The sequence below is a fragment of the Streptomyces sp. NPDC043427 genome (assembly GCF_056436655.1).
In genome coordinates this window covers 78,550-134,356 of record NZ_JBWKCC010000025.1, presented here as the reverse complement: position 1 = coordinate 134,356, position 55,807 = coordinate 78,550, and the positions used below count along the sequence as shown (strand labels likewise).

The 55,807-nt window shown below is 69.5% G+C and carries 57 protein-coding genes, 1 tRNA gene and 1 pseudogene (1 of these 59 cut by a window edge); 48 read left to right on the top strand and 11 right to left on the bottom strand.

Going from position 1 to position 55,807, the window contains the following annotated elements; genetic code table 11:
• On the top strand, positions 1 to 662 hold the 3' portion of the coding sequence (locus AC067M_RS32280) for a phosphotransferase enzyme family protein (RefSeq protein ID WP_478700579.1). Its footprint begins 241 nt before the window's first position; the window shows 662 of its 903 coding nt (coding positions 242–903); its start codon lies off the left edge, out of view; it ends in the stop codon at positions 660 to 662.
• A gap of 5 nt (positions 663 to 667) precedes the next feature.
• Here the strand turns inward: AC067M_RS32280 and AC067M_RS32275 are convergent, their stop codons facing one another.
• Entirely contained in the window at positions 668 to 2,041 is a 1,374-nt protein-coding gene (locus AC067M_RS32275) for a hypothetical protein (protein ID WP_478700578.1), read from the bottom strand.
• Positions 2,042 to 2,386: 345 nt separating this feature from the next.
• On the opposite strand from AC067M_RS32275, the gene AC067M_RS32270 reads away from it, so the two are divergent.
• The 14 genes from AC067M_RS32270 to AC067M_RS32205 all read left to right on the top strand — a co-directional run bounded on the left by AC067M_RS32270 (position 2,387) and on the right by AC067M_RS32205 (position 12,996).
• A complete protein-coding gene (locus AC067M_RS32270) occupies positions 2,387 to 2,686 on the top strand; it encodes a hypothetical protein (protein ID WP_478700577.1) in 300 nt (99 codons plus the stop codon).
• On the top strand, positions 2,683 to 3,315 hold the full coding sequence (locus tag AC067M_RS32265; RefSeq protein ID WP_478700576.1) for a DUF6303 family protein: 633 nt from the start codon (positions 2,683 to 2,685) through the stop codon (positions 3,313 to 3,315). Before AC067M_RS32270 ends, AC067M_RS32265 begins: the two co-directional genes overlap by 4 nt.
• Positions 3,312 to 4,328 carry a DUF2637 domain-containing protein gene (locus tag AC067M_RS32260; RefSeq protein WP_478700575.1) on the top strand — a complete coding sequence of 339 codons (1,017 nt, stop codon included), beginning with the start codon at positions 3,312 to 3,314 and terminating at the stop codon, positions 4,326 to 4,328. Before AC067M_RS32265 ends, AC067M_RS32260 begins: the two co-directional genes overlap by 4 nt.
• A complete protein-coding gene (locus AC067M_RS32255; protein WP_478700574.1) occupies positions 4,325 to 4,975 on the top strand; it encodes a GGDEF domain-containing protein in 651 nt (216 codons plus the stop codon). The genes AC067M_RS32260 and AC067M_RS32255 overlap by 4 nt, the downstream gene beginning before the upstream one ends.
• Positions 4,975 to 5,358, top strand: coding sequence for an RRQRL motif-containing zinc-binding protein (locus AC067M_RS32250; protein WP_478700573.1), 384 nt, complete (start codon positions 4,975 to 4,977; stop codon positions 5,356 to 5,358). Before AC067M_RS32255 ends, AC067M_RS32250 begins: the two co-directional genes overlap by 1 nt.
• A 79-nt stretch (positions 5,359 to 5,437) precedes the next feature.
• Positions 5,438 to 7,666, top strand: a complete 2,229-nt coding sequence (locus AC067M_RS32245; protein ID WP_478700572.1) for a cell division protein FtsK — start codon at positions 5,438 to 5,440, stop codon at positions 7,664 to 7,666.
• Between the two features lie 141 nt (positions 7,667 to 7,807).
• On the top strand, positions 7,808 to 8,089 hold the full coding sequence (locus AC067M_RS32240) for a hypothetical protein (protein WP_478700571.1): 282 nt from the start codon (positions 7,808 to 7,810) through the stop codon (positions 8,087 to 8,089).
• Positions 8,086 to 8,277, top strand: coding sequence for a hypothetical protein (locus tag AC067M_RS32235; protein WP_382021233.1), 192 nt, complete (start codon positions 8,086 to 8,088; stop codon positions 8,275 to 8,277). The genes AC067M_RS32240 and AC067M_RS32235 overlap by 4 nt, the downstream gene beginning before the upstream one ends.
• 16 nt (positions 8,278 to 8,293) lie before the next feature.
• Positions 8,294 to 8,755, top strand: coding sequence for a hypothetical protein (locus tag AC067M_RS32230; protein WP_478700570.1), 462 nt, complete (start codon positions 8,294 to 8,296; stop codon positions 8,753 to 8,755).
• A gap of 14 nt (positions 8,756 to 8,769) precedes the next feature.
• A complete protein-coding gene (locus AC067M_RS32225) occupies positions 8,770 to 9,204 on the top strand; it encodes a hypothetical protein (protein WP_478700569.1) in 435 nt (144 codons plus the stop codon).
• A gap of 90 nt (positions 9,205 to 9,294) precedes the next feature.
• Positions 9,295 to 10,194, top strand: a complete 900-nt coding sequence (locus AC067M_RS32220) for a bifunctional DNA primase/polymerase (protein WP_478700568.1) — start codon at positions 9,295 to 9,297, stop codon at positions 10,192 to 10,194.
• Positions 10,191 to 11,348, top strand: a complete 1,158-nt coding sequence (locus AC067M_RS32215) for an AAA family ATPase (RefSeq protein WP_478700567.1) — start codon at positions 10,191 to 10,193, stop codon at positions 11,346 to 11,348. Before AC067M_RS32220 ends, AC067M_RS32215 begins: the two co-directional genes overlap by 4 nt.
• The gene (locus tag AC067M_RS32210; RefSeq protein WP_404096729.1) at positions 11,345 to 11,539 is read left to right on the top strand and encodes a helix-turn-helix transcriptional regulator; all 195 of its coding nucleotides are present in this window, start codon (positions 11,345 to 11,347) and stop codon (positions 11,537 to 11,539) included. Before AC067M_RS32215 ends, AC067M_RS32210 begins: the two co-directional genes overlap by 4 nt.
• Positions 11,536 to 12,996, top strand: a complete 1,461-nt coding sequence (locus tag AC067M_RS32205; RefSeq protein ID WP_478700566.1) for a tyrosine-type recombinase/integrase — start codon at positions 11,536 to 11,538, stop codon at positions 12,994 to 12,996. Before AC067M_RS32210 ends, AC067M_RS32205 begins: the two co-directional genes overlap by 4 nt.
• Positions 12,997 to 13,594: 598 nt before the next feature.
• Here AC067M_RS32205 and AC067M_RS32200 read toward each other — a convergent pair.
• Both AC067M_RS32200 and AC067M_RS32195 read right to left on the bottom strand, forming a co-directional pair.
• A complete protein-coding gene (locus tag AC067M_RS32200) occupies positions 13,595 to 13,828 on the bottom strand; it encodes a YozE family protein (protein ID WP_478700565.1) in 234 nt (77 codons plus the stop codon).
• A gap of 204 nt (positions 13,829 to 14,032) precedes the next feature.
• Positions 14,033 to 14,104 (bottom strand) — tRNA-Arg (locus AC067M_RS32195).
• A gap of 144 nt (positions 14,105 to 14,248) precedes the next feature.
• Here AC067M_RS32195 and AC067M_RS32190 point away from each other — a divergent pair.
• The 25 genes from AC067M_RS32190 (at position 14,249) to AC067M_RS32070 (ending at position 40,527) form a co-directional block, all read left to right on the top strand.
• Positions 14,249 to 14,770: a response regulator gene (locus tag AC067M_RS32190; protein ID WP_478700599.1), complete on the top strand. Its 522-nt coding sequence runs from the start codon at positions 14,249 to 14,251 to the stop codon at positions 14,768 to 14,770.
• A 145-nt stretch (positions 14,771 to 14,915) separates the two neighbouring features.
• A complete protein-coding gene (nrtL, locus tag AC067M_RS32185) occupies positions 14,916 to 15,965 on the top strand; it encodes an ArgS-related anticodon-binding protein NrtL (protein WP_478700564.1) in 1,050 nt (349 codons plus the stop codon).
• A gap of 15 nt (positions 15,966 to 15,980) precedes the next feature.
• On the top strand, positions 15,981 to 17,372 hold the full coding sequence (gene lysA, locus AC067M_RS32180; protein WP_478700563.1) for a diaminopimelate decarboxylase: 1,392 nt from the start codon (positions 15,981 to 15,983) through the stop codon (positions 17,370 to 17,372).
• A 187-nt stretch (positions 17,373 to 17,559) separates the two neighbouring features.
• Complete coding sequence (locus AC067M_RS32175; protein WP_478700562.1) at positions 17,560 to 18,852, top strand: homoserine dehydrogenase; 1,293 nt, start codon at positions 17,560 to 17,562, stop codon at positions 18,850 to 18,852.
• Between the two features lie 6 nt (positions 18,853 to 18,858).
• Positions 18,859 to 19,917 (top strand): threonine synthase, encoded by a 1,059-nt coding sequence (thrC, locus tag AC067M_RS32170; RefSeq protein WP_478700561.1) that lies wholly within the window; start codon positions 18,859 to 18,861, stop codon positions 19,915 to 19,917.
• 363 nt (positions 19,918 to 20,280) lie between these two features.
• Positions 20,281 to 21,210, top strand: coding sequence for a homoserine kinase (thrB, locus tag AC067M_RS32165; RefSeq protein WP_478700560.1), 930 nt, complete (start codon positions 20,281 to 20,283; stop codon positions 21,208 to 21,210).
• 408 nt (positions 21,211 to 21,618) lie between these two features.
• Positions 21,619 to 23,685 (top strand): transcription termination factor Rho, encoded by a 2,067-nt coding sequence (rho, locus tag AC067M_RS32160; protein WP_478700559.1) that lies wholly within the window; start codon positions 21,619 to 21,621, stop codon positions 23,683 to 23,685.
• Between the two features lie 404 nt (positions 23,686 to 24,089).
• Positions 24,090 to 25,220: an LCP family protein gene (locus AC067M_RS32155; protein ID WP_478700558.1), complete on the top strand. Its 1,131-nt coding sequence runs from the start codon at positions 24,090 to 24,092 to the stop codon at positions 25,218 to 25,220.
• Positions 25,221 to 25,358: 138 nt separating this feature from the next.
• Positions 25,359 to 25,583 carry a 50S ribosomal protein L31 gene (gene rpmE / locus AC067M_RS32150; protein ID WP_019326867.1) on the top strand — a complete coding sequence of 75 codons (225 nt, stop codon included), beginning with the start codon at positions 25,359 to 25,361 and terminating at the stop codon, positions 25,581 to 25,583.
• A gap of 108 nt (positions 25,584 to 25,691) precedes the next feature.
• Complete coding sequence (gene prfA / locus AC067M_RS32145) at positions 25,692 to 26,768, top strand: peptide chain release factor 1 (protein WP_478700557.1); 1,077 nt, start codon at positions 25,692 to 25,694, stop codon at positions 26,766 to 26,768.
• 86 nt (positions 26,769 to 26,854) lie between these two features.
• Entirely contained in the window at positions 26,855 to 27,694 is an 840-nt protein-coding gene (gene prmC / locus AC067M_RS32140; protein WP_478700598.1) for a peptide chain release factor N(5)-glutamine methyltransferase, read from the top strand.
• A gap of 62 nt (positions 27,695 to 27,756) precedes the next feature.
• Positions 27,757 to 28,404, top strand: a complete 648-nt coding sequence (locus AC067M_RS32135) for an L-threonylcarbamoyladenylate synthase (protein WP_478700556.1) — start codon at positions 27,757 to 27,759, stop codon at positions 28,402 to 28,404.
• Positions 28,401 to 29,078 (top strand): arsenate reductase/protein-tyrosine-phosphatase family protein, encoded by a 678-nt coding sequence (locus AC067M_RS32130; RefSeq protein ID WP_478700555.1) that lies wholly within the window; start codon positions 28,401 to 28,403, stop codon positions 29,076 to 29,078. Before AC067M_RS32135 ends, AC067M_RS32130 begins: the two co-directional genes overlap by 4 nt.
• 81 nt (positions 29,079 to 29,159) lie before the next feature.
• Positions 29,160 to 30,398 carry a serine hydroxymethyltransferase gene (locus AC067M_RS32125; RefSeq protein WP_478700554.1) on the top strand — a complete coding sequence of 413 codons (1,239 nt, stop codon included), beginning with the start codon at positions 29,160 to 29,162 and terminating at the stop codon, positions 30,396 to 30,398.
• Between the two features lie 129 nt (positions 30,399 to 30,527).
• Positions 30,528 to 31,838: an MraY family glycosyltransferase gene (locus AC067M_RS32120; RefSeq protein WP_478700553.1), complete on the top strand. Its 1,311-nt coding sequence runs from the start codon at positions 30,528 to 30,530 to the stop codon at positions 31,836 to 31,838.
• 302 nt (positions 31,839 to 32,140) lie between these two features.
• Positions 32,141 to 32,587: a hypothetical protein gene (locus tag AC067M_RS32115; RefSeq protein WP_478700552.1), complete on the top strand. Its 447-nt coding sequence runs from the start codon at positions 32,141 to 32,143 to the stop codon at positions 32,585 to 32,587.
• 210 nt (positions 32,588 to 32,797) lie between these two features.
• The gene (gene atpB, locus AC067M_RS32110; RefSeq protein WP_478700551.1) at positions 32,798 to 33,643 is read left to right on the top strand and encodes a F0F1 ATP synthase subunit A; all 846 of its coding nucleotides are present in this window, start codon (positions 32,798 to 32,800) and stop codon (positions 33,641 to 33,643) included.
• A 73-nt stretch (positions 33,644 to 33,716) separates the two neighbouring features.
• The gene (gene atpE / locus AC067M_RS32105) at positions 33,717 to 33,941 is read left to right on the top strand and encodes an ATP synthase F0 subunit C (protein WP_030545783.1); all 225 of its coding nucleotides are present in this window, start codon (positions 33,717 to 33,719) and stop codon (positions 33,939 to 33,941) included.
• A 42-nt stretch (positions 33,942 to 33,983) separates the two neighbouring features.
• Entirely contained in the window at positions 33,984 to 34,523 is a 540-nt protein-coding gene (locus tag AC067M_RS32100) for a F0F1 ATP synthase subunit B (protein WP_478700550.1), read from the top strand.
• Entirely contained in the window at positions 34,520 to 35,335 is an 816-nt protein-coding gene (locus tag AC067M_RS32095; protein ID WP_478700549.1) for a F0F1 ATP synthase subunit delta, read from the top strand. Before AC067M_RS32100 ends, AC067M_RS32095 begins: the two co-directional genes overlap by 4 nt.
• 128 nt (positions 35,336 to 35,463) lie before the next feature.
• Entirely contained in the window at positions 35,464 to 37,053 is a 1,590-nt protein-coding gene (gene atpA / locus AC067M_RS32090; RefSeq protein ID WP_478700548.1) for a F0F1 ATP synthase subunit alpha, read from the top strand.
• 21 nt (positions 37,054 to 37,074) lie between these two features.
• A complete protein-coding gene (locus AC067M_RS32085; RefSeq protein WP_478700547.1) occupies positions 37,075 to 37,992 on the top strand; it encodes a F0F1 ATP synthase subunit gamma in 918 nt (305 codons plus the stop codon).
• Positions 37,992 to 39,428: a F0F1 ATP synthase subunit beta gene (atpD, locus tag AC067M_RS32080; RefSeq protein WP_478700546.1), complete on the top strand. Its 1,437-nt coding sequence runs from the start codon at positions 37,992 to 37,994 to the stop codon at positions 39,426 to 39,428. The genes AC067M_RS32085 and atpD overlap by 1 nt, the downstream gene beginning before the upstream one ends.
• Positions 39,429 to 39,558: 130 nt before the next feature.
• Positions 39,559 to 39,933 (top strand): F0F1 ATP synthase subunit epsilon, encoded by a 375-nt coding sequence (locus tag AC067M_RS32075; RefSeq protein ID WP_478700545.1) that lies wholly within the window; start codon positions 39,559 to 39,561, stop codon positions 39,931 to 39,933.
• A gap of 147 nt (positions 39,934 to 40,080) precedes the next feature.
• Positions 40,081 to 40,527: a DUF2550 domain-containing protein gene (locus AC067M_RS32070; protein WP_478700544.1), complete on the top strand. Its 447-nt coding sequence runs from the start codon at positions 40,081 to 40,083 to the stop codon at positions 40,525 to 40,527.
• A 14-nt stretch (positions 40,528 to 40,541) separates the two neighbouring features.
• On the opposite strand, the gene AC067M_RS32065 is transcribed toward AC067M_RS32070, so the two are convergent.
• The 3 genes from AC067M_RS32065 to AC067M_RS32055 form a co-directional block, all read right to left on the bottom strand.
• Positions 40,542 to 42,374 (bottom strand): glycosyl hydrolase family 18 protein, encoded by a 1,833-nt coding sequence (locus tag AC067M_RS32065; protein ID WP_478700543.1) that lies wholly within the window; start codon positions 42,372 to 42,374, stop codon positions 40,542 to 40,544.
• A 126-nt stretch (positions 42,375 to 42,500) separates the two neighbouring features.
• On the bottom strand, positions 42,501 to 43,151 hold the full coding sequence (locus AC067M_RS32060) for a response regulator (RefSeq protein WP_478700542.1): 651 nt from the start codon (positions 43,149 to 43,151) through the stop codon (positions 42,501 to 42,503).
• Entirely contained in the window at positions 43,148 to 44,320 is a 1,173-nt protein-coding gene (locus tag AC067M_RS32055) for a sensor histidine kinase (protein ID WP_478700541.1), read from the bottom strand. Before AC067M_RS32055 ends, AC067M_RS32060 begins: the two co-directional genes overlap by 4 nt.
• A 152-nt stretch (positions 44,321 to 44,472) precedes the next feature.
• On the opposite strand from AC067M_RS32055, the gene AC067M_RS32050 reads away from it, so the two are divergent.
• Both AC067M_RS32050 and AC067M_RS32045 read left to right on the top strand, forming a co-directional pair.
• Positions 44,473 to 45,054, top strand: coding sequence for a hypothetical protein (locus tag AC067M_RS32050; RefSeq protein WP_478700540.1), 582 nt, complete (start codon positions 44,473 to 44,475; stop codon positions 45,052 to 45,054).
• Entirely contained in the window at positions 45,051 to 45,233 is a 183-nt protein-coding gene (locus tag AC067M_RS32045; protein WP_478700539.1) for a DUF5708 family protein, read from the top strand. Before AC067M_RS32050 ends, AC067M_RS32045 begins: the two co-directional genes overlap by 4 nt.
• Before the next feature lie 299 nt (positions 45,234 to 45,532).
• On the opposite strand, the gene AC067M_RS32040 is transcribed toward AC067M_RS32045, so the two are convergent.
• The 3 genes from AC067M_RS32040 to AC067M_RS32030 are packed head-to-tail and all read right to left on the bottom strand — an operon-like array spanning position 45,533 to position 47,658.
• Positions 45,533 to 46,105: a cob(I)yrinic acid a,c-diamide adenosyltransferase gene (locus AC067M_RS32040; protein ID WP_478700538.1), complete on the bottom strand. Its 573-nt coding sequence runs from the start codon at positions 46,103 to 46,105 to the stop codon at positions 45,533 to 45,535.
• A 13-nt stretch (positions 46,106 to 46,118) separates the two neighbouring features.
• A complete protein-coding gene (locus AC067M_RS32035; RefSeq protein ID WP_478700537.1) occupies positions 46,119 to 46,868 on the bottom strand; it encodes an ABC transporter permease in 750 nt (249 codons plus the stop codon).
• A gap of 7 nt (positions 46,869 to 46,875) precedes the next feature.
• Positions 46,876 to 47,658, bottom strand: coding sequence for an ABC transporter ATP-binding protein (locus AC067M_RS32030; protein ID WP_478700536.1), 783 nt, complete (start codon positions 47,656 to 47,658; stop codon positions 46,876 to 46,878).
• 80 nt (positions 47,659 to 47,738) lie between these two features.
• Here AC067M_RS32030 and AC067M_RS32025 point away from each other — a divergent pair, with 80 nt between their 5' ends.
• From AC067M_RS32025 to AC067M_RS32010, 4 genes are all read left to right on the top strand, one after another.
• Complete coding sequence (locus tag AC067M_RS32025; RefSeq protein ID WP_478700535.1) at positions 47,739 to 48,380, top strand: TetR/AcrR family transcriptional regulator; 642 nt, start codon at positions 47,739 to 47,741, stop codon at positions 48,378 to 48,380.
• 123 nt (positions 48,381 to 48,503) lie between these two features.
• Positions 48,504 to 49,352, top strand: coding sequence for a 3-hydroxyacyl-CoA dehydrogenase family protein (locus tag AC067M_RS32020; protein ID WP_478700534.1), 849 nt, complete (start codon positions 48,504 to 48,506; stop codon positions 49,350 to 49,352).
• Between the two features lie 153 nt (positions 49,353 to 49,505).
• Positions 49,506 to 49,829, top strand: coding sequence for an STAS domain-containing protein (locus tag AC067M_RS32015; protein WP_478700533.1), 324 nt, complete (start codon positions 49,506 to 49,508; stop codon positions 49,827 to 49,829).
• Positions 49,830 to 50,097: 268 nt separating this feature from the next.
• Entirely contained in the window at positions 50,098 to 52,677 is a 2,580-nt protein-coding gene (locus AC067M_RS32010) for an ATP-binding protein (RefSeq protein WP_478700532.1), read from the top strand.
• A 90-nt stretch (positions 52,678 to 52,767) separates the two neighbouring features.
• Here the strand turns inward: AC067M_RS32010 and nucS are convergent, their stop codons facing one another.
• Positions 52,768 to 53,439, bottom strand: a complete 672-nt coding sequence (gene nucS / locus AC067M_RS32005; protein ID WP_478700531.1) for an endonuclease NucS — start codon at positions 53,437 to 53,439, stop codon at positions 52,768 to 52,770.
• A gap of 253 nt (positions 53,440 to 53,692) precedes the next feature.
• Here nucS and AC067M_RS32000 point away from each other — a divergent pair, with 253 nt between their 5' ends.
• Complete coding sequence (locus AC067M_RS32000) at positions 53,693 to 54,085, top strand: SCO5389 family protein (protein WP_037680606.1); 393 nt, start codon at positions 53,693 to 53,695, stop codon at positions 54,083 to 54,085.
• A gap of 70 nt (positions 54,086 to 54,155) precedes the next feature.
• On the opposite strand, the gene AC067M_RS31995 is transcribed toward AC067M_RS32000, so the two are convergent.
• A complete protein-coding gene (locus tag AC067M_RS31995; protein ID WP_478700530.1) occupies positions 54,156 to 55,184 on the bottom strand; it encodes an LLM class flavin-dependent oxidoreductase in 1,029 nt (342 codons plus the stop codon).
• Positions 55,185 to 55,406: 222 nt separating this feature from the next.
• Here AC067M_RS31995 and AC067M_RS31990 point away from each other — a divergent pair.
• Positions 55,407 to 55,691: pseudogene (locus AC067M_RS31990) on the top strand (ATP/GTP-binding protein); the annotation flags it as partial.
• Positions 55,692 to 55,807 lie beyond the last annotated feature (116 nt).

The window sequence follows — 55,807 nt, the reverse complement described above, 5'->3', positions numbered from 1 at the left end:
CGGCTCGACTCGTCACGGCGGCCAAACAGCCGGTTGTCATCGAGGGTCACCCTGTGACCTTCTGGGAAGGGCTCGCCGACGGAGAAAAATACGCAAGTACAGGCGAGATGGGCGTTCTGCTGCGACGCCTTCACGAATTGGTGCCGCCGCCTTTCTCTCTGCCGCCCCTGCAGCCTTTCGACAGGGTCGCACAGCGTTTGGAGCAGGCTGCAATTTCGGACGCTACTCGCGCATTTCTCCGATCCTTGGCCGACGACTTGGCTACGAAGTACAGCGAGCTCCAGTTCGCGCTCCCGGCCGGTCATCTACATGGAGACTTCAACGTCGGCAACGTCCTCCATGATGGGGTCGGCCACCCCAAGGTCATCGATCTGGACGGCTTTGTCACGGGGCCGCGCGAGTGGGACCTCATGCAAACGGCCATGTACTACGACAGCTTTGGTTGGCACACAGAGGCTGAGTATGCCGATTTCGTCGCCGGATATGGGTTCGACGTGCGGGAGTGGTCTGGGTACTCCATTCTTCGGAGTGTCCGCGAACTACTGATGGTCGCATGGCTTTCGCAGAACGCGAGCACCGATCAGCGCGCGGCCGAGGAGGTTGAGAAGCGGGTGGAAACCCTGCGCTCGGGTGGCTCTCGCCGAGACTGGGCGCCTTTCTAGGGCGGTTATGCGGTCTGTTGCCAGAGGCGGAAGCCACGGGCCTGTTCCTGGAATTCACGGAACTCCGTGGCCCGCCTCATCCCGTCCGAGACGCGCCCTTGGAACTCAAGTACGTACTGAACGCAGCGCGCCGACTTCAACCCCTCGCCAAGTTGCAGCGCACTCAGAGCGAACTCAAAACCACGACCGATCTCGCCGTGAATGATGTAAGACTCGGCCTGCACCATGGTCGCAAAGAAGTCACTTCTGTTGTTGAGGCCGTCGCCGAAAATGGAGCCCGCCCCGCGCTCCGTTGCTTCGATCGAACGCCCTAGGTCACGGAAGCAATGGCCCATCTCGGCTGCGAGTTCCACCTCATCGAAGTAGGCGATGTATGGCGGATCGCTGTCGATTGTCCTCTGGCTGAGCTTGCGTTCCGCCTCCGCAAGAGCGAGGTCACAGCCGCGCCCGTCTCCGAGGCGGGCGAGGGCCCGCGCTTCCATCGCGATGTGGTGCGCCGCCATCGTGGGCCCCAGGCTGCCGGCCGGGCCTACGTATGCAGCGCGGGCGAGAGTCGCGGCATCCCGGTATCGCCCCAGGAACGTCGCCTGATGGCTCATAGCAGAGAGAATGCTGCTGCCGAGAAGCCTGTCACCGGCCGTCTGTGACATGCGTAGACCCTGGATAAAGTAGCGCTGCGCTATGCCGTGCAATCCGCTGTCGTACGACATGAATCCGGCGAGCAAGAGCGCTTCGGCGACAGCAGAGTGAAGTTGTTTGCCCACGGCATCGGAATATGTCCCGTCTAACATCGGCCGGACGTCTGTGTGCAGATATTGAATCAGCGCTCGCCGGGCGTGGCCACCCCCGAACTTCCCGTCAAGCATGCTGAAAGCGTCGGTGGTTGAGCGCACCATTTCCACGTCTACGGCGCCGACCGCCCGGCTGCCCGCTCGCGTCAGTTCTCCGTCCGGAGGTGCCACGATCCAGCGCAGAGATGCAGCGTTCCAAGCCGCTGAATCGGGCAATGCCCGAACCAGCGTCTCAGCGTCGGCCAGGTCGGCGCGCCAAAGGTCGGTCACGGTCTTGGCTGTGCCCTCCGGCTTGTCCGCGAAGTCAAGTCCCAACTCCGGCTTGATCGCCGACACTGCCGCTTCGCCCATCCCGGTGTCATCGATCGTGACGTGACGCCCCAACTTGCGTCCGATGGCGTCGGCAATGAACTGCGGCATGCTGCCGCGCGGGATGGAGCCCTTGAGCCATCTGGTCACGTACGTGTGGTCGCAGGTGATGTCCTCACCCGACCGAGCGGCAGCGGCGACCACGGCGCGAGCAAGCGACTTGTGCGAGAAGTCGCCTTCCTGCATGAGCGCGGCCAGCCTGGCGTTCCGGTCTGCCATCGCACCCCCAGAGAGTGGCCGTAGTACCAGCTTGACTCAACGTCACTCTACGCAGGTCAGTGACGGGGTGCAGAGGGTTTGCACTTGGGGGTGCACGAGTGCACCCCCAAGTGCACGCTCCCCAACTCTCCTCCCCCTTCACGAAGCTTGAGTCATCGCCGCGAGGCAGACCGGCGGTTCGGGTTCAAAGACAGAGCGCTTGACGGCCCGGAATCGATCTGCCAACGTGAGTGGTAGGTAATACACACCACGCTTCAGGGTGTGGCGTTGCCGCGGCGTCGGGACTCCCCAGCAAGGTCGCCCGCCGCCGCGGTTCTCCCAGCCCCATCGATTCAGGAGATCACCATGCGCTTGTACGTCGGCCGTCAACAGGCCGTCTCGGCCGAGGACTTCGTGGAACTGGCCCTTGGCACCCCGGTTGAACTGTGGCTCGGGGTGGAGGGCGAGAGCGAGATGGAGCGCGCGGCCCGCTTGGACGCGGCGCGGGACATCCTCGCCGACCCGGAGTACCGCAACCTCCCGGACGACGTGGCCCGTATCGCCGCTGAGGTGATCGAGGCGCACGCCCCGGAGCTGTTCAACGTCGTCCCACTGTCCCGCTCGGCAGGCCGCCGCCGGGCTTCCCGGAAGGGAGCGGCGGCATGACCTGTCGGGCGCTGCGTGCGCAGATCAGCGTGCGGTGCTGCGGTACGACGGCCCCTGAGCGGACCGAGGGGCCGTGCTGGCAGCTGTTCGTCATGACGCCGGGCCGCGTCAGTGACTGGCCCGTGTTCACGTGGCCCACCTCGTTGCAGGCGCCGACGGTGGAAGAGCGGGCGGAAGTACTTGCCACGCTCGGCTACCGGCTCGCCGACGGTTCTGGGTGGGAGTGGTGCGAGGACACGACCCCGGAGTACCACCCGCACCCCTCGCGCGTCGCGTTGCTGGCCGCGGCTCACGTGCGGCCCGTGAATGAGGGGGGCACGGCTGCCGCCGACCGTTGCCCGGCCGCTCATCCCGATGACCCGACCCCGTGCGACGGCCCGGCTGTGGTGACCGTGCTGGACGCCCACAACGCCGGGGCGGACGGCTGCGAGCACCATGCGGCCCGGCTACTGGCGTCGTTGGAGGGAGGCAGGATCTACGCCCTGCCCGACGCGCCGGCGGGCGCCGCCATCCGTATCTTCACCGCCGCGGACGGCATGCCGCCGTTCGTCTGGTACGAGGGTGCCCCGCGGACGCAGCCGAACCAGCGCAGCCGTGCCGAGAACCGCCGTCGGGGGGTGACGGCATGACCACGACCGACACGGCACAGAAGGCTGAACATCCGGCGGTGCCGCCGCTCACCCGCCCGGAAATGGGGCTCGCCGGAGTCGGCGCGTTCGCCGCGGCCGGGGTAGGAGCGCTCGGTCTGATCTCCTCTTTCGACGCCGTTTCGGCCGCCGCCGCGCGGTGGGGGTTCGGCGAACCGTGGATGCTCCCCGTCGGGATCGACACGGCGATTCCGGTGTTCACCGTGGCCAACCTGCTGTTGATCCGGATGGACATGGCGTTGGCGTGGGTGCGGTTCGTGCCCTGGGTGCTCACCCTGGTCACCTGCGGGCTGAACGTCGCCGCCGGTGAGGGCGTGTGGGCGAAGGTGGCGCACGGCACGATGCCCCTGCTGTGGGTGGTGTTTTCCGAGATCGGCGCGCACATCTACGCCGTGCGGATCGGCGCCGCAACCGGCCGGAGGATGGAAAAGATCCGGTTCTCCCGCTGGCTGCTGGCTCCGCTGTCGACGTTCACGCTGTGGCGCCGCATGACGCTGTGGGAAGTCACCTCCTACAGTCTGGCGCTCGGCTGCGAGCGGGAACGCCTGTTGGCCCGCGCGGACCTGCGGGAGCGGTACGGGCCGCTGTGGCGGTGGAAGACACCACGGCGCGAGCGGGTGATGCTGCGGATGGGCGAACTCACCCCCGCCGCCGACACCGCCCCCGTCACCTCCGCCCCGGAGCCGACCGAGCCGAAGGGCGAGGCGTCCACGCCGCCCCGCCCGCGGACGGCCAAACCCCGGCCGAAGAAGGCTGCTGCCTCGCCGCAGCGCACGCCGGCCGAACTGCTCGCCGAAGCGCGCACGGTCACGGCCGACTGGCCCGACGCACAGATCAACGGCGAGACGCTGCGCAAGGTGCTGCACTGCGGTTCCGGCCCGGCCCGGCAGGTGCGTGACGCCCTGCTCGCCGAACGCACGCAGAACACTGCTCCGACCCTCGTAGACACCGACGCCGCCGTCTCCGGTGCTGAGGCTGAGGGGGTGGCCGCGTGAACACCCTGGCCACGGTCCTGCTGTCCGCCTTGCCGCTCGCCGCAGGATGGGCGGGGCATGTGTGGTGGCTGCGCAGTTGTCTGAACACCGCGCGGCGTGACCCGCTCACCGGGCTGCGCACCCGCGACGGCTTCACCCGCCGCGCCACGGCCCTGCTGAGGGACCCGCGTGCGGTCGTCGTCCTCGCCGACGTGGACAAGTTCAAGCACATCAACGACACCTTCGGGCACGCGGCTGGGGACGCGCTGTTGAAGGCGACCGCCGACCGCCTCGCCCACTACACCGGTCCTCGCGGGGTGGCCGGGCGGCTCGGAGGCGATGAGTTCGCCGCCGTCCTGATTGACGACCACGGCGCCGCCGGCGACATGCTCGCCGTACTGCACGGCGTGCTCGCCCGCCCGGTCGACGGCCAGGACCCCGCCGTCCGCACCTCGGTTTCGCTCGGGTGGGTGAGGGCCGCGGACTTCCCCGCAGATGACCTCTCCAGCCTGCTCCGGCGGGCGGATGAGGCGATGTATGCGGCCAAGCAGGGCCGCGCGGGAGCCCGGCGTGCCGGGCTGGGGTGGCTATTCGCCACCGTCGCCGGGCGGCGCGCCGGACGCTCCGGAGCCCGCACCGACGCTCCGGTCGTGGGGGTGGCGGCCTGATGACCGCGTACACCAAATGCTTCGACCCTTCCGGCGCCCGGTTCGGGCTCCCCACGTTCCCGTGGCGGTTCGCCCCGGACGGCTACGCCACCCGCCGCCAGCTCCGTGCGGCCGGTCTGCGGCCGGGCGGACAGCCGATCGCTGCGCAGGTGATGCGCACCCACCGGGGCCGTAAGGGCGGGGTGCAGGTCGCATACCTGTACCGCGTCGACTGCGCCAAGCCGGTGCGGCCGATGACGTCCCGCAAGTGGGGTGCGCTCGCCCTGGCGATGCTCGCCCGCCGCACCTGCCCGCAGTGCCAGGTGACCTACGACTACTGCCTCCCGACATCGCTCGGAATGTGCATCTTCTGCGCCTACCCCGAGGAACAACGCGCCGCCTGAACGCCAGTACGGGGCCCGGTCTCAACCGACCAAAGCAGCGGCCGGGCCCCGCCATCCCTCCCGAAAGAAGGCCCCCTCAGTGAAGCACCCCGACGACGACCACGAACTCTTCAACCGACTCGAAGCCGAGATGTCCGCCGACTCCGGCGGTGAAGTGGTCGACCTGGACAAGGCCCGATCCGCCCGCACCGATGCGACCGACCCCGCCCCCCGACCGGCCGCCGACCGGTCGCCCGACTCCCACCCCGGCGAGTCGGCCCCGGAGTCGGCCGACCCGAGTGCGCGCGTGTTGGTCGACTCGCCGACGCTGAAGGCGGCCGGTCCGGGCTACCTCGGTCGGCTCGCCGCCGCGCGGCGCCGTCCGATTGTCCCGGCGTGGCTGCGCTCGCTGGCGGAGCTGCGCACGGCGTCAGCGTGGGTGGCCCGCCACTACGCCCACGCTGCCGGTTACCACGCGCTTCGCGCTCCGGTCTACGCTGCCCGTCTCGCCCTGCAAGCCCCGGCCGGCGCCGCCCGGTTCGTCGGGGGCACGATGCGGTGGGTGGCCGACCGGGAGGGCGAACCCGTCCGCCTCGCCGCCGTCCGCCGCGAGGACGCAGCCGAGTACCTGAAACTGTCGCGGCAGCGAGACGGCCGTGTCCGGCTGCGGACCCTGGTCACGGTGCTGGGCATGTTCATTGGTCTGGCGACCGCGCTGGCCATGTACGTGCTCGCCCCCGACTGGCTTCAGGCCGTGTCGGTGACCGCGCTGGTGATGGCGCTTGGAGTCGTCGGCCGCCGCGCGGACGCTCCGGTCGTCCACCGGGCGGTGGAACTGCCCAAGGCGACCAAGCTCACCAGTGACATCGTGCTGCGCGCCCTCGGTGCGCTGGGCATTCCGGCGATCAACCAGGCGCAGGCCAAGGGGCGGGACGGGTTCGAGTTCACCGCCCCGATCACCCGTGACGGCCCCGGATGGCGCGCCCAGGGCAACCTCCCCTTCGGCGTGACGGTCACGGACATCATCGAGCGCCGCGAGCGTCTCGCCTCTGGCCTGCGCCGCCCGCTGGGCTGCGTGTGGCCCGAGGCGGTCGCCGAGGAGCACACCGGGCATCTCGTGCTGTGGGTCGGTGACCAGGATCTGGCCCAGTCGAAGAAGCCTCAGTGGCCTCTTGCCAAGGCGGGCGCTGTGGACCTGTTCAAGCCGGTCGCCTACGGCACTGACCAGCGTGGGCGCTGGGTGGACGTGACCCTGATGTACATCGCCGGGGTGATCGGCGCCATCCCCCGCATGGGCAAGACGTTCCTGCTGCGCCTGCTGCTGCTCATCGCGGCGCTGGATCCGCGGGCGGAGCTGCACACCTACGACATGAAGGGCACCGGCGACCTGGACCCGGTCGGCGACGCCGTCTCCCACCGGCACGCCGCCGGCGACGACGACGAATCCATCCTGTACGCGCTCGCCGACTGGCGTGCGCTGCGCGAGGAACTGCGCCGCCGCACCAAGGTGATCCGCTCCCTGCCCCGGGACATCTGCCCCGAGTCGAAGGTCACCAGCGCACTCGCGGACAAGCGGTCGCTCGGGCTGCACCCGATCGTGGTCGGGGTGGATGAGTGCCAGGTGCTGTTCGAGCACCCCGACCACGGCAAGGAGTTCGAGGAGATCGCCACCGACCTGGTCAAGCGGGGACCTGCCACCGGCATCGTGGTGCTGCTGGCCACGCAGCGCCCGGACGCCAAGTCGCTGCCCACCGGGATCAGCGCGAACGCGTCGGCCCGGTGGTGCCTGAAGGTCATGGGCCAGACGGAGAACGACATGGTGCTGGGCACGTCCGCCTACCGGCGCGGGGTGCGGGCGACCATGTTCGCGTGGGGTGACAAGGGCATCCACTACTTCGTGGGCGAGGGCGCCGACGCCCGGATCGTCTACGGCACCTTCGTGGACGCCCCCGGCGCCGCAGTCATCGCCGCCCGTGCCCGCAGGGCCCGCGAAACCGCCGGACTGCTCACCGGTCACGCGCTCGGGGAGGCCCCCGAGGAAGTGACCGGTCCGGCCTACGACCTGCTCGCCGACATCCTCGCCGTCGTCCCGGCGAGCGAGTCGAAGGTGTGGTCCGAGACGGTCGTGGCCCGGCTCGCCGAGCTGCGCGAGGACGTCTACGGCGGGTGGGACGCCGAATCCCTCGCCGCCGCGCTCAAGCCGCACGGCATCGACACCGTGCAGATCGGCCGCCGGGTGGACGGCAAGGTCGTCAACCGCCGCGGCATCGTCCGCGCCCACATCGTCACCGCGATTGCGGAGCGTGACGGAAACCGGGGCGTGAGCTGACGGTCCGGGGCCGCTAGCGCTAGCGGCACGCCCCGCTAACGTTAGCGGCCCCGCTAGCGCCCCAAACCGCCTTTGATCAGGCCGCTAGCGGATAGCGGCCCACCTGCGGAAACCCCCGAAACTCCGCCCGGAGGGCATCTCATGACCCCCACCATCCTTGCTATCGCCTGCCTGTTCATCGTCACATTCAGTTACGGCGGGCTGTGTGCGGCCTCGCCGTTCGGCGACTGCCGCAAGTGCCGCGGCATGGGCCACGCGCTCAAGACCGACCGCAAGGGCCGGTTGAAGCGCGGCAAGGACTGCCGCCGCTGCAAGGCCACCGGCAAGCGCATACGCGTCGGCCGCTGGCTCTACAACCGCTGGGCGCGCATCTACCGCGCCGGCACCGACACCCCTCGCCCGGAAGGCATCCGAACCCGATGATCCTCAACATCTCCGCCGTCCTGCTCTTCGGCGCCGCCTCCGCATTCGCCGTCAAGACCAAGTCCGCGGGCGGCGGCGCCGCCCTGGTGCTGTTCATGTTCGGGTTCTTCACCGCCGGGACCGGCGCCTACGAGCCCATCCACAACCTCGTTGAGGCGTTCGCCGCCGCCCTCAACGACATCGGCTGAGAAAGGGACCACGACCGTGAACGAACCCACCCGCTACGGGACTTCGGCCGAACCGACGGCCCTGGAAATCCACCACCCCACCCCGATCACGCCCGCGCACCCGACGCCAGTCGTGCCCATCCAGCCCGGCACGATCCCGTCCGTGGCGAGCGTCGTCCTCCCGGACGGCCGTGTCGTCACCGGCTACGCCGTAACTCCTGTACAACCCGAACCGTTCGCCGCCAAGCCGGCGGTCTCCCGCGCGGCGGTGAACGTCGCCCTCGGGGGCGTTGGGTTCCTCGCCGTGTGCGGCGGGCTGCTGCTGCTCACCACGTTCATCACCGCCCTCACCGCCCTGGTCACCCAGCTGGTCATCCTCGCCGCCGTCACTTTCGGCGGATGGGTCGCCGTGCAGGTGTTCAGCGCGAGCGGCCACAAGGGCGGCACGACCGTGAACATCCGCAAGGCCGTCATCAAGCGCAACCACTTCCACACCTGACCAGCAGGAGAGGCATGTTCGAGATCCGCATCATCTGCGACCCCGCCGACACGGCCACTGTCACCGCAGCGTTGAATCACGCGTTCGCCCTCGGTGCCATCCGCGACCGCCCCACCCGTGACGGGGGCAAGCGGCGCCTCTACGTCACCGCCGACCACCGCGAGCCCAGCCCCGACGTCGTTGAACACGAACTCGCCCGCAGCCACCCGGCATATGCCGACGCACCCGACCAGCGTGTCGAAACGGACTGGCTGATCTCGCAGGCCAACACCGGCAAGTGCGACCGGGAATGGTGGCTGCGCCGTGCCGCCGTCGGCGACCGCTTCCACCCCGACGAACAGGCCGTCTACATCGCGCGCGCCCTGATCGCCCTGGACGGCGCGGAGGTGACGGACCACCCCCGCGACTACGTCCGTCGGCAGTACGCCGCTTGGGCCAAGAAGCAGTAGCAACGCCGCGGCGGCGGGACTCCCCAGCAAGGTCGCCCGCCGCCGCGGTTCTCCCTGCCCGTCCGTAGACAGAACAGGAGAACCCTCAGCATGCCGTACCCGAACGGCTCTGCCCAGCTCACCGCCGCGCTTGACGCAGCGTCGCGTGACTGGCGCGTCTTTCCCCTCATCCCCGGCGACAAGCGCCCGGCCGTCTCTGACTGGGAGACCCGCGCCACTACAGATCCGGAGCGCATCACCCGTGCGTGGTCCGTCGGCGCCTTCAACGTCGGTATTGCTACCGGCCCTTCCGGCCTGGTCGTCATCGACCTGGACAAGCCCAAGCACCCCGGCGACACCCCGCCGGCCGCTTGGTCCCGGCACGGCGTCACCGACGGTGCCGACGTACTCGCCGTGCTCTGCACGCGCCACGGCCAGCCCTTCCCCGGCGACACGTACACCGTCCGCACTCGGAGCGGCGGCACCCACCTGTACTTCCTCGCACCTGAGGGTGAGCCCCTGCGTAACACCGCCGGGGACAGCGCTCGGGGCCTTGGGTGGAAGGTCGACACCCGCGCATGGGGCGGACTCGTGGTCGGCGCGGGCAGCACCGTCGCCGGACACCCGTACAAGGTCACCCACCATCGGCCCGTGGCACCCCTGCCGGGCTGGCTCGCCGACCTCCTGCGCCCGGCCCCGCTGCCCCCGCAGACACCCATCACGGTTGCCCTCACCGGCCACGGACGGCGCACCGCTTTCCTCCGCTCTGCGATCAACGGGGAAGTGGAGCGGGTCATCGGCTCCGGCCCGCACGAGCACAACAACGCGCTCTACATCGCTGCGGTCGCTCTCGGACAGCTCGTTTCCGGTGGTGAGCTGAGCGAAGCCGACGTCACCGGCTGGCTTCTCACCGCCGCGCTCCAAGTCGGCCAAGGCGAGCGCGAGGCCCGACGCACCATCGCTTCCGGCCTGCGGGCCGGAGCCCGGCGCCCCCGGACGGTCACAGCATGAGCGCCAACCCCATCCCCCCGCTGCACCTGTACTCCGTGCCCAGCGACCCCGAACCGGCGCCCATAGCGCCGCCGAAGCGGGAGCGCCCGCGGACCGCGTGGACGGCCGATCAGCTCATGGCCGCGCACTTCCCCGAGCCGAAATGGGCCGTGCCCGGCATCCTCGCCGAAGGCGTCAGCCTGCTCGCCGGACCGCCCAAGGTCGGCAAATCCTGGCTCTCCCTCGGTCTCGCCCTCGCCGTCGCGGCCGGAGGCCAGGCCTTCGACTCCGTACCGGTCGAGGGCGGACCAGTCCTGTACCTCGCCCTGGAAGACACCCCGCGCCGTCTCCAGACCCGCATGGGCAAGCTACTCGGAGGCCAGTCAGCGCCCGCCGGCCTGACCCTGGTCACCGAATGCCCGCCCTTCCCCCAGGGCGGCACCGAGGCCATCGCCCAATGGTTGGAGCGCAACCCCGACGCGCGCATGGTCGTCATCGACGTGTTCGCCAAGATGCGTGGCCAGGCCCCGGCCAGTGTTTCGGCCTACGACGCGGACTATGTCGCCGTCGGCTACGCCAAGCGGCTCGCCGACCACTACGGCGTGGCTGTCGTCCTTGTCCACCACGTTCGTAAGGCGGGCTCCGATGATTTCCTCACCGAGGTCTCCGGCACCAACGGGATCGCCGGAGCCGCTGACGCCACCCTCGTACTGAAGCGAGCGCGCGGCCAAGCAGACGGCATCCTGCACGTCACCGGCCGCGACGTGGACGAAGCCGAGTACGCCCTCAGCTTCCAACCGGCCTCCGGAGCCTGGCACTTGTTGGACGGCCCGGCGTCCGACCACACCGTCGGCGACACCCGCGCCACGATCCTGCGCTACGTCCGCGCTCACCCCGGCGCCAAGCCGAAGGACATGGCGGGCGAACTGCCGAACGTCGACCTGGACACGATCAGGCGCACCTGCAACCGCATGGCCGACGCCGGACAGCTCACCAAGGACCCCAGCGGCCGGTACTACCCGGACACCGACACCCGGACACAGGGCGCCCAAGAGGTGTCCGCACTGTCCGGCTGTCCGGTTACCCCATCTGACCAGCACGAACACCCCGGACAGTCGGAATTGGAGCTGTCCGGCCTGTCCGGTGCGGACGAAGCCGATGCGGAGAGGGAATGAGCGCCCGTACGCAGGACGAAAAGATGACCGTCCAAGAAGTCATCGCCGATCTGAAGGTCGCCCCATCGACCTTCTACCGGTGGCGCCAACTCGGCAAAGGCCCCCGCGCAATCAAACTCCCCAACGGCGACGTACGGATCCGGCGGTCGGAGTACGAGCGTTGGCTTACGGAGCGGGAGGACGCTGCGTGAGCACGGATGACAACGCTCCTGTTCTCCGACCGCACGGGGAGGCGAAGCCGGGGTATTCCCTCGATATCCGGCTGTGGAAGGTCACGAAGGTCAATCGGAAAGCGCGTCCGTACCAACTGCGATGGGTCGTAGGCGGGAAGGTGAGTAGCGCGACGTTCGCCACGTCGGCGCTGGCCGAAAACCGAAGCTCGGAATTGCGTCAGGCAATGCGCCGGGGCGAGGCCTTCGAGATTGCAAGCGGACAGCCTGAGTCCGAAGTCCGCGCGGCAGCGGAAGCGGCGAAAGCTGCAGAAGAAGAACCGCCGTTGCGGTGGTTCGAGTTCTGCCGCCAATACGTCGCCGGGCGGTGGCGTACGAGCGCGGCCAAGACCCGAGAGGGCATGGCGGACGGTCTTGCAGCCGTGACGCTGGCCATGGTCAAGCGCGGGGATGGCGTTCCCTCGGATGAGCAATTGCGGTTGGCCTTCCGGTGGGGCATTGTGCCCGCGAATGCGGGGGAGGATCCGCCGGCCGACCTCAAAGCCGCGTATGACTGGCTCACGACGACGGATCGTCCGGTGGCCGATGTGGCAGACCCTGCGGTGTTCGAGGACGTGCTCTATCGCCTCGGGTACAAGCTGGACGGCACCCCTGCGGCGGGCGACACATACAGGCGCCGCCGCCGAGCACTGAACACGGCTCTCGAACACGCGGTGGTCGCGGGCGACATCTTGGAGAACCCGCTTCAGCGCGCCCGGCGAAAGCACGTCGGCTCCAATGACGTGGTAGACCGGCGCGTCCTCGTGAACGCCCTACAGGCCCGTCAGTTGCTCGCGGCAGTTTCCTACGTCGGATCGTGGGATCGATGCCGCGGAAGGCGTCTGGTCGCCTTCTACGCAGTCCTGTACTACGCAGGTCTGCGGCCGGCGGAGGCGGTCGGACTGAGGCGGTCTGACTGCCATCTCCCGGACGCAGGATGGGGCACGCTGACGCTCCGGGAGACGCGTCCCGTGTCCGGGAAGCAGTGGACCGATTCCGGGGAGCGTCACGACCGGCGTGGCCTCAAGGCGCGGGAGGCCAAGAGCGACCGACCGGTGCCTATCCCCCCCGTCCTTGTAGCGATCCTGCGGACTCACCTGGACACGTTCGGCACGGCCAAGGAAGGACGAGTGTTCGGCAACGAGCGTGGGGGCGTGGTCGGCTCATCTACCTACTGGCGGGTGTGGGAGGAAGCGCGGGAGTACGCGCTCCCACCTGAGCGAGTCGAATCGCCCTTGGCCGGACGCCCCTACGACCTGCGGCACGCGTGCATCACGCGATGGCTGAACGCGGGGGTGCCGATCGCCGAGGTAGCCCGGCGAGTAGGCAACTCTCCCGAGGTGATCCACCGCCGCTATCACGGCTGCATCGACGGTCACGAGGAAGCCGCTAACGCGAAGATCACAAAGGCGTTGGAGGAGGACGGAGACTCTGCATAGAAGTCACCGCCCTACGAGGGCGGTCCGGGAGACTCGGGCCGCCCGCGTTGACCGTTCCACGGCTCAACCGGAACTGCCTAGGAACTTCCAGCGCAGGACACTAGTAGTAGAGCGGACGCTCAACCCCATCCTCTATCTCCCATCCGGCGCCGCACTGTTTACATCTAAGGTGGGTTGCAGTGTGCCAATTGCCGCTTCCTTCTTCGTGCCCGAGTTCCCACTCAGCCCTGTAGATGACCTTCTTGCGATTGTGCGGGCATTCGCGAGGGTTGTACGCGTAGTAAATAGCTCCCCGATACAAGCCCCGAAGTCGCCGAGTTTGTCGCCAGACAGGATTCATCCCGCCTCCTCGAATCATGGAGGGTGATTGACCAACTCCTATATCCATGTTGCGGCGAATCTTCAACGCATGCAACGCCGCGATGGTCGTGATCAGCTAGTGTCCTGCGCCTGAAATCCGTCGGTAGACCTGTCTCGTCTCGGCGGTCGGATTCCCGCCGCCGACCAGGCGCGTTGATCGTCGCGGCTCAACTGAAACTGCCTAGGAACTTCCGGCGCAGGGCACTAGCGCCAGAGGTGCAGCGAGTGGCCAAACGGCTCAGGCATCGCCTAGCGCATCCCGGTACGCCTCGTATCGCACCCAGGCGTTCTCGAACATCTTGATGGCAGCTGGGACGGCGCCGCACTCTTCGAGATAGGCGCGCTGACCCGGCCGCCCCTTCCGTGAGGGCCAGTCGGGATCATTGGCGACATCGCGGGCGAGGTCGCCAATGCCGCTCTCGCGATCGGTTTGGGTCTTCAACCACGCTGTGAAGCTCTTGGGTTTGGGCATGTCCACATCCTTCCGCACAGTCTCCGACGACGTCAGGGGGCGCCCTACGCGTGAGGGGTGCGTGAGTGTGTCGGATGTATCGCAGATGGTGCGCGATCAGTGAGAGGCAACGAGAAAGAGCGGGAGTCAGTGAGACTGACTTCCGCTCTCTCGTGTCGGCATCCGCCCTGGTCAGGTCACAGTTTCAACTTTCTGACCGGCGAGTGCCCCCGGCAGGATTCGAACCTGCGCACACGGCTCCGGAGGCCGTTGCTCTATCCCCTGAGCTACGGGGGCGTGTCGGGTGCGGGCTGCTTGCTCGCGGCGACGGGTAGAACACTACCAGCTCTGTCGGGGTGATCAGGAACGGGTTTTCCCCCGGGGAGTGCCGTGCTCGTCGCTGTGTTCTGCCCACGCCCCCTTCCCGTTCGCTCCCTTGGAGTGGAAGTAGGGAAAACGCGGACGCGGTGGCCGGTCCCGACCTACTCTCGAGTTGTGCCAGGCGCGTCGGGTCGGGTGCTTGTTGTGGACGACAACAAGGTCATCCGGCAGTTGATCAGGGTCAATCTCGAGCTGGAGGGCTTCGAGGTCGTGACCGCGGCCGATGGTGCCGAGTGTCTTGATGTCGTTCATCAGGTGCGGCCCGATGCCATCACCCTCGATGTCGTCATGCCTCGACTGGACGGGCTCAGTACCGCTGCCCGGCTGCGGGCGGATCCGCGGACCCGGCATGTGCCTCTCGCCATCATCAGTGCCTGCACCCAGTACGAGATCGAAGCAGGGCTCGATGTCGGTGTCGACGCCTTCCTCGCCAAGCCCTTCGAGCCTGCCGAACTCGTGCGGCTCGTACGGAAGTTGGTGGAGCGGAGGCAGGGGCGTGTCGACGGGGGGAGTGGTGAGGGGGCGTTCGGGGACGTCCTCGGGGCGGGTGAGGCCGAGCGGGCCGGGCGAGCCGGTGGTTGATCAAGAGGTAGTGCGGGCTGCTTGAGCAGCCTGGCTCGCGTTTTGTCCGCTCCTTCGCGCTCGCACCCCCTCCCCTCTGTCCACATCCCGGACCCTCCCCAAACCGGCTCGCCTACCCGACCCCCTCCTCCCCTACGCTTGTCCCGTGACTCCCGTCGAGCTCTCGCGCACCGTGCTGCACGCCGTGCGTCGCGCTGTCGACCAGGGGGAACTGAATGTGACCGTGCCGGAACGAGTCGTGGTCACTCCGCCGGGCCCCGGGGGCTGCGGTGACTACGCGACGAACGTCGCCCTGCAGCTCGCCCGCCCCGCAGGGCAGCCGCCCCGCCGCGTCGCTGAGGTGCTCCGGCCCTACCTTGCCCGTTCAGAGGGCGTCGGCGATGTCGAGATCACCGGGCCCGGGTTCCTCAACATCCATCTTGAGCGGTCCGCTTCCTACGCCGTCGTCCAGCGGGTTCTCGATGAAGGCGAGCGTTACGGGTACTCCGACGCCCTCGCCGGGCACCTCGTCGAGCTGCGCGTGCCGTACGAGATCCGTGCCGAGGTTCTCGCCGACTCGCTCACCCGGATCGTCGGGTCGCAGGGCGGGCGGGTGGAAGTCGAGCACCGGGAGCCCGTCAATCTGCGGCCTGTGCCGGCTCCCGAAGACCCCGCCCCGCTCGGGCTCGATGCCGCCCGTTGGGCCCTGCTCCATCCCGCCCCGCACGACCGGCCCCGTATCAGCGCCGAGCACCTCGTCCAGCGGGAGAGCAACCCCCTGTTCCGGGTGCGGTACGCGCACGCCCGCACCCGGGCCGCCAGCCGCAACGCCGCCGACCTCGGGTTCACCGCCGACCTCGGGTTCACCGACGCCGACGCTGCCAACGCCGACGCCGCCGAGGGAGTCGGCCTCGGGCTCACCGCCCACCCCGGCCCGGTGCCCGGAGGCCTCCACGCCCCCGCTCTCCTCGCCGCCCTCGCCGACCACCCCCGCGTCCTCGCCCAAGCGGCAGCGCACCGTACGCCCCACCGTCTCGCCCGGCACCTCGTCACCGTCGCCGATGGCGTCCTGGGCGTTCTGCCCGCCGTTCTGCCGCGCGGTGAGGAGAAACCCTTGGCCGCCCACCGTGCCCGGCTCGCTCTCGCCGAAGCCGCCGGGACGGTGCTGGCCGGTGGCCTGTCCCTGCTCGGCATCGACGCACCCGACCACCTCTGAAAGAACACGTCAGACATGAGCCGTTCCGCACACCCCGCCGGGCCCCGTTACGCCGACGTCCTCCCCGAGGGCCACTACACCGCCCCGCCCGCCGACCTCAACGCCCTCGATCCCAAGGTGTGGGCGCAGACCGTCACTCGGGATCCCGAAGGCGTCGTCACCGTCGGCGGGCTCCCGGTGACCCGGCTCGCCGAGGAGTTCGGGACCCCCGCCTACGTCCTCGACGAGGCCGACTTCCGCGCCCGCGCCCGCGCCTGGCGCAGCGCCTTCGGGACCGACGCCGACGTCTTCTACGCCGGGAAGGCGTTCCTCTCCCGTGCCGTCGTGCGCTGGCTGCACGAGGAGGGGCTCAACCTGGATGTGTGCTCAGGGGGCGAGCTCGCCACCGCCCTCTCCGCCGGCATGCCCGCCGACCGCATCGCCTTCCACGGCAACAACAAGTCCACGGACGAGATCGAGAGGGCGGTGAGCGCGGGCGTCGGGCGCATCGTCCTCGACTCCTTCCAGGAGATCGTCCGCGTCGCGCACATCGCGGAGTCCCTCGGCAAGCGGCAGCGCGTGCAGATCCGTATCACCGTCGGCGTCGAGGCGCACACGCACGAGTTCATCGCCACCGCCCACGAGGACCAGAAGTTCGGGATTCCGCTTGCGGGCGGGCAGGCCGCCGAGGCCGTGCGCCGGGCCCTCCAGCTCGACGGGATCGAACTCATCGGGATCCACAGCCACATCGGGTCGCAGATCTTCGACATGTCCGGGTTCGAGGTCGCCGCGCACCGGGTGGTCGGACTGCTCAAGGACATCAGGGACGAGCACGGGGTCGAGCTGCCCGAGATCGACCTCGGAGGCGGGCTCGGGATCGCGTACACCAGCGACGACGATCCCCGCGAGCCGCACGAGATCGCCAAGGCACTCACCGAGATCGTCAGCCGTGAGTGCGATGCCGCCAAGCTGCGCACGCCGCGCATTTCCGTGGAGCCCGGGCGCGCAATCGTCGGGCCGACCGCCTTCACGCTGTACGAGGTCGGCACCATCAAGCCGCTCGACGGGCTGCGGACGTACGTCTCCGTGGACGGCGGCATGTCGGACAACATCCGCACCGCGTTGTACGACGCCGAGTACAGCGTCGCCCTCGTCTCCCGCACCTCCGACGCCCCGCCGATGCTCGCGCGAGTCGTCGGCAAGCACTGTGAGAGTGGCGACATCGTCGTGAAGGACGCGTTCCTGCCGGCCGACCTGGCACCGGGTGACCTCATCGCCGTACCGGCCACCGGTGCGTACTGCCGGTCCATGGCGAGCAACTACAACCACGTGCTCCGCCCGCCCGTCGTCGCCGTGAACGACGGTGAGGCCCGCGTGATCGTGCGCCGCGAGACCGAGGAGGACCTCCTGCGTCTCGACGTCGGGTGATCACGCCAACGAGCAAGACACCAACGAGCAAGTCGTCAACGAGCAAGAAAGAAAGGGGTGGAAGATCTACGGTCTTCCACCCCGGTACAAATGAAATCGACGTCTCACAATCCGGACATGGGATAGAAACTCCCGTCCGGTGAGTGAGACTGGTGCAACCGTAGACGGTATGAGGAAACGAGGTCGGATGATGCGTACGCGTCCGCTGAAGGTGGCGCTGCTGGGCTGTGGAGTGGTCGGCTCAGAGGTGGCGCGCATCATGACGACGCACGCCGACGACCTCGCCGCCCGGATCGGTGCCCCGGTGGAGCTCGCGGGTGTCGCCGTGCGGCGGCCCTCCCGGGTGCGGGAGGGGATCGACCCCAGCCTCGTCACCACCGACGCCACCGCCCTCGTCAAACGCGGTGACATCGACGTCGTCGTCGAGGTCATCGGCGGGATCGAGCCTGCGCGCTCCCTCATCACCACGGCCTTCGAGCACGGCGCCTCCGTCGTCTCCGCCAACAAGGCGCTCCTCGCCCAGGACGGCGCAGCCCTGCACGCCGCCGCCGAGGAGAACGACAAGGACCTCTACTACGAGGCCGCCGTCGCCGGCGCCATCCCGCTGATCCGGCCGCTGCGCGAGTCCCTCGCCGGTGACAAGGTCAACCGGGTCCTCGGCATCGTCAACGGAACGACCAACTTCATCCTCGACAAGATGGACTCCACGGGCGCCGGTTACCAGGAGGCCCTCGACGAGGCCACCGCGCTCGGATACGCGGAAGCCGATCCCACCGCCGATGTCGAAGGGTTCGACGCCGCCGCCAAGGCCGCCATCCTCGCCGGGATCGCCTTCCACACGCGCGTACGCCTCGACGACGTCTACCGCGAGGGCATGACCGAGGTCACCGCCGCCGACTTCGCCTCGGCGCGGGAGATGGGCTGCACCATCAAGCTGCTCGCCATCTGCGAGCGGGCCGAGGACGGCGCCTCGGTCACCGCGCGCGTGCACCCCGCGATGATTCCGCTGAGCCACCCCCTCGCCTCCGTGCGCGGCGCGTACAACGCCGTGTTCGTGGAGTCCGACGCGTCCGGGCAGCTCATGTTCTACGGGCCGGGCGCCGGCGGCGCCCCCACGGCCTCCGCCGTACTCGGCGACCTCGTCGCCGTCTGCCGCAACCGGCTCAGCGGGGCAACGGGGCCCGGCGAGTCGGCCTACGCTGCCCTGCGCGTCTCGGGCATGGGCGACGTCGTCACGCGCTATCACATCAGCCTCGACGTCGCCGACAAACCGGGTGTTCTCGCCCAGGTGGCCACTGTGTTCGCCGAGCACGGAGTGTCCATCGATACGGTTCGGCAGCAGGGCAAGGACGGCGAGGCGTCCCTCGTCGTCGTCACCCACCGCGCGTCCGACGCCGCCCTCACCGGGACCGTCGAGGCGTTGCGCAAGCTCGACACCGTGCGGGGTGTCGCCAGCATCATGCGGGTTGAAGGAGAGTAACCAGCAATGACCCACCAGTGGCGCGGAATCATCGAGGAATACCGGGACCGGCTGCCGGTATCCGACACCACGCAGGTCGTGACGCTGCGCGAGGGCGGCACGCCTCTCGTGCCCGCGCAGGTGCTCTCCGAGCGCACGGGCTGCGAGGTCCACCTCAAGGTGGAGGGTGCCAACCCCACCGGGTCCTTCAAGGACCGCGGTATGACCATGGCGATCACGCGGGCCAAGGAGGAGGGCGCGAAGGCCGTCATCTGCGCCTCCACCGGCAACACCTCCGCCTCCGCCGCCGCGTACGCGGTGCGCGCGGGTATGGTTTCGGCCGTTCTTGTGCCGCAGGGCAAGATCGCGCTTGGCAAGATGGGGCAGGCGCTCGTCCACGGCGCCAAGATCCTCCAGGTCGACGGCAACTTCGACGACTGCCTCACCCTGGCCCGCGCGTTGAGCGACAACTACCCGGTGTCGCTGGTCAATTCGGTCAACCCGGTACGTATCGAGGGCCAGAAGACGGCTGCGTTCGAGATCGTCGACATGCTGGGCGACGCCCCCGACATCCACGTCCTGCCGGTGGGCAACGCGGGCAACATCACCGCGTACTGGAAGGGTTACACGGAATACGCCACCGACGGCGTGGCCGGAAAGACGCCCCGGATGTGGGGCTTCCAGGCGTCCGGCAGTGCCCCGATCGTGCGCGGCGAGGTCGTCAAGGACCCGTCGACGATCGCCACCGCGATCCGCATCGGCAACCCCGCGTCCTGGCAGTACGCCCTGGCCGCGCGGGACGAGTCCGGAGGCCTCATCGACGAGGTGACAGACCGTGAAATCCTGCGGGCCTACCGGCTGTTGGCCGCGCAGGAGGGTGTCTTCGTGGAGCCCGCGTCCGCCGCGTCCGTGGCCGGTCTGCTGAAGGCCGCCGAGCTGGGCAGGGTCGACCCGGGGCAGAAGATCGTGTGCACCGTCACCGGCAACGGCCTGAAGGACCCCGACTGGGCCGTCGCCGGGGCACCGCAGCCGGTCACCGTCCCGGTCGACGCGGCGACGGCGGCCGAGCGCCTCGGCCTCGCCTGAGCAGAGCGGCTCAGGGCGGATGAGCAGAGCGGCTCAGGGCGGATCAGCTCGGATCCGCTGGATCTGCTCGGCTCAGGGCGGATCCGCTCGGATCAGAGACAATCCGAGGTGATCAGAGGCATGGAAGGGCGTTCAAGGGGATAACCCTTCCGAGGGTGCACAAGGGGCTGACGACACGCATCGTGCGCCTCCTGTGCGCCCTATGTCGCCACAGAACCTTCCTTCGATAGGCTGTACTGAACCCGCCCGCCGCATATGCCCTCGCGCATGGCACGGCGCTGTGCCGTCTTCGCGGCCGAGGGTTTTCCCGTACGTATCGAATGTCATTCGACACTCACGCAGCTCAAGGAGAGTCATCGAGCGATGGCCGGTCCAGCGTTCCGCGCCGCCGCCGTCCGGGTGCGCGTCCCCGCCACCAGCGCCAACCTCGGCCCGGGCTTCGACGCCCTCGGCCTGGCACTGGGCTTGTACGACGACGTGGTCGTCCGGGTGGCCGACTCCGGGCTGCACATCGACATCGCGGGTGAGGGCAGCGAGACGCTCCCGCGCGACGAGAGCCACCTCCTCGTACGCTCCCTGCGCACCGCCTTCGACCTGCTGGGCGGCCAGCCGCGCGGCCTGGAGATCGTCTGCGCCAACCGCATCCCGCACGGCCGTGGCCTGGGCTCTTCCTCCGCCGCCATCTGCGCCGGCATCGTCGCCGCGCGCGCCGTGACCATAGGCGGCGAGGCCAGGCTCGACGACACGGCTCTCCTGGAGCTCGCCACCGAGATCGAGGGCCACCCGGACAACGTGGCGGCCTGTCTGCTCGGCGGCTTCACGCTCTCCTGGATGGAGGCCGGCGCCGCCCGGGCGATCAGGATGACGCCCGCCGATTCCATCGTTCCGGTGGTTTTCGTGCCGGGGAAGCCCGTGCTCACGGAGACGGCGCGCGGACTGCTGCCGCGCACCGTCCCGCACGTCGACGCCGCCACCAACGCGGGCCGCGCGGCCCTGCTCGTCGAGGCCCTGACCAGGCGCCCCGAGCTGCTGCTGCCCGCCACCGAGGACCGCCTCCACCAGGAGTACCGCGCCCCGGCCATGCCGGAGAGCGCCGCGCTGGTGGAGCGGCTGCGGGCCGACGGAGTCCCGGCAGTCATCTCAGGTGCGGGACCCACCGTGCTCGCGCTCGTCGACGGCGACAGCGCCGACAAGGTGTCCCACCTGGCAGGCGAAGGGTGGGCCGCGAACCGGCTCGACCTCGACGCCCAGGGAGCGAGCGTGCTGCCGCTCGCCACCTCCAGTGACATGTAGAAGCCGGCGGTTGCCGGATTTCGAGAGGGGGAATGTTTGTTGGATCCGGTAGTGTTAATCTCAAGTCTGCACCCGACCCCACCATGGCGAGGTGCTTCGTGTCCCCGTCCGGGACAGACATTCTTCCGGGAGTCTCCCAAAAAGCCACTCTGTGTTCCGTACGTCGCACCTGGGCAGTACGCCGTATGCGGGCATTGAGCGGGCCACTGGGCACGCTCCGGAATTGGCGCTACCACGCCACGTGACACTGGGTGCCACGGCTCGAGGAAGCGCCATCACCAGAAATCTCTTCCGCCGCTTTGGCGGACCACCGCCCCGGCTTCGTCCACACCAACAGGACCGAAGTCGGACAGCACAACCGGTCGCCGAGCCAGACAGGCCGACGTCCGCTCCAGGGAAGGACCCTTCGTGAGCGACACCACCGATCTGATGGGCGCACGTGTCGAGGAGACCGCTGCCGCGCCCGCCACGGACGCCTCCGCGCCTGCCACCGGTGCCGGCTCCCGGCGGCGCCGCGGTACCGGCCTCGAGGGCATGGTGCTGGCCGAGCTGCAGCAGGTCGCATCCGGCCTCGGAATCAGGGGCACCGCGCGCATGCGCAAGAGCCAGCTGATCGAGGTCATCAAGGAGGCGCAGGCGGGAGGAGGCGCCGCCCCGGCCGCGAAGGCCGACACCGCCGCCGGCGAGACCAAGCCGAAGCGCCGCGCCACCTCCAAGGCCCGTACGGGCGAGGCCGCCGCCGTGAAGAAGGCGGAGAAGGCGGCTGACGCCCCCGCCGAGCAGGCCGTGGCCCAGCAGCAGATCGAGATCCCCGGCCAGCCGTCCCCCAAGGCCTCCGCTCCGGCCGAGCAGCAGAGCGCACCCGCCGACGAGGCTCCCGCCGAGCGCCGTCGCCGCCGTGTGACCGCCGACGCGGGCGCGCCGGCGAACAGCCCCGAGACGGTCGCCGCCGAGGCGAAGAGCGAGGCCAAGGCCGAGACCCCGGCCCAGCCGCAGGGCGACGCCAAGGCCGACGCCGACGGCGGCGAGGGCCGTCGCCGGGACCGCCGCGAGCGCGGCCGTGACCGCGGGGACCGTGGCGACCGCGGCGGGGACCGTGGCGACCGCGGTGGTGACCGCGGTGACCGCCGTAAGGGCGACGACCAGCAGGGTGGCCAGCAGCGCGGTCAGCAGCAGAGCCAGCAGCAGGGCGGCGGTCGTCAGGACCGCAACGCCGGTCCGCAGGACGACGACGACTTCGACGGTGGCCGCCGGGGCCGTCGTGGCCGCTACCGCGACCGCCGTGGCCGCCGTGGCCGCGACGACATCGCCCCCGAGCCGCAGATCGCCGACGACGACGTCCTGATCCCCGTCGCGGGCATCCTGGACATCCTCGACAACTACGCCTTCATCCGTACGTCGGGCTACCTGCCCGGGCCGAACGACGTGTACGTCTCCCTCGCTCAGGTCCGCAAGAACGGCCTGCGCAAGGGTGACCACATCACCGGCGCGGTCCGGCAGCCCAAGGAAGGCGAGCGGCGCGAGAAGTTCAACGCGCTGGTGCGTCTCGACTCCGTCAACGGCATGGCGCCCGAACACGGTCGTGGCCGCCCGGAGTTCAACAAGCTGACGCCGCTGTACCCGCAGGACCGCCTGCGTCTCGAGACCGACCCGGGTGTGCTGACGACCCGGATCATCGACCTCGTGTCGCCGATCGGCAAGGGCCAGCGCGGTCTGATCGTGGCCCCGCCGAAGACCGGCAAGACCATGATCATGCAGGCGATCGCCAACGCGATCACCCACAACAACCCCGAGTGCCACCTGATGGTCGTCCTCGTCGACGAGCGTCCGGAAGAGGTCACCGACATGCAGCGGTCGGTCAAGGGCGAGGTCATCTCCTCGACCTTCGACCGTCCGGCCGAGGACCACACGACGGTCGCCGAGCTCGCGATCGAGCGTGCGAAGCGGCTCGTCGAGCTGGGCCACGACGTGGTCGTGCTGCTCGACTCGATCACCCGTCTGGGCCGTGCGTACAACCTCGCGGCGCCCGCCTCCGGCCGCATCCTCTCCGGTGGTGTGGACTCGACCGCGCTGTACCCGCCGAAGCGCTTCTTCGGTGCGGCCCGCAACATCGAGGACGGTGGCTCGCTCACCATCCTGGCGACGGCTCTCGTCGACACCGGCTCCCGCATGGACGAGGTGATCTTCGAGGAGTTCAAGGGCACCGGCAACGCCGAGCTCAAGCTCGACCGCAAGCTCGCCGACAAGCGCATCTTCCCGGCGGTGGACGTCGACGCGTCCGGTACCCGTAAGGAAGAGATCCTGCTCGCCCCCGACGAGCTCGCCATCGTCTGGAAGCTGCGCCGGGTGCTTCACGCCCTCGACCAGCAGCAGGCGGTCGAGCTGCTCCTCGACAAGATGAAGCAGACGAAGTCGAACGCCGAGTTCCTGATGCAGATCCAGAAGACGACGCCGACGCCGGGTAACGGTGACTAGTCGCCGTTGAGCTCGCGGTGGCTTGTCGGCCGCGGGTTCGGTGTGGTTGTTCGCGCAGTTCCCCGCGCCCCTGGAGGGGCGCGTCGGGGCCGCCCCCTGTTCTCAGGGGGCGGCCCCTTTTTTGCTTGCTGACTGGGAGATCTTTGCCACAGGCGGCTCGGGTGGGGGCTGCTGGGCGCAGTGCCGTCACGGCGGGGGAAGCCGCAGGTGAGGGAGGTGTGGGCCGGGTCGGGTGACTACGCTGTGTGCACAATCCTCCACAGGTCGGACACATTCCGTTGTGCAACCCTTTCCCGAGTTTCGCCGTCTGACCGGACGGAGTGACGATGTGCGGTACAGGTGCCGACACATCAGGCCAGACCCTGACCGCAGGGGGTGACCGACCGGACGAAACCGAGGAGCACATGTCTGCCGAGAGCACGCCGGATCCCGGCATACCGAGCCGTGGCGCCGGCCCGCGTCACCGCGCCAAGGGCCAGCGCCGCAAGCCCCGGAGCAGGCGCAAGGGCCTGCTGATCACGGCCTGGACCGCGGCGGGCATCGTCGTGCTGGGCGGTACCGGTGCCGGCTACCTGTACTTCAAGCTCAACGGCAACATCAAGAGCGTCGACATCGACCAGGCCCTCGGCACCGACCGGCCCGAGAAGGCCGACAACGGTTCCGAGAACATCCTGGTCCTGGGCTCGGACACCCGCGCCGGCGGCAACAAGAAGCTCGGCGGCGGCACCGACGACGGCAGCGCCCGCTCCGACACAGCGATGATCATCCACGTGTACGAGGGCCACAAGAAGGCCAGCGTGGTCTCCATCCCGCGCGACACCCTGATCGACCGCCCCCAGTGCACCGACACCAAGGGCGACAGCCACGACGCCGCGCCCGACGTGATGTTCAACTCCGCGTACACCACCGGCGGAGCCGCCTGCGCGGTGAAGACCGTGGAGTCCCTCACCGGCGTCCGTATGGACCACTACCTCGAGGTCGACTTCTCCGGCTTCCAGAAGCTGATCGACCAGCTCGGTGGCGTCGAGATCACCACCACCAAGAACATCGACGACCCCGACAGCCACCTGAAGCTGAAGGCCGGCACGCACACGCTCAACGGCAAGCAGGCCCTCGGCCTGGTCCGCACCCGGCACGGCGTCGGTGACGGCTCCGACCTCGGCCGCATCCAGCTCCAGCAGGCCTTCATCAAGGCCCTGGTCGACCAGGTCAAGCACATCGGCCTTTTCAGCGACGGCACGAAGCTGTACGACCTCGCCAACACCGCGACCAAGGCCGTCACGACCGACTCCGACCTCGGCTCCCTGAACTCCCTGATGTCCTTCGCCAATGGCCTGAAGGGCATCAGCGCCTCGAACATGAACATGGTGACGATGCCGGTGCGGTACGACCCGGCCGATCCCAACCGTGTGCTCATCGAGAAGACCAAGGCACAGCTGGTCTGGAACGCCCTGAAGAACGACCGGCCGATCCCGAAGAGCGCCACGAAGGGAACGGCCACCGGCGAGGCCGGGGGCGTCGTCAGCAGTTCCTGAGCGACGCCGGGAACAAACAACCGCACCCCCTGGTTTTGGGGGATGGCCCCAGTCCTGGCAGACTGGTACGTCGGCTCCGGTTCACGCTTCCGTATCCCGCGGTTGCGACCCGGCGCCCTCCCGAAACTAGGAGACACCTTGAAGCGTGACATCCACCCCGAGTACGTCGAGACGCAGGTCAGCTGCACCTGTGGCGCGTCGTTCACCACCCGTAGCACCATCGAGAGCGGCACCATCCGCGCCGAGGTCTGCTCCGAGTGCCACCCGTTCTACACGGGCAAGCAGAAGATCCTCGACACCGGTGGCCGTGTGGCCCGCTTCGAGGCCCGCTTCGGCAAGGCTGCCGCCGGCTCCAAGAAGTAGCGAGCCCCTTTTCGCCGGTCCACGGCCGCGCGCCCGTCGAGGCGTGCGCCGGGACCGGCGTTTTTGGTCGCCCGCCTTCCCTTTCCACCGCAGTACAGGAGCCGAAAGATGTTCGAGGCCGTCGAGGAACTCGTCGCCGAGCACGCCGACCTGGAGAAGAAGCTCGCCGACCCGTCGGTACACGCCGACCAGGCCAACGCGCGCAAGCTGAACAAGCGCTACGCCGAGCTCACCCCGATCGTCGCCACGTACCGCTCCTGGAAGCAGACCGGCGACGACATCGAAACCGCGCGCGAACTCGGCGCCGACGACCCTGAGTTCGCCGCCGAGGTCAAGGAGCTGGAGAAGCACCGCGAGGAGCTGACGGAGAAGCTGCGTCTGCTGCTCGTGCCCCGCGACCCCAACGACGACAAGGACGTCATCCTCGAGATCAAGGCGGGCGCGGGCGGCGACGAGTCCGCCCTGTTCGCCGGCGACCTGCTGCGGATGTACCTGCGCTACGCCGAGCGCGTCGGCTGGAAGACCGAGATCATCGACGCCACCGAGTCCGAGCTGGGCGGCTACAAGGACGTCCAGGTCGCGGTGAAGACCAAGGGCGGCCAGGGCGCCACCGAGCCCGGACAGGGCGTCTGGGCGCGGCTGAAGTACGAGGGCGGTGTGCACCGCGTGCAGCGGGTGCCCGCGACCGAGTCCCAGGGCCGGATCCACACCTCCGCCGCCGGCGTGCTGGTCACCCCCGAGGCCGAGGAGGTCGACGTCGAGATCAACGCGAACGACCTGCGCATCGACGTCTACCGCTCCTCCGGACCCGGCGGGCAGTCCGTCAACACCACCGACTCCGCCGTGCGCATCACGCACATCCCGACCGGAGTCGTCGCCTCCTGTCAGAACGAGAAGAGCCAGCTGCAGAACAAGGAGCAGGCGATGCGTATCCTGCGCTCCAGGCTGCTCGCCGCCGCGCAGGAGGAAGCGGAGCGGGAAGCCGCCGACGCCCGCCGCAGCCAGGTCCGCACCGTCGACCGCTCCGAGAAGATCCGCACGTACAACTTCCCGGAGAACCGCCTCTCGGACCACCGCGTCGGTTTCAAGGCGTACAACCTTGACCAGGTCCTGGACGGCGAACTCGACGCGGTCATCCAGGCCTGCGTCGACGCGGACTCGGCGGCGAAGCTGGCGGCCGCGTAAGACGCGTAAGACGCGTACGTACGAGTACGACACGGAGGACTTGCGTGCAGCCATCATTTGGGGGACGCCCCCCAAACCCCCGAGGCCTGCTGCTCGCAGAGGTGGCCCAGGCCACCCAGCGGCTGGCCGACGCCGGCGTGCCCTCGCCGCGCAACGACGCGGAGGAGCTCGCCGCGTTCGTGCACGGCGTGAAGCGGGGCGAGTTGCACTCCGTGAAGGACTCCGACTTCGACGCCCGCTACTGGGAGGTCGTCGCGCGCCGTGAGCAGCGGGAGCCGCTGCAGCACATCACCGGGCGGGCCTTCTTCCGGTACCTGGAACTCCAGGTCGGGCCCGGTGTGTTCGTCCCACGTCCCGAGACCGAGTCGGTCGTCGGGTGGGCCATAGACGCCGTCCGCGCGATGGACGTCGTCGAGCCCCTGATCGTGGACCTGTGCACCGGCTCCGGCGCCATCGCGCTCGCGCTCGCCCAGGAGGTCCCGCGCTCCCGGGTGCACGCCGTGGAGCTGTCCGAGGACGCGCTGCGCTGGACCCGCAAGAACATGGAGGGGTCCAGGGTCGACCTGCGCCAGGGCGACGCCCGGGACGCCTTCCACGACCTCGACGGACAGGTCGACCTGGTCATCTCCAACCCGCCGTACATCCCCCTCACCGAATGGGAGTACGTCGCCCCCGAGGCCCGGGACTACGACCCCGACATGGCCCTGTTCTCCGGCGAGGACGGCCTCGCCCTCATCCGCGGCCTGGAGCGCACCGCGCACCGGCTGCTGCGCCCCGGCGGTGTCGTCGTGATCGAGCACGCGGACACCCAGGGCGGACAGGTTCCGTGGATCTTCACCGAGGAGCGGGGCTGGGCCGACGCGGCCGATCACCCCGACCTCAACAACCGCCCGCGCTTCGCGACGGCCCGCAGGGCGATGCCGTGAACGCGACCCCGACTTTCGACCCGCAGCACCCGCAGCAGTACGTGTACGAGGAGGCCCGCTAAATGGCACGGCGATACGACACCAACGACGCGACCGACCGCGTGACCGGTCTGCGTGAAGCCGCGTCCGCGGTCCGCCGTGGCGAACTGGTGGTCCTCCCCACCGACACGGTGTACGGCATCGGCGCCGACGCGTTCACCAAGGAGGCCGTGGGCGACCTCCTCGACGCCAAGGGCCGGGGCCGCAACATGCCCACCCCTGTGCTGATCGGCTCCCCGAACACGCTCCATGGTCTCGTCACCGACTTCTCCGAGCTGGCCTGGGAGCTGGTCGACGCGTTCTGGCCGGGCGCGCTGACGCTCGTCGCCAAGCACCAGCCGTCCCTGCAGTGGGACCTGGGGGACACCCGGGGCACGGTTGCCGTGCGCATGCCGCTGCACCCGGTCGCCATCGAGCTGCTGACGGAGGTCGGGCCGATGGCGGTCTCCTCCGCGAACCTCACGGGGCATCCCGCGCCGGAGAACTGTGACGCGGCGCAGGAGATGCTCGGTGACTCGGTCTCCGTGTACCTGGACGGCGGTCCGACGCCCGGGAACGTGCCGTCGTCGATCGTCGACGTCAGTGGTGAGGTGCCGTTGCTGCTGCGTGAGGGCGCGATCTCCGCGGACGAGCTGCGGAAGGTCGTACCCGACCTCGAGGTGGCGAATTGACAGCCCCTGACACGGGGCGTGGCATAGGCAGCGGGGAACGCACGGCGGAGGAAACGACGACTTTCGGGTTTCCGCGCGACAGCTTCCGCATCCTCCATGTCAGCACCGGCAACGTGTGCCGCTCGCCGATCACCGAGCGGCTGACCCGGCATTTCGTGTCGCAGCGGCTCGGGGTGCTCGGCGGTGGGCTGATCGTGGAGAGCGCGGGCACCTGGGGCCACGAGGGCGCGCCGATGGAGGCGAACGCGGAGACCGTGCTCGCCGACTTCGGCGCGGACGCGTCAGGGTTCGTCGGGCGCGAGTTGCTCGACGAGCACGTCATCATGGCGGACCTGGTGCTGACGGCTACGCGTGACCATCGGGCGCAGGTGATCTCGATGGGGCATTCGGCGGGGTTGCGGACGTTCACGCTGAAGGAGTTCACGCGGCTGGTGAGGGCGATAGACCCGGCGACGTTGCCTCCGTTGGAGGACGGAGTGGTCGCGCGGGCGCGGGCGCTGGTGCGGGCCGCTGCGGCGTTGCGGGGGTGGTTGTTGGCGCCCACCGCCGAGGCGGACGAGGTGTATGACCCGTATGGGGCGCCACTGCCGTTTTTCCGGTCGGTAGGGGACGAGATACATCAGGCGCTGGATCCGGTGGTGACGGCGTTGACCGGGGTGCGGGCCCGGGCGTAGGCGAGCGCCGGCAACAGCGGGCGGGGCTTGCGGTGGCGGCCTACATTGGTCGTACGTCACCGTCGACGCACGGAGCACACCATGACGGTCACCCCTGCCATCGAGGCGGACATCCTGCGCCGACAGGACCCCGAGCTCGCGGACATCCTGCTCGGGGAGCGTGAGCGGCAGTCCACGACGCTGCAGTTGATCGCGGCCGAGAACTTCTCCTCGCCGGCCGTGCTGGCGGCCCTGGGCTCGTCGCTCGCGAACAAGTACGCGGAGGGGTATCCGGGGTCCCGGTACCACGGTGGCTGCGAGATCGTCGACGTCGCCGAGAGCATCGCCGTGGCGCGGGCGAAGGCACTGTTCGGGGCCGAGCACGCCAACGTGCAGGCGCACTCGGGCTCGTCGGCCGTCCTCGCCGCGTACGCCGCCCTGCTGCGCCCCGGGGACACCGTCCTCGCGCTCGGGCTGCCCTACGGCGGTCACCTCACGCACGGCTCGCCCGCGAACTTCTCCGGCCGCTGGTTCGACTTCGTCGGGTACGGGGTCGACGCGGAGAGCGGGCTCATCGACTACGAGCAGGTGCGGACGCTGGCCCACAACCACCGGCCCAAGGCGATCGTCTGCGGGTCGATCGCCTACCCCCGCCACATCGACTACGCCCTCTTCCGGGAGATCGCCGACGAGGTCGGCGCCCATCTGATCGCCGACGCGGCGCACCCGATCGGGCTCGTCGCCGGGGGAGCGGCGCCCAGTCCGGTGCCGTACGCCGACATCGTGTGCGCCACCACGCACAAGGTGCTGCGCGGGCCACGCGGCGGCATGCTGCTGTGCGGTTCGGAACTCGCCGAGCGCGTGGACCGGGCCGTGTTCCCCTTCACCCAGGGCGGCGCGCAGATGCACACGATCGCCGCGAAGGCCGTCGCCTTCGGGGAGGCGGCAACACCCGCGTTCGCGGCGTACGCCCATCAGGTGGTCGCCAATGCGAGGGTTCTCGCGGCCGGTCTCGCGGCCCAGGGGCTGGTCGTCATCAGCGGCGGCACCGACACCCACCTCATCGTCGCCGACCCGGCGCCCCTCGGCGTCGACGGACGTGCCGCGCGCGGGCGGCTGGCCGCCGCCGGGATCGTGCTGGACTGCTGTGCGCTGCCCCACGACGCCGCCCGCGGCCTGCGCCTGGGCACGGCGGCGGTGACCACGCAGGGCATGGGGGAGAGGGAGATGGAGCGCGTCGCGGCGCTGGTGGCCGGGGTGCTGCGGGAGGACGTCGAGGCCAAGAGGGCACGTGAAGAAGTGAGGGATCTCGCCGGGGGATTTCCGCCGTATCCCGGCTGAACCTGGGTAGGCGCGCATCCGTACACAGCCACACGTGCAACCATCGTCGATACCCGGAAGTCCCCAACCATATGCAGCCGTCGCTAGGGTGTGGGGCTGAGATGGCCAGCGAGACCTGTGGGGAAGCCCGTGCGTGAATACCTGCTGACGCTCTGCGTCACGGCCGCGGTGACGTATCTGCTGACAGGGCCGGTACGGAAGTTCGCGATCGTGGCCGGAGCGATGCCGCAGATCCGGGCACGTGACGTGCACCGGGAACCCACTCCGCGGCTCGGCGGGATCGCGATGTTCTTCGGCTTGTGCGCCGGCCTGCTGGTCGCGGACCACCTCACCAACCTCAACGAGGTCTTCGAGAAGTCGAACGAGCCGCGCGCTCTGCTGTCCGGGGCGGCGCTGATCTGGCTGATCGGTGTCCTGGACGACAAGTTCGAGATCGACGCGCTGATCAAGCTGGGCGGCCAGATGATCGCCGCGGGTGTGATGGTCATGCAGGGTCTGACGATTCTGTGGCTGCCCATCCCGAAGGTCGGCACGGTCGCGCTGACCCAGTGGCAGGGCACCCTGCTCACGGTGGCCCTGGTCGTCATCACCATCAACGCGGTCAACTTCGTGGACGGCCTCGACGGTCTCGCCGCCGGCATGGTGTGCATCGCGGCGACCGCGTTCTTCATGTACGCCTACCGCATCTGGTACTCGTACGGTATCGAGGCCGCCGCCCCGGCCACGCTCTTCGCGGCGATCCTGATGGGCATGTGCCTGGGCTTCCTGCCGCACAACATGCATCCGGCGCGGATCTTCATGGGTGACTCCGGCTCGATGCTCATCGGGCTGGTGCTGGCGGCGGGCGCGATCTCGGTCACGGGGCAGGTCGACCCGGACGTGATGAAGCTGTTCTCCGGGTCCGAGCGCAACGCGGTGCACCAGATGGTGCCCGTCTACATCCCGCTGCTGATGCCGCTGACGATCATCGCGATCCCGGCCGCCGACCTCATCCTGGCGATCGTGCGCCGCACCTGGCGCGGCCAGTCGCCGTTCGCCGCGGACCGCGGGCACCTGCACCACCGGCTCCTGGAGATCGGCCACTCGCACAGCCGCGCGGTGCTGATCATGTACTTCTGGTCGGCGCTGATCGCGTTCGGCGCGCTCTCCTACTCCGTCAACTCGGCGTCCATGTGGATCGTCCTGGGCATCGTCTTCCTGTGCGCGATGGGGCTGGCGCTGCTCCTGCTGCCGCGCTTCACGCCGCGTGCGCCGCGCTGGGCTGAGCACCTCGTGCCGCCGCGCTACCGCCGCCGCGGTTCGGCCGCCGCGGCGACGGAGCCCGTGCCCGCCGCGCAGCGGGCCGCCGCGGTCGAGGACGAGCGCACGCCTGTTGTGGCGGGAGTGTCGGGAGTCAACGGAGCGACTGCTGTGGGCCCTCGTTCGCGGCTCCCAAGGTAAGAATCTGACTAGAGCATTGCCAAGTCGTGGGGGAGCTATGGGGGTGCAAAGCGCCCCTATAGCAGACAAAAGGGCGCCGGTTCTGCACAGACGTGCACTGTCACTCTCATGTGTGACGGCGAGCACACAATCGAGGTAAAGACCTCATCAAATAGTTTGTGATACCGTTCACGAGAACCCCGGACAGAGCCGAAGGACCGCAGTGCGACGGTCCATTGGCGCGAGTTCTCCAGCACTCCGCCCCGGGGACTACGCTCGTCCATGACGACACCCCTGCCCCCTGTGAAAGCGGAGTTGCCGCCATGCCGTCAAATGACGCCCGGATCCTGGCCCAGGCCGCTGTGCCCACAGCTGCCGTCGGCGCTGTCGCCGCCGTCATCGGCGCGATCGTGGCCGGTGGCGAGGGTGCGGTCGGGGCGGTCGTCGCGACGCTCGTGGTGATCCTCTTCATGGGGATCGGTCTGTACGTCCTGCAGCGCACTGCCAAATCGCTTCCGCATCTCTTCCAGGCGATGGGCCTCATGCTCTACGCGGCGCAGATCCTGCTGCTGTTCGTCTTCCTGGCCGCGTTCAAGAACACGACACTGTTCAACCCCCGGGTCTTCGCCCTCACGCTCGTCGCCGGCACCCTCGCCTGGATCGCCGCGCAGACGCGTGCCCACATGAAGTCCAAGATCCTCTACGTCGAACCCGATTCGGGCGCCTCCTCGACCGGCGGCAGGCCCGAAAAGACGGGGCACTCGTCGTGAGAGGTAGGGCCGGGATAAAGGCGCACGTGAAGTCCTGCTATCGTCCGGTGCCAACTGCGGCATCGCGGGCGCGGGCATCCGAGCTGACGCCTGCTCAAGCGCGAGGCGAGATGCCCCTCAGCCGCCCCCACATCCGTAACACCAGTCCCGTGCCGAACTGCGGCAGTGCGCCGCGCCGACACAACGAGGTTGCCGTACCTATGCGCCACGATGAAGGAGCCCGCGGTGAGTGCTGACCCGACGCAGGTGCTCGCCTTCGACACGAACTGCCACCTCTTCGACGGGTGTGGCTTCGACAAAGTGTCGCCGGGCCTGCACTCGTTCCTGTTCGAACCGCTCATGGGTGACGCGGACGGCAACGGCTTCTACTTCAACAAGCCGATGCTCCTCGCTCTGCTCGGTTCCATCATCGTGGTCGGCTTCTTCTGGACCGCGTTCCGCAGGCCGAGCGTCGTCCCCGGCAAGCTCCAGATGGTCGCCGAGGCCGGCTACGACTTCGTACGCCGCGGCATCGTCTACGAGACGATCGGCAAGAAGGAGGGCGAGAAGTACGTCCCGCTCGTCGTCTCGCTCTTCTTCTTCGTGTGGATGATGAACCTCTGGTCTGTCATCCCGGTCGCCCAGTTCCCGGTGACGTCGATCATCGCCTATCCGGCGGTCCTGGCCCTGATCGTCTACATCCTGTGGGTCTCGCTCACCTTCAAGCGGCACGGTTTCGTCGGGGCCTGGAAGAACATCACCGGCTACGACAAGTCGCTCGGCGCGGTGCTCCCGCTGGCCATGACCATCGAGTTCTTCTCGAACCTGATCGTCCGCCCGTTCACCCACGCCGTACGACTCTTCGCGAACATGTTCGCCGGTCACACGCTGCTGGTGCTCTTCACGGTCGCCAGCTGGTACATGCTGAACGGCATCGGCATCGCCTACGCCGGTGTCTCGTTCGCGATGACGATCGTCATGACCGCCTTCGAGCTCTTCATCCAGGCTGTCCAGGCGTACGTCTTCGTCCTGCTGACCTGCTCCTACATTCAGGGCGCGCTCGCCGAACACCACTGAGCCGTCCCGTACCGCCCCCATAGTCGTCCGGTGGCCAACCCCCACCGGTCCGTACAGAGAAGGAAGAACTGGCATGTCCCAGACCCTTGCTGCCGTCGAAGGTTCCCTCAGCTCCGTCGGTTACGGCCTGGCCGCCATTGGCCCCGGCGTCGGCGTCGGCATCATCTTCGGTAACGGCACCCAGGCCCTCGCCCGCCAGCCCGAGGCCGCCGGTCTGATCCGTGCGAACCAGATCCTGGGCTTCGCCTTCTGTGAGGCGCTCGCCCTCATCGGTCTGGTCATGCCGTTCGTCTACTAAGACGAACCCCAAGACCAGCCGTATTCGACGAAAGGCACTGATGTGAACCTCCTGGTTCTGGCGGCTGAGAAGGAGAACCCTCTCATTCCGCCGTGGCCCGAGCTTGTCATCGGCCTGATCGCCTTCGTCATCGTCTTCGGCTTCCTCGCCAAGAAGCTCCTCCCGAACATCAACAAGGTTCTGGAAGAGCGTCGCGAGGCCATCGAGGGCGGTATCGAGAAGGCCGAGGCCGCGCAGACCGAGGCCCAGAGCGTCCTCGAGCAGTACAAGGCCCAGCTCGCCGAGGCCCGCCACGAGGCCGCGCGTCTGCGCCAGGAGGCGCAGGAGCAGGGCGCGACGCTCATCGCCGAGATGCGCGCCGAGGGCCAGCGGCAGCGTGAGGAGATCGTCGCCGCCGGTCACGCGCAGATCGAGGCCGACCGCAAGGCCGCCGCGTCCGCGCTGCGTCAGGACGTCGGCAAGCTCGCCACCGAGCTGGCCGGCAAGCTCGTCGGCGAGTCCCTCGAGGACCACGCCCGGCAGAGCCGCGTCATCGACCGCTTCCTCGACGAGCTCGAGGAGAAGGCCGAGGCCACGCGATGAACGGAGCGAGCCGCGAGGCCCTGGCAGCCGCACGCGAGCGTCTCGACGCGCTGACGGACTCCACGTCCGTGGACGCGGCGAAGCTCGCCGACGAGCTGGCCGCCGTCACCGCGCTGCTCGACCGCGAGGTGTCGCTGCGTCGGGTCCTGACCGACCCGGCGCAGGCCGGTGAGGCCAAGGCCGAGCTGGCCCAGCGCCTGCTCGGCGGCCAGGTCGGCGGGGAGACCCTCGACCTGGTGTCCGGACTGGTGCGCTCCCGCTGGTCGCAGTCGCGCGACCTGGTGGACGCGCTGGAGGAGCTGGCGGGCACCGCCGACCTCACGGCGGCGCAGCAGGCCGGCACGCTCGACGACGTGGAGGACGAGCTGTTCCGCTTCGGGCGGATCGTCGCCTCGAACACCGAGCTGCGCGCCGCGCTGACCAACCGCAAGGCCAGCACCTCGGCCAAGGCCGAGCTGCTGCGCAGCCTGCTCGGCGGCCGGGCCGCCCGGACCACCGAGCGTCTGGTGACGCGCCTTGTCACCGCGCCGCGGGGACGTAGCCTGGAGGCGGGACTCGAGTCCCTGTCCAAGCTCGCCGCCGAGCGTCGGGACCGTGTCGTGGCCGTCGTCACCTCGGCGGTGCCGCTGAGCGACCCGCAGAAGCAGCGCCTGGGCGCCGCCCTCGCGAAGCTCTACGGCCGCACGATGCACCTCAACCTCGACGTGGACCCCGAGGTCCTCGGCGGGATCCGGGTGCAGGTCGGCGACGAGGTCATCAACGGCTCCCTCGCGGACCGCATCGACGACGCCGCCCGCCGCATGGCGAGCTAGCAGCAACTCAACAAGACGTAGAAATACGGCCCGAGTTGGGCCGTGCAGAGGATTCACCTCGTTCAGGGGGGAGTCCCCCATCCCCCCAAGTGAAACTTCGGGCCCAACAAGGAGAGCAGGGAACCCAGATGGCGGAGCTCACGATCCGGCCGGAGGAGATCCGGGACGCGCTGGAGAACTTCGTCCAGTCGTACAAGCCGGACGCGGCCTCGCGCGAGGAGGTCGGTACGGTCACCCTTGCCGGCGACGGCATCGCGAAGGTCGAGGGCCTTCCCTCGGCCATGGCCAACGAACTGCTGAAGTTCGAGGACGGCACCCTCGGCCTCGCGCTCAACCTGGAAGAGCGCGAGATCGGCGCCATCGTCCTCGGTGAGTTCAGCGGCATCGAGGAGGGTCAGCCGGTCACCCGTACCGGCGAGGTGCTCTCCGTGGCCGTCGGCGAGGGCTACCTCGGCCGCGTGGTCGACCCGCTCGGCAACCCGATCGACGGCCTCGGCGAGATCGAGACCAGCGGCCGACGCGCCCTCGAGCTGCAGGCCCCGGGCGTCATGGCCCGTAAGTCGGTGCACGAGCCGATGGAGACCGGCTACAAGGCCGTCGACGCGATGACCCCGATCGGCCGTGGCCAGCGTCAGCTGATCATCGGTGACCGCCAGACCGGCAAGACCGCCCTGGCCGTCGACACGATCATCAACCAGCGCGACAACTGGCGCTCGGGTGACCCGAAGAAGCAGGTCCGCTGCGTCTACGTCGCCATCGGTCAGAAGGGCTCGACCATCGCCTCCGTGCGTGGCGCCCTCGAAGAGGCCGGCGCGCTGGAGTACACGACCATCGTCGCCGCCCCGGCGTCCGACCCGGCCGGCTTCAAGTACCTGGCGCCGTACACCGGCTCGGCCATCGGCCAGCAGTGGATGTACGAGGGCAAGCACGTCCTGATCATCTTCGACGACCTGTCGAAGCAGGCCGACGCCTACCGCGCCGTGTCCCTGCTGCTGCGCCGCCCGCCGGGCCGTGAGGCCTACCCGGGTGACGTCTTCTACCTGCACTCCCGTCTGCTGGAGCGCTGCGCGAAGCTCTCCGACGAGATGGGCGCCGGCTCGATGACCGGTCTGCCGATCGTCGAGACCAAGGCCAACGACGTCTCGGCCTTCATCCCGACCAACGTCATCTCCATCACCGACGGCCAGTGCTTCCTGGAGTCGGACCTGTTCAACGCCGGTCAGCGTCCCGCGCTGAACGTCGGTATCTCCGTCTCCCGAGTCGGTGGTTCCGCGCAGCACAAGGCGATGCGCCAGGTGTCGGGTCGTCTCCGCGTGGACCTCGCCCAGTTCCGTGAGCTGGAGGCGTTCGCCGCCTTCGGTTCCGACCTGGACGCCGCGTCGAAGGCGCAGCTGGAGCGCGGTTCGCGCATGGTCGAGCTGCTGAAGCAGGCCCAGTACCAGCCGATGGCCACCGAGGACCAGGTCGTCTCCATCTGGGCCGGCACCAACGGCAAGATGGACGAGGTTCCCGTCGCCGACATCCGCCGCTTCGAGAAGGAGCTGCTCGAGTACCTGCACCGCAAGGAGCAGGGCCTCATGACCTCCATCAAGGAGGGCGCGAAGATGTCGAACGACACCATCCAGGCGATCGACGACGCCGTTGCCGAGTTCAAGAAGCAGTTCGAGACCTCGGACGGCAAGCTGCTCGGCGAGGACGCTTCGCCCGCCGCCAAGTGACGTAAGGAAGGGACCTGACTCATGGGAGCCCAGCTCCGGGTCTACAAGCGTCGCATCCGATCCGTCACCGCGACCAAGAAGATCACGAAGGCGATGGAGATGATCGCCGCCTCGCGCGTCGTCAAGGCGCAGCGCAAGGTGGCGGCCTCCACGCCGTACGCGCAGGAACTGACCCGCGCGGTCACGGCGGTCGGTACCGGTTCGAACACCAAGCACCCGCTGACCACCCAGGCCGAGACGGTCACCCGGTCCGCGGTGCTGCTCCTGACGAGCGACCGTGGTCTCGCCGGCGCCTTCAACTCCAACGCCATCAAGGCCGCGGAGCAGCTGACCGAGCGCCTGGAGCGCGAGGGCAAGCAGGTCGACACGTACATCGTCGGCCGGCGCGGTGTCGCCCACTACAACTTCCGTGAGCGCACCATCGCGGAGTCGTGGACCGGCTTCACCGACGAGCCCACGTACGCGGACGCCAAGAAGGTCGCGGCTCCCCTGATCGAGGCCATCGAGAAGGAGACCGCGGAGGGCGGCGTGGACGAGCTCCACATCGTCTTCACCGAGTTCATCTCGATGATGACGCAGACGGCGCTCGACGACCGTCTGCTCCCGCTCAGCCTCGAAGAGGTCGAGCAGGAGCAGACGACGAAGGACGAGATCCTTCCGCTGTACGACTTCGAGCCGTCGGCGGAGGACGTCCTCGACGCCCTGCTGCCGCGCTACGTGGAGAGCCGGATCTACAACGCGCTGCTCCAGTCGGCCGCCTCCAAGCACGCCGCCACGCGGCGCGCGATGAAGTCGGCCACCGACAACGCGGGAGAGCTCATCGAGACGCTGTCCCGGCTTGCCAACGCGGCCCGCCAGGCCGAAATCACCCAGGAAATCAGCGAGATCGTCGGAGGCGCGAGCGCCCTGGCCGACGCGACCGCGGGGAGTGACCGCTAATGACCACCACTGTTGAGACGGCCACGGCTACGGGCCGCGTCTCCCGGGTCATCGGCCCCGTCGTCGACGTGGAGTTCCCCGTCGACGCGATGCCGGAGATCTACAACGCCCTTCACGTCGAGGTCTCCGACCCGGCGAACGCGGGCGAGAAGAAGATCCTGACCCTGGAGGTCGCCCAGCACCTGGGTGACGGCCTGGTTCGCACCATCTCCATGCAGCCCACCGACGGTCTGGTCCGCCAGGCCGCGGTCACCGACACCGGCACGGGCATCACCGTCCCGGTCGGCGACTTCACCAAGGGCAAGGTGTTCAACACCCTCGGTGAGGTGCTGAACGTCGACGAGACCTACGACGGCGAGCGCTGGTCCATCCACCGCAAGGCCCCGAACTTCGACGAGCTCGAGTCGAAGACCGAGATGTTCGAGACCGGCGTCAAGGTCATCGACCTTCTCACCCCGTACGTCAAGGGTGGAAAGATCGGTCTGTTCGGTGGTGCCGGCGTCGGCAAGACGGTGCTCATCCAGGAGATGATCTACCGCGTCGCCAACAACCACGACGGTGTCTCCGTGTTCGCCGGTGTCGGTGAGCGCACCCGTGAGGGCAACGACCTCATCGAGGAGATGTCGGACTCGGGCGTCATCGACAAGACCGCTCTGGTCTTCGGTCAGATGGACGAGCCCCCGGGCACCCGTCTGCGCGTCGCGCTGGCCGGCCTCACCATGGCCGAGTACTTCCGTGACGTCCAGAAGCAGGACGTGCTGTTCTTCATCGACAACATCTTCCGCTTCACCCAGGCCGGTTCCGAGGTCTCCACGCTGCTCGGCCGCATGCCCTCCGCGGTGGGTTACCAGCCGAACCTGGCCGACGAGATGGGTCTCCTCCAGGAGCGCATCACCTCGACCCGTGGTCACTCGATCACCTCGATGCAGGCGATCTACGTCCCCGCGGACGACCTGACCGACCCGGCCCCGGCCACCACCTTCGCCCACCTCGACGCGACGACGGTTCTCTCCCGTCCGATCTCCGAGAAGGGCATCTACCCGGCCGTGGACCCGCTGGACTCCACGTCCCGCATCCTGGACCCGCGCTACATCGCGCAGGACCACTACGACGCCGCCATGCGCGTCAAGACGATCCTGCAGAAGTACAAGGACCTCCAGGACATCATCGCGATCCTCGGTATCGACGAGCTCGGCGAGGAGGACAAGCTCGTCGTCCACCGTGCCCGTCGCGTGGAGCGCTTCCTGTCCCAGAACACCCACGTCGCCAAGCAGTTCACCGGCGTCGACGGGTCGGACGTCCCGCTGGACGAGTCGATCGCGGCCTTCAACGCGATCTGCGACGGCGAGTACGACCACTTCCCGGAGCAGGCGTTCTTCATGTGCGGTGGCATCGAGGACCTCAAGGCCAACGCCAAGGAGCTGGGCGTCTCCTGAACCCGAACCTCTGAGTTCTGAGCTCTGAGTTCGTGTGAGGGGGCGGGCGCGTCCCGCCCCCTCTGCCACGCCCACTAGACTTGTAACCAACACCCGGCAGACCCGCCGGGTGGTGACCCGAGGAGCCACCTTGGCTGCTGAGCTGCACGTCGCGCTGGTCGCGGCCGACCGAGAGGTCTGGTCCGGCGAGGCCACCCTGGTCGTCGCGCGCACCACGTCCGGCGACATCGGCGTCATGCCCGGTCACCAGCCGCTGCTCGGTGTGCTGGAGTCGGGCCCGGTGACCATCCGTACGAGTGACGGTGGAACGGTCATCGCCGCGGTGCACGGCGGTTTCGTCTCGTTCGCCGACAACAAGCTGTCGCTGCTGGCCGAGATCGCCGAGCTGTCGGACGAGATCGACGTCCAGCGCGTGGAGCGGGAGCTGGAGCGCGCGAAGGCGGAGGGCGACGCCGCCGCCGAGCGCCGCGCGGACGTACGACTGCGTGCGGCGGCGGCGCGCTGATTCCAGCGCTCGCCATGCGATGACGTCACTCAGCCGCGGCCGGCACCGGAGCAATCCGGAGCCGGCCGCGGCTGAGGCAGATATGGATGTTTTTTCCGTTCCGTTACCTGTAGTGAAGGTACCTAGGAGACGAGGAGGTCGGTGCCGATGGTCCTCGCTCTGACTGTGTGCGGAATCGTCGTGGCCCTGGTGGTACTGGGGCTGTTCCTCCTCGGCCTGCGTCGCAGGCTCATCCAGCGCTCCGGCGGCACGTTCGACTGCTCCCTGCGCTGGGACGTCCCCGAGAAACCGGACACCAGCGGCAAGGGCTGGAGCTATGGCGTCGCCCGCTACAACGGCGACCGCCTGGTGTGGTACCGCGTCTTCTCCTACGCCTACCGCCCGCGCCGCGTCCTGGAGCGTGCCTTGATCGAGGTGGCCGGCCGTCGGCTGCCCGAGGGCGAGGAGGAGCTGGCACTGCTCTCCGACGCCGTCATCCTCACCTGTCTCCACCGGGGCACGCGCCTCGAACTCGCGATGAGCGAAGACGCGCTGACCGGTTTCCTCGCGTGGCTGGAGGCGGCCCCGCCCGGTCAACGCGTCAACGTTGCTTAACCTGTCGAATTGGTCTACGACAGTCCGCTGTCGATGGCGCTCACCAGCTCGCCGCCGGCGGTGTCACCGCTGAACTCCCAGAAGAACGCTCCACCCAGGCCCTGTTTCTTCGCCCAGCTCATCTTCCCGGCGATCGTGGCCGGGGTGTCGTAGGACCACCAGTTGCTGCCGCAGTGGGCGTACGCCGTGCCCGCGATGGTTCCCGTGACCGGGCAGGACGTCTTGAGCACCTTGTAGTCCTCGATGCCCGCCTCGTAGGTGCCGGGCGCCGCGCCGGTCGCCGTGCCGCCGGGGGCGGACTGGGTGACGCCGGTCCAGCCGCGGCCGTAGAAGCCGATGCCGAGCAGCAGCTTGGCTGCGGGGACGCCCTTCGCCTTCAGCTTGGCGATCGCGTCGGCGGAGTCGAAGCCGGCGGTCGGGATGCCGGCGTACGAGGTGAGCGGCGAGTGCGGGGCAGTCGGGCCGGTGTTCGCCCAGGCACCGAAGTAGTCGTAGGTCATCACGTTGTACCAGTCGACGGAGGCCGAGGCGCCGCCGTAGTCGGCCGCGTCGATCTTGCCGCCGGAGGAGCCGTCGGCGGTGATGGCGGCGGTGACCAGGTACTTCGATCCGAATTCGGTGCGCAGGGCCTGCATCAGATTCCTGAAAGCCGCGGAGCCCGAGGTGTCGCAGCTCAGGCCGCAGGCGTTGGGGTACTCCCAGTCGATGTCGATGCCGTCGAAGACGTCGGCCCAGCGCGGGTCCTCCACGACGGCCTTGCAGGACCTGGCGAACGCGGCCGGGTTCTGCGCGGCCTGGCCGAAGCCGCCGGAGTAGGTCCAGCCGCCGAAGGACCACAGCACCTTCAGGTGCGGGTACTTGGCCTTCAGCTGGCGCAGCTGGTTGAAGTTGCCGCGCAGCGGCTGGTCCCAGGTGTCGGCGACGCCGCTGACGGACTGGTCGGCGGTGTAGGCCTTGTCGGTGGCGGCGTAGGCGTCGTCCAGCACGCACTGGCCGTTCTTGACGTTGCCGAACGCGTAGTTGATGTGCGTGATCTTCGCGGCGGAGCCCGAGGTCACCAGGTTCTTGACGTGATAGTTGCGGCCGTAGACGCCCCACTCGGTGAAGTAGCCGAGCTTGACCTTGTCGCCGGTGGGCGGGGGCTCGGTCGTGCCGCCGGTGGTGCGCACGGCGCGGGCGCCGCTGACGGGGCCGGTCTGGTCGGCGGTGTCGCGGGCCTGGACGGTGTAGGAGTAGTCGGTGCCAGGGGTGAGGCCGGTGTCGGTGTACGACGTGGTGGTCACCGTGGCGACCTTGGCGCCGTCGCGCAGGACGTCGTAGTTCTTGACGCCCTTGTCGTCGGTGGCCGCGCTCCAGGCCAGCTTCACCGAGGTGTCGGTGAGGGCGGAGGCGGTGGGGGTGCCGGGCGCGGAGGGCGCCGCGTCGCCGGGGACGGAGGTGCCGTCACAGCTGCCGCCGTTGAGCTTGCAGTTGGCGGGGGAGCCGGAACCGGCGCCGTTGAAGCCGAAGGAGACGGAGGCACCCGGGGCGAGGGTGCCGTTGTAGGACTTGTTCTTGGCGGTCCAGTGGGTGCCGGACGAGGTGACGTCGGCGTCCCAGGCCGAGGTGACGGACGTGCCGGAGGGGAAGTCCCACTCGACGTTCCAGGAGCTGAGGGTGGTGGTACCGGTGTTCTTGACGGTCCACCTGCCTTCGAAGCCGGTGCCCCAGTCGGAGGCCTTGGTGTAGGTGGCGGTCGCCGATGCTGCCGACGTCGCGGCCTGGGCGGGGCTCGCGAGGTCGACCAGTCCGGCCAGTGGGAGCAACAGGGTCGTGAAACCTGCCGCGGCTCGGTGTCTGAAGCGCATGCTGCGCCTCCTTGTGTGGGGTTGGGGGAGCGCGTGACTGAGCCTCACGCCCTCGCACGGTGCCGCGAGAATAGAAAGGTCTGGACCATAGGTCAATAGGTCTGGACCACCCCGCGTTTGTCCCTCCTAGATCCCCAACTCCTGTGCGAGTACGGCCGCTTGTACCCGGCTGCGCAGCTCCAGCTTCCCCAGCAGACGGCTGACGTGCGTCTTCACCGTAGCCTCCGCCATGTCGAGCCGGGTCGCGATGTCGGCGTTGGACAGTCCCTCGCCCAGGCAGGACAGCACCTCCCGCTCGCGCCGCGTCAGCGTCCGCACGACGGCCGGATCCGCCTTCGGCTCCCGTACGGGCCCGGCGGCGAACTCGGCGATGAGCCGGCGGGTGACGGCCGGGGCGACGATGCCCTCGCCGCCCGCAACCGTGCGCACGGCCGCGAGCAGGTCCTTCGCCTCCGTGTTCTTGAGCAGGAACCCGGCGGCACCGGCCCGCAGCGCCCCGAAGACGTACTCGTCGAGGTCGAAGGTGGTGAGCACGAGCACGTCGGCGAGCCGCTCCGCCACGACCTGCCGGGTGGCCGACACTCCGTCCAGGCGGGGCATCTGTACGTCCATCAGCACCACGTCCGGCCTGAGTTCCCGCGCCCGCGCTACCGCCTGCTCCCCGTCCGTCGCCTCACCGACCACCTCGATGTCGGGCGCGCTGCGCAGGATGAGGACCAGACCGGCGCGGACGGCGGACTGGTCCTCCGCGACGAGGACCCGGACGGGGCGGCTCATGCTGGGTCTCCTTCGGTCAGGGGGAGGGTGGCGCGTACGGTCCACAGGACGCCGTCGGGTCCGGCCTCCAGGGTGCCGCCCAACAGGTCGGCCCGCTCCCGCATGCCGACCAGTCCGGCGCCCGAGCCCGGCGCGCGGGGGCCGTCCCGGTGACCGTACGGGCTGGTCACCCGCACGTCGAGCACACTGTCGCGGCGGGCCAGGGTGACGGTGACGCGGCCCGGGCAGGCGTGCTTGAGGGCGTTGGTCAGCGACTCCTGCACGATGCGGTAGGCGGCGAGCTCGACCGGGGCCGGGACCGTGCCGTGGGAGCTGTCGAGGACGACGTCGAGGCCGTTGGCGCGGGCGGTGTCGACCAGGGTGGCGAGGCCGTCGAGGGTGGGGACGGCGGCCGGCTCGCGGTCGGGGACGCCGTCGCGCAGGATGCCGATCAGCCGACGCATCTCGGCGAGGCCCGCCACACTGTTCTCCCGGATGACGGTCAGCGCCTTGCTGGAGGTGTCCGGTTCGTCGATCGAGAGCGCAGCCGTGGAGTGGATGGCGATCGCCGAGAGGTGGTTGGCGACCAGGTCGTGCAACTCCCGTGCCATCCGGGCCCGTTCGGCGGTGACCGCCTGACTGCGGTCCATCTCGGCCAGCAGCGCGGTCTGCTCGGCGCGCAGCCGGGCGGCCTCGGCGGCGTCGCGGTGGTTACGCACGATCCACCCCGTGGCGGCGGGCCCGTACGCCACGACTCCGACGACCACGCCGATCAGCAGCGCCTCCGGAACCCGCCACACCGCGAAGGGCACCAGCGTCCCGGCCACCGTGAGCAGGCCGGTGATCCACTGGATACGGCGGGCCGAGGCGAGCGGGCCGTACAGGACGGCCGCGTACACGACGTCGGTGAACATCAGGACCGTGGCCAGGCTGCCCTGGGTCACGAGGTCCGCGCAGATCGCGGCGGTGCCGGTCAGCAGGGCCACGCGGGGCGCCGACCGGCGCAGCAGCTCGCAGCCGGCGATCACGACGAGCGGCACCAGGAGCGGCCAGGGGCCGTCGAAGAGCGCGACGGGATCGGTGGACGGCCGGGTGCCGAGCCCGGCGACCACCAGCAGCAGGCCGCCGAGCAGCCCGCCGGCCGCGATGTACACGTCGACGCGGTGCGGTCGGGGGAGTCGTACGGGCATGCGTCCATCCAACACGGCCCGCGCCTCGCTCGCCTGCATCGCGGGAAGGGTCCTGGACTGCATCTTTCGATGTACCGCAAGTTCGTCAGCGGCGACGACGAACGGCGCGGATCCCGACGGGAGCCTGGAAGGGGGAACGAAGGGAGTCCGTCGTGATCGTCGCGTTGATCGTCGCCTGTGAGGTCGGCTTCTGGGTGCTGCTGGCCCTCGGCCTGGCCGTGCGCTACCTGCTGAAGTGGCGCAGGACCAGCGTGGCCCTGCTGCTGTGTGAGCCCCTGCTGGAGGTGGTCCTGTTCGTCGTCACCGCGATCGACCTGAGGAACGGGGCCGAACCGAGCTGGGAGCACGGCCTGGCCGCGCTGTACATCGGGTTCACCGTCGCCTACGGCCACTACATGATCCGCTGGCTCGACGGCCACGCCGCCCACCGGCTGTCCGGGGCGCCCAAGCCCACGGGTCCCCCGCGCTACGGCCGGGCCCGCGCCCGCCACGAGGCCAGACTGTGGCTGCGCGCGGTCCTCGGCGGAGCCGTGGCCCTCGTCCTGCTCCAGCTCGCCGTCTGGTACGTCGGCGACTCCGGGGACGTCAGCTCCCTGCGCGCCTTCCAGTGGGTGGCCCTGCGGACGGTCGGCATCTACGGGCTGATCGCCCTGTCCTACACGATCTGGCCGAGGAAGGCCCCGGCGGGAGAGCCGGAGCAGACCGCATCCCGGCAGGAGAGCGTCCGCCGATGACCCGCGCGTCGAGGAACCTGCTGGAGGGTGCCGCCACCTTCGCCGTCGGCCTGGTGCTGTGGCGGTTCACCGGGGGAGTGGAGGTCCCGGTGGTCACCCTGACGAAGGTCGGCGTGGTGATGATGTGCGTGGGGGCCGCACTGACCGCGACGGGCCTGTACCAGGCGACCCGCCGCTAGTGTCCTGCGCCCGAAGTTCGTAGGCAGTTCTGCTGCGCCACGAACGGTCAAGGCGCCTGGTCGGCCGCTTGAGTTGGGCCGATGCGGCATGTCGAAACTACCGACAGATTAACGGCGCAGGACACTAGGGTCTTTCGTTTGGATCAGGCCGGATCAGGGAGCGGGGTCCGGTGCCGTGCATCGCAAGGCGGAGGAGGGCGGCAGGGCGGAGCCCTGCCGACCGACGACAACGCGGCGAGGCGCGGTGCCGGGGCCCGCGAGCCCGGCATGATCCAAACGAAAGGCCCTGAGCCCTGGTGTCAGCGCTCCCCGCCCGGCACCCACAGCACGTCCCCGACCTCCTTGTTCGCCGTCCGCGCCAAAATGAAAAGGAGGTCGGACAGGCGGTTGAGGTACGTCGCGGTGAGGGGGTTCATCGTGTCGCCGTGGGCCTCCAGCGCGGCCCAGGTGGAGCGTTCGGCGCGGCGGACGACCGTGCAGGCGTGGTGGAGCAGGGCCGCGCCGGGGGTGCCGCCGGGGAGGATGAAGGACCGGAGCTTCTCCAGCTGTTCGTTGAAGTGGTCGCAGTCCGCTTCCAGCTTGTCGACGTAGAACTGCTCGACCCGCAGGGGAGGGAACTCCGGGTTCTCCACGACCGGCGTCGACAGGTCCGCGCCCACGTCGAACAGGTCGTTCTGCACGCGGGTGAGGACCTTGGTGACCTCCTCCTGCAGCCCGCCCAGCGCGATCGCCGTCCCGATCACCGCGTTCGCCTCGTTGGCGTCCGCGTACGCGGCGATCCGCAGGTCGGTCTTGGCGACCCGGCTCATGTCCCCGAGGTTGGTGGTGCCCTTGTCGCCGGTCTTGGTGTAGATGCGCGTCAGATTGACCATGAGGCCAGCCTAATTACGCCCCCGACGTGCGGAAGACCCTTGTGCCCACTGTCACGGCCACGGTCGTCAGGCCGACGGCCACCAGGGCGCCGTAGAGCATGTGCGCCGTGGCGTACGAGCCGACGTACGCGTCCCGCACCGCGTCCACCAGATAGCGGAACGGCATGAGGTGGGAGAGGACGTCCAGCCAGGCCGGGCCCAGCGTCATCGGGAGCATCAGGCCGGACAGGAGCATGGCGGGCATCGTCATCGCGTTGATCGCGGGACCGAACTCCCCGGGCGTGTGAACCTTCATCGCCAGGGCGTACGACAGCGACGCCAGCGCCACCGTGAGCAGTGCGACGAAGGCGAAGCCGATCAGGACGCCGGGCAGGGGAGCGCGCAGCCCCATCGCCACCGCCGCCAGCACCAGCAGCACCGCCTGGAAGACGAACACCGTGGCGTCGCGCAGCACGCGGCCGAGCAGCAGGGCGAGGCGGCTGACGGGCGTGACCCGCATACGCTCCACCACGCCGTGCCCCTTCTCGACGATGATCGTGAAGCCCGCGAAGGACGCCCCGAACAGGCCGAGTTGGAGCAGCAGCCCGGGGACCAGGACCTGCCAGGAACTCCCCTGCCCGCCGAGCGGCAGGTCCGTCAGCAGCGGGCCGAAGAACAACAGGTACAGCAGTGGCATCAGGACACCGAAGAGCAGCGCGAAGCGGGAGCGCAGGGACTGACGGAGGTAGCGCCCGTAGACGAGCGCGGTGTCGTGGAACAGCATGGGGGTCCTATACGGCTGCGGGGGTCGAGTCGGCCGACAGCGGTCCGCGGCCGGTGATGGCGAGGAACGTGTCCTGGAGCGTCGCGTCGATCGAGCCGCCGTGCGCCAGCTTCAGCGCGCTCGGCGTGCCCTCCGCCACGACCACGCCCTGGTCGACGACGACGAGACGGTCGGAGAGGGCGTCCGCCTCGTCGAGGTAGTGGGTGGTCAGGAAGACGGTCGTACCGTGCTCGTCGCGCAGTCGGCGGACCAGGTCCCACAGGTCCGCGCGGCTGGCCGGGTCCAGGCCCGTGGTCGGTTCGTCGAGGAACAGCACCTTCGGGCGGTGCGTGAGCGCCATCGCGATGTCGAGGCGGCGCCGCTGGCCGCCGGAGAGGGCGCCCGCTGTGCGGTCGAGCAGGGCGGTCAGGTCCAGCTCGCGCGCCAACTCCTCGGCGCGCTCGGCCGCCTGGGCTTTCGTCAGGCGGTACAGCCGCCCCTGGGTGACCAGCTCCTCCCGCACGGAGATCTGCGGGTCCACCCCTCCCGACTGCGCCACATAGCCGCAGGCGCGCCGCACTCCCGCCGGGTCGCTCGCCAGGTCGCAGCCCGCGACCGTGGCCGCGCCGCCGGTCGGGGCGAGGAGGGTGGTGAGCATGCGGAGGGTGGTGGTCTTCCCCGCTCCGTTCGGGCCGAGGAAGCCGAGGATCTCGCCCTCGCGCACGGTGAGATCGATGCCGCGCACGGCCTCGACCGGGCCGCGTTTCGTCTGGAAGGTGCGGGCCAGACCGGCCGCACTGATGATTGCCATGACCCCAGAAAAACAGAGTCACTTAAATTTTGCAACGGCCCCAAAATTTCAGAGAGTCCAAGGAACGATAGGATTCGGACATGGCAGAGGGGCTCAGGGAGCGCAAGAAGCGCGAGACGAGGCAGCGGATCTCGGACATCGCCACGGCGCTGTTCGTCGAGCACGGCTTCGTGACCGTGACCATCGCGGAAGTGGCGGAGGCCGCCGACGTCTCCGTGAACACCGTCTACAACTACTTCCCCGCCAAGGAGGACCTCTTCCTCGACCGCAGCCGGGGTGTCGTCGACCGGCTCGCCCGCTGGGTGCGCGGCCGGGACGAGGGCGAGTCGGCCGTCGCCGCCGTGCTGCGTGAACTGCGGGACGAGGTCGAGGCGGTCTCGCCGCGCGTCGGCCTCATGGAGGGCTACGACCGCTTCATGACGGTCATCCGTGAGGCGCCCACCCTGCGCTCCCGGCTGTGGAGCATCCAGCAGGAAATCCAGGACAACCTGGAGGCGGCCCTGCGCGAGGAGACCGGTGCTCCCGTCGAGGACCCCCTGCCCACCCTCATCGCCGGACAGATCAACTGGGTCCACCAGACCGTGATGGCCATCATCGGGCGCGAGATGATCGCCGGACGCGCTCCGGACGAAGTGTCGCGAGAGGTGCTCGTGCTCCTGGACGACATGGAGGGGCTGTTGAGCGAGAAGGTGCTCAACTACGCCGTCCGAGCCGCGGGCTGAGCGGTGCCGGTGTGATGTCCGTCATGTGAGACGTGACGCGCATTACTTACCGGTCACGCAGCCCTTCCCGAGCGCTAGTGTCCGCCCCAGAGGCGTACGTAAACAGCGTGTAAGGGAGTCGGAGTGGCACGGAAGCTCGCCGTCATCGGGGCCGGTCTCATGGGGTCCGGCATCGCCCAGGTCTCCGCGCAGGCGGGCTGGGACGTCGTCCTGCGCGACGTCACCGACGAGGCACTCAAGCGTGGCACGGACGGCATCAAAGCCTCGTACGACAAGTTCGTGAGCAAGGGCAAGCTGGAGGCGCACGACGCCGACGCGGCTCTCGCCCGCATCACCGCCACCACCGATCTGGACGCCGTCGCCGACGCGGACATCGTCGTCGAGGCCGTCTTCGAGAAGCTGGAGGTCAAGCACGAGATCTTCCGCGCGCTCGACAAGGTCACGCGCGAGGACGCCGTGCTCGCCTCCAACACCTCCGCCATCCCGATCACCAAGATCGCGGCCGTGACGGAGCGCCCGGAGCGCGTCGTCGGCACCCACTTCTTCTCCCCGGTCCCGATGATGCAGCTGTGCGAGCTGGTGCGCGGCTACAAGACGAGCGACGAAACCCTCGCCACCGCACGGGAATTCGCCGAGTCCGTCGGCAAGACCTGCATCGTCGTCAACCGGGACGTGGCCGGCTTCGTCACCACCCGCCTCATCTCCGCCCTCGTCGTCGAGGCCGCGAAGCTCTACGAGTCGGGCGTCGCGACCGCCGAGGACATCGACCTGGCCTGCAAGTTGGGCTTCGGTCACGCCATGGGCCCGCTGGCCACCGCGGATCTCACCGGCGTCGACATCCTGTTGCACGCCACCGGCAACATCTACACCGAGTCCCAGGACGAGAAGTTCGCCCCGCCGGAGCTGATGCGCCGGATGGTTGACGCCGGTGACATCGGTCGCAAGAGCGGGCAGGGCTTCTACAAGCACTGACACCGCACACGCCCCTCAGGCATCACGCCATAGGGTGAATTCGGTATCGGTTCGCTTACAGACGGCAACCTCCCAGCGGCCCGCACCGTCAGAGGTTGCATCACCTAGACATGTCACATCGTGGAGCACGACGACGTACTCACGGGAGCGCATATGTACATCAGGGGCGACCACGCCGAGCTGGTCGTCGGGGGCCGCCTCGACGTCCGCAGCGCGGCGGACGCCCGTACGGTCCTGCACTCGGCCGTCGACGACGGCGTCGGCGACCTGGTGCTCGACCTGAGCGAACTGGACTCCTGGGACGCCACCGGACTCGGGGTGATCATGGGCGCCCACCGGCGGGCCGGCCGCTGCGGCCGACGCCTGGTGCTGCGCGGCGTACCGCCGCAGCTGCAGCGCCTGCTGGTGGCGACCCGGCTGCACCGGATCCTGGCGATCGAGGGCGGCATCGGAGTGGAGTCGCTGCCCCGAGTCTGAGACCCGTCGCGGGTGTGAATCCGCGGACCGGGGAGACTCGGGCGGCTCAAGGCGAAACGATCGACACGCACAATCCTCACGAGACTGTGATGTCTCCGACGAGGCGGGACCCCGGACTGTCGTAGATACTGTGCGAAGGTTTAGGGTTCGGCTGCCCGCCGCCCTGACAGCTCCGAGCGGGTACCGGACCAGAAGCGACAGCGAGGTGTGCGGCAAGGCCGGGAGGGGCTCGCACATGCACACGAACGCTTTTGGGGGGCTTGAACCCATGGACCCGAACACCCGGGGACCCGAGGAGTACGGCCACGACGGCGAGGGCCGCGCGTCGCGCCCGCGCCCGTCCAGGGACCCCCTCACACCCGACTTCGGCCAGTCCGCACCGGCGCTCGCCCGCACGGTCCAGCTGGTCTCCGGCGACCACCTGCTCACCGTCAACCCCGTCGACGGCAGCGAGATAGAGCTCTGCCCGCCGCCCGAGCGGCCCGGCAGGCCCGAGAAGCTCACCGCGGCCGCGCGCGCCGAGGCCGCCCGGGCCGCCAAGCCGCCCGTACCGCCGGGTCCCGCGCGACCCGCGCTGCCGCTCCTGGGCCGCCAGGACGAGCGCGAGCAGCTGGTGCGGCTGCTCGCCCGCGGCCGCTCCGTACGCCTCACCGGCCCCGCCGGCTCCGGCCGCACCAGCCTCCTCGACGTCGTCGCCGAGGACTGCGCCGACCTCGCCCCCGAGGGCGTGCTCCGCCTCAGCGGCTTCAACCGCACGGCGAACGACCTCCTCCACGACCTCTTCTACGCCGCCTACGACGCCCCCCTGTACCGGCCCGAACGGGACGAAGTGCTCGCCCTCGTCCGGGAGATCGGCGCGGTCGTCGTGGTGGACGACCTCGAGTTCGGCGGCGCCGGGCTCGACGAACTGCTGGACGCGACGCCCGAGTGCGCCTTCCTGTTCGCCGCCACCCCCGACGTGCCCGCCCCCTCCGCCGACTCGACCGTCGAGGAGATCGCTCTGGGCGGCCTCGACCGGGCCGGCGGCGTGGACCTCATCGAGCGGGTCGTGGGCCGCGCGCTCACCGAGGAGGAGTCCAACTGGGCCGGTGACCTCTGGTTCGAGTCCGAGGGACTGCCGCTGCGCTTCCTCCAGGCCGGCGCACTGCTGAGCCAGCGCGACCAACTGCGCGCCGGTGCCGCCGCGGTCGAGGAGTTCGGCGTCTTCGAGGACGCGCGCCCCGTCGACGCGTCCGTGGACGCGCCGTTCGACGCCGAGGACGCCGAGCCGACACCGCTTCCCTCGCTCGGCGAGGCCGCCGCGCCCGCGCCGCTGCTCGCCGCCCGGCTGAGCGACTCCGCCCGCACCACCCTGCGCTTCGCCGTCGCCCTCGACGGCGAGGTCCCGCACCAGGCGCACCTGCCCGCGCTCGTCGGCGACACCCACGCGGACGCCGCCCTCGGCGAACTGGCCGCCTGCGGACTGGTCTCGCCGGTCGGCTCCCGCTACCGGCTCGCCGCCGGGGTGCCCGCCCAGCTGGCCGCCGCAGGATACGGCGGCGACATCGAGGAGCGGGCCTTCGCCGCGGCCCGGCACTACACCTGGTGGGCCGGACACCCCTCGGTCACGCCCGAGAGGGTGTGCGCCGAGGCCGACGCCCTGCTCGCCGCGCTGGGCGTCCTGGTGCCGCTCACCTCCCCGGCCGGCGAGGCCGCCGAGGCCGCCGACGACGAGGACGAGCAGAGCATCGCCGTTCAGCTCGCCCGCACGGCCGCGCCCGCGTTCGCCGCGGGACTGCACTGGAGTGCCTGGGAGCGGACGCTGCGGGCCGGCGCGGAGGCCTCCCGGCTCGCCGGGGAGGTCGCCGAACAGGCCTACTTCCACCACGAACTCGGCGTCCTCGCGCTCTGCGAGGGGCAACTCGACCGGGCCCGCGCCGAACTGGAGGCCTCCATCGGGCTGCGCGGCGCGCTCGCCGACAAGCGCGGCACCGTCGCGGGCCGTCGCGCGCTCGCCCTGGTCGCCGACCGTACGGGCGACGTGCCGGGCCTCGCGGCGGCGACGGCCGGGGAAGAGGTCCCGGACGCGCGCTCGGAGGAGTCGGCTTCGCCCGCGGCCGGTGTCCCCGCCGCACTGTCCGCCTTCCCGCAGCTCCAGCCTCCGGTCAGCGACACCCTCGTCACCCACCAGACCTCCACGCCGTCCGGCCCCTCCGGTCAGCCCGCGCGTCACGGCCGGGGCGGCCTCAAGGGGCTCGTCCGGCGCAACTTCGTGGCGGTCGGCGCGGGCACGCTGCTCGCGGCGGTGCTCGGCGCGGTCGTGACGCTCGGCGCCACGTCCGACCAAGACACCGACCCCCCGTCCGACCGGGTCGGCGTCAACCCGTCCGCCAGCCCGGGCCTGGAGGACGGCAGCCTGGGCGCGGACGTGCCGGAGCAGGACGACGACAACGGCGACACCGGCAGGGCGACCAGCAGGCCGACGGACCCGGGCCCCGACGGCACCTACGGCACTACGGACGACCCGACACCGACCCAGATCAACGAGCAGCCGTCGGACACACCGAGCGGGACGCGCGGGACGGACGATTCGTCGCCGTCTCCGACCAAGCCGACGTCCAAGCCCTCGTTCCCGAAGCCGCCGTCCTCGCCCACGAGCCCCTCGGCACCGTCGAGCCCGATTGAGACGTCACCCGGCACGCCCGACCCCGGGACGTCTCCCCCGGCGACCACCCCGACGGAGTCCGCCCCGTCCACCAACGACACGGCCAGCGGCCCCGCCGACTCCAGCACCCCGACGAACACCACGGCCAGCGCCTCGCAGAGCACCGCGGAGGGCAACCCGACCGGCTCGGACCCGGTGATCTGACCGCCCGTACAGCACAGGAGGGCCGGGTCCGTTGTCAGGACCCGGCCCTCCTCGTCGTAGAACCGTCTGTGAACCGTCTGCGAAACGTCTCTAGAACAGCCGCAGCTTGTCGTCCTCGATGCCGCGCAGCGCGTCGTAGTCCAGGACGTGGCAGCCGATGCCGCGGTCGGTGGCGAGGACTCGGGCCTGGGGCTTGATCTCCTGGGCCGCGAAGATGCCGCGGACCGGGGCGAGATGCGGGTCGCGATTCAACAGCTCCAGGTAACGCGTGAGTTGCTCGACGCCGTCGATCTCACCGCGCCGCTTGATCTCGATCGCGACGGTCTGCCCCTCGGCGTCCCGGCAGAGGATGTCGACGGGCCCGATGGCCGTCATGTACTCGCGCCGGATCAGGGTGTAGCCGTCGCCGAGGGTCTCGATGCGGTCGGCGAGGAGCTCCTGGAGGTGCGCTTCCACGCCGTCCTTGATCAGGCCGGGATCGACGCCGAGTTCGTGGGAGGAGTCGTGGAGGACTTCCTCCATCGTGATGATCAGCTTCTCGCCCGCCTTGTTGATGACGGTCCAGACGCCTTCCTCCTCGCCCGTGCCCTCCTTCAGCGTGCAGGGCGGCGACATCCAGTTCAGGGGCTTGTAGGCCCGGTCGTCCGCGTGGATGGAGACGCTGCCGTCCGCCTTCACCAGGATCAGACGGGGGGCGGAGGGAAGGTGGGCGGTGAGCCGGCCCGCGTAGTCGACGGAGCAACGGGCAATGACGAGACGCATGGTCGGCAACGCTACTCGACGGGCGAGGGTGCACGCGATTCGCCCTGGATGGCCCCTGTTACGTCGTGGCCGATTGTGTGCCGGACGGGAGTTGCCCATGTGCGCATTCTCCTGGTGCCGTCACCGTCTGTTGCCTACCGTAGTGAACGGGAGGTCGCGAAGTGTGTACTCAGCGTGCTCGACGTTTTGGTGCGCGGCCTCCCTATTCCGTGTCCGGCAACCCCTGCTGTGCGGGGGTGCGAGAGGAGAACCCATGTCGCTCGACGTCTCACCGGCCCTACTCGAACAGGCCGAGCGAGGCGAGGTCGACGAAGCAGAATTCGTCGACTGCGTCCGGACCTCCCTGCCCTACGCATGGGAGATGATCAGCTCCCTGGTGGCCCAGCTGAAGGTCGACGGCGGAGCGTTCGCCGACAACCAGACGCCTCCGCCGGACGAGCAGGCGCGCGGCCAGCTGTTGCGCGCGCTCGCGAGTGACGCCATACGCGGCGCCCTGCAGCGGCACTTCGGTGTGCGGCTTGCCTTCCAGAACTGCCACCGGGTGGCCGTGTTCCCGCTGGACCCCTCGGTCGACGAGAAGTTGGCCCGCTTCACCTCGGTGCGCAGCCAACTGCTGAACCAGTCCCCGGAGTTCCGGGACTGCTGACGCGGTGAACCGCTTGCTTGCCGCTCCGTACGCGGGGGGCGCTGTTCGTCGGAGCGGCAGGCATGGTTCCTCAGCCGAGGTGGGGGAGCACCTCGGCGCCGAGGCGTCGCAGGTTGTCCTCCGTCGCCGCGAGATCCCCGGAGCCCTCGACGAGCAGGGCGAAGCGGGAGATGCCGGTGCGCTCACTGGTCGCGGCGAGCCGGTCGACGCACAGCCGCGGGGTGCCCACCGGGTGCAGCCCGCAGAGCAGTTCGGTGTACGCCACCGGATCCCGCATCCGGCGCGGCCGGCCGTCCACTGTCATATGCGCGTCGAGCCCCTGTTTCAGCCATCCTGGCATCGCCTTCACGAGTGCCTCCACCGCGTCCGTGCGCCGGTCCGCGATCTGGCAGACGCCGGCCGAGACATGGCCCGCGCCGAGGACCTCTTCCGGGGGCCGCCCGGCCGCGCGCGCGTACTGCCGCCACAGGGCGACCATCTCCGCCTTCTCCTCGTCCCCCACATGCATGCCGAGCAGCATCGGCAGCCCGCGTTCGGCGGCGAGGCGCACGCTGGCCGGGGAGGTGCAGGCCACGACCACCTCCGGCCCCTCCTCCTCCGTGAGGGACTCCGAGGGCCTGGGGACGACGGGGACCTCACGGAAGCGGAAGCGTTCGCCCGAGGCTCCGACGGAGGGTTCGCGCAGCCAGCGCACCAGCAGATCGAGTGATTCCGGGAACCCCTTCTCGTACGCCTCCAGGCCCGCGCCGAACACCTCCAGGTCGACCCACGGGCCACCGCGTCCGACGCCCAGCGAGAAGCGCCCGCCGCTCGTCATGTGCAGCAGCGCGGCCTGTTCGCCGAGGGCGACGGGGTGGACGGTGGGCAGTACGCTGACCGCAGTGCCCACGCGGATGCGGCGGGTGCGGCCGAGCAGCAGGGCGGCGAGGGTGACCGCCGACGGGCACGTGCCGTACGGCACGAAGTGGTGCTCGGCCAGCCAGACCGAGTCCAGCCCCGCCTCCTCGGCGACCTCGGCGGAGCGGACCGCCCGGTGCAGCGCCTCCCCCTGGCCCTGACCCGGGAACTGGGCCGCCAACACGAAACTTCCAACGCGCATGGCACTTCCTGTTTCCTTGGCTCCGACACGGAGCTCCCCCACCGGGCATAACCGCGCGACACGTGCCGAGGACACGGCTTGGCGAGGAGATTTGCCGATTGTCGGGAGAATCGGCCGCCGCGGAGGGGGACTTGTGGGGGGTTGCGCCCTACGCCTACCCCGCTTCGGGCCGCGTAGGCTGGACATGGCCCGTGCTTCCCGTAGAGCCCCGTGAGGTGTCCCGTGTCCCCGCGTCGCAACCGGCCCAAGGGTGCCGACTCGTCCCGGAGCGCCGAAGAAGACCGCACGAGCCGCTACGGCGGCTGGCAGTCCTCGGTGAGCTGGGACGGCGAGGAGTGGAACATGCGGTACGTGGCCGGGGCGAGTGCCCAGGGCAAGACGTACCGCTGCCCCGGCTGCGACCAGATGATCCCCGACGGAGTGCCGCACGTCGTGGCCTGGCCCGACCACGTCGGCGTCGACGACCGCCGCCACTGGCACAAGGCGTGCTGGAACGCACGGGACCGGGGGGGGGGGGGGGGGGGGGGGGGGGGGGGGGGGGGGGGGGGGGGGGGGGGGGGGGGGGGGGGGGGTGTCCGGGGGGGGGGGGGGGGCTGGGGAAGGGGGGGGGGGGGGGGGGAGGG

Excerpts from the sequence above, each read along its gene's own strand:
- lysA (WP_478700563.1), top strand. The coding sequence starts at position 15,981 with ATGAGCCGTTCCGCACACCCCGCCGGGCCCCGTTACGCCGACGTCCTC.
- AC067M_RS32065 (WP_478700543.1), bottom strand. The coding sequence starts at position 42,374 with ATGCGCTTCAGACACCGAGCCGCGGCAGGTTTCACGACCCTGTTGCTC.
- AC067M_RS32060 (WP_478700542.1), bottom strand. The coding sequence starts at position 43,151 with ATGAGCCGCCCCGTCCGGGTCCTCGTCGCGGAGGACCAGTCCGCCGTC.
- atpD (WP_478700546.1), top strand. The coding sequence starts at position 37,992 with ATGACCACCACTGTTGAGACGGCCACGGCTACGGGCCGCGTCTCCCGG.
- AC067M_RS32125 (WP_478700554.1), top strand. The coding sequence starts at position 29,160 with ATGACGGTCACCCCTGCCATCGAGGCGGACATCCTGCGCCGACAGGAC.
- atpE (WP_030545783.1), top strand. The coding sequence starts at position 33,717 with ATGTCCCAGACCCTTGCTGCCGTCGAAGGTTCCCTCAGCTCCGTCGGT.
- AC067M_RS32210 (WP_404096729.1), top strand. The coding sequence starts at position 11,345 with ATGAGCGCCCGTACGCAGGACGAAAAGATGACCGTCCAAGAAGTCATC.
- AC067M_RS32045 (WP_478700539.1), top strand. The coding sequence starts at position 45,051 with ATGACCCGCGCGTCGAGGAACCTGCTGGAGGGTGCCGCCACCTTCGCC.
- AC067M_RS32220 (WP_478700568.1), top strand. The coding sequence starts at position 9,295 with ATGCCGTACCCGAACGGCTCTGCCCAGCTCACCGCCGCGCTTGACGCA.
- AC067M_RS32025 (WP_478700535.1), top strand. The coding sequence starts at position 47,739 with ATGGCAGAGGGGCTCAGGGAGCGCAAGAAGCGCGAGACGAGGCAGCGG.
- AC067M_RS32085 (WP_478700547.1), top strand. The coding sequence starts at position 37,075 with ATGGGAGCCCAGCTCCGGGTCTACAAGCGTCGCATCCGATCCGTCACC.
- AC067M_RS32015 (WP_478700533.1), top strand. The coding sequence starts at position 49,506 with ATGTACATCAGGGGCGACCACGCCGAGCTGGTCGTCGGGGGCCGCCTC.
- AC067M_RS32055 (WP_478700541.1), bottom strand. The coding sequence starts at position 44,320 with ATGCCCGTACGACTCCCCCGACCGCACCGCGTCGACGTGTACATCGCG.
- AC067M_RS32175 (WP_478700562.1), top strand. The coding sequence starts at position 17,560 with ATGATGCGTACGCGTCCGCTGAAGGTGGCGCTGCTGGGCTGTGGAGTG.
- AC067M_RS32095 (WP_478700549.1), top strand. The coding sequence starts at position 34,520 with ATGAACGGAGCGAGCCGCGAGGCCCTGGCAGCCGCACGCGAGCGTCTC.
- atpB (WP_478700551.1), top strand. The coding sequence starts at position 32,798 with ATGAAGGAGCCCGCGGTGAGTGCTGACCCGACGCAGGTGCTCGCCTTC.
- AC067M_RS32000 (WP_037680606.1), top strand. The coding sequence starts at position 53,693 with ATGTCGCTCGACGTCTCACCGGCCCTACTCGAACAGGCCGAGCGAGGC.
- AC067M_RS32250 (WP_478700573.1), top strand. The coding sequence starts at position 4,975 with ATGACCGCGTACACCAAATGCTTCGACCCTTCCGGCGCCCGGTTCGGG.
- AC067M_RS31995 (WP_478700530.1), bottom strand. The coding sequence starts at position 55,184 with ATGCGCGTTGGAAGTTTCGTGTTGGCGGCCCAGTTCCCGGGTCAGGGC.
- AC067M_RS32240 (WP_478700571.1), top strand. The coding sequence starts at position 7,808 with ATGACCCCCACCATCCTTGCTATCGCCTGCCTGTTCATCGTCACATTC.
- AC067M_RS32135 (WP_478700556.1), top strand. The coding sequence starts at position 27,757 with ATGGCACGGCGATACGACACCAACGACGCGACCGACCGCGTGACCGGT.
- AC067M_RS32040 (WP_478700538.1), bottom strand. The coding sequence starts at position 46,105 with ATGGTCAATCTGACGCGCATCTACACCAAGACCGGCGACAAGGGCACC.
- AC067M_RS32265 (WP_478700576.1), top strand. The coding sequence starts at position 2,683 with ATGACCTGTCGGGCGCTGCGTGCGCAGATCAGCGTGCGGTGCTGCGGT.
- AC067M_RS32215 (WP_478700567.1), top strand. The coding sequence starts at position 10,191 with ATGAGCGCCAACCCCATCCCCCCGCTGCACCTGTACTCCGTGCCCAGC.
- thrB (WP_478700560.1), top strand. The coding sequence starts at position 20,281 with ATGGCCGGTCCAGCGTTCCGCGCCGCCGCCGTCCGGGTGCGCGTCCCC.
- AC067M_RS32235 (WP_382021233.1), top strand. The coding sequence starts at position 8,086 with ATGATCCTCAACATCTCCGCCGTCCTGCTCTTCGGCGCCGCCTCCGCA.
- prfA (WP_478700557.1), top strand. The coding sequence starts at position 25,692 with ATGTTCGAGGCCGTCGAGGAACTCGTCGCCGAGCACGCCGACCTGGAG.
- AC067M_RS32030 (WP_478700536.1), bottom strand. The coding sequence starts at position 47,658 with ATGGCAATCATCAGTGCGGCCGGTCTGGCCCGCACCTTCCAGACGAAA.
- AC067M_RS32035 (WP_478700537.1), bottom strand. The coding sequence starts at position 46,868 with ATGCTGTTCCACGACACCGCGCTCGTCTACGGGCGCTACCTCCGTCAG.
- thrC (WP_478700561.1), top strand. The coding sequence starts at position 18,859 with ATGACCCACCAGTGGCGCGGAATCATCGAGGAATACCGGGACCGGCTG.
- AC067M_RS32010 (WP_478700532.1), top strand. The coding sequence starts at position 50,098 with ATGGACCCGAACACCCGGGGACCCGAGGAGTACGGCCACGACGGCGAG.
- AC067M_RS32155 (WP_478700558.1), top strand. The coding sequence starts at position 24,090 with ATGTCTGCCGAGAGCACGCCGGATCCCGGCATACCGAGCCGTGGCGCC.
- AC067M_RS32260 (WP_478700575.1), top strand. The coding sequence starts at position 3,312 with ATGACCACGACCGACACGGCACAGAAGGCTGAACATCCGGCGGTGCCG.
- AC067M_RS32225 (WP_478700569.1), top strand. The coding sequence starts at position 8,770 with ATGTTCGAGATCCGCATCATCTGCGACCCCGCCGACACGGCCACTGTC.
- AC067M_RS32200 (WP_478700565.1), bottom strand. The coding sequence starts at position 13,828 with ATGCCCAAACCCAAGAGCTTCACAGCGTGGTTGAAGACCCAAACCGAT.
- nucS (WP_478700531.1), bottom strand. The coding sequence starts at position 53,439 with ATGCGTCTCGTCATTGCCCGTTGCTCCGTCGACTACGCGGGCCGGCTC.
- AC067M_RS32275 (WP_478700578.1), bottom strand. The coding sequence starts at position 2,041 with ATGGCAGACCGGAACGCCAGGCTGGCCGCGCTCATGCAGGAAGGCGAC.
- atpA (WP_478700548.1), top strand. The coding sequence starts at position 35,464 with ATGGCGGAGCTCACGATCCGGCCGGAGGAGATCCGGGACGCGCTGGAG.
- AC067M_RS32115 (WP_478700552.1), top strand. The coding sequence starts at position 32,141 with ATGCCGTCAAATGACGCCCGGATCCTGGCCCAGGCCGCTGTGCCCACA.
- AC067M_RS32270 (WP_478700577.1), top strand. The coding sequence starts at position 2,387 with ATGCGCTTGTACGTCGGCCGTCAACAGGCCGTCTCGGCCGAGGACTTC.
- AC067M_RS32070 (WP_478700544.1), top strand. The coding sequence starts at position 40,081 with ATGGTCCTCGCTCTGACTGTGTGCGGAATCGTCGTGGCCCTGGTGGTA.